Here is a 57,671-nt window from a genome sequence, read left to right as displayed (position 1 = left end):
CCGCTCGCCTCCTACGGCGGGCGCAGCGACCCGCTCCAGGAGGCCCCGGACGCCATGTCCCACTGGGCCGGCCGCACCCCCCGGTACCTCGGGCACAACGAGTACGAGGGCGGCCACTTCTACATCGACACCCACGCCCAGGCCGTCACCGCGCACTTCGCGCACCGGCTCCAGCGGCTGACCGCCGGACCGGTGGGCTGACCGCCGCGGCCACCGGGTGCCGAGGTCCGCGTCAGCGCCGTGTCAGCGGGGCGCGGGACAGTGCTCGGAAGGACTGTCGCACCGAGTGCCGTCCCGTGCCCCGGCACGCCGTGCGGACACCCGCCGGCACGCCCCCCACCAGCACAGAAACGACCTAGGAGGGTCGTCCATGACCACCGAAGCGGAACTGACCGGCAGCGCGGCCTCGGCCGCCCCGCCACCGGACATCGAGGAGGGCGGAGGCAAGCCCGCCTGGGGTGCACTCCTGGTGGTGCTGGCCGGCCTCTTCATCGCCAACGTCGACTTCTTCATCGTCAACGTCGCCATCCCCTCGCTCCAACGCGACATGCACGCGACCAGCGCCGAGATCCAGCTGGTCGCCGCGACCTTCAACATCGGCCTGTCCGCCATGCTCATCACCGGCGGCCGGCTCGGCGACCTCTTCGGCCGCCGCAAGGTGTTCTCGATCGGCCTGGCCCTGTTCACGCTCTCCTCGCTGGCCTGCGGCATCGCCCCGAACATGGCCGAGCTGATCGTGGCGCGCGCGGTGCAGGGCGCCGCGGCGGCCCTCGTCATCCCGCAGGTGCTCGGCATCCTGACCACGGCCTACACGGGCAAGGCCCGGGTCGCCGCGTTCAACGCCTACGGCATCACGATGGGCGCCTCGGCCGTGTTCGGTCAGCTGATCGGCGGTCTGCTGATCAAGGCCGACATCTTCGGCTGGGACTGGCGGACCATCTTCCTGATCAACGCCCCGATCGGCGCCGTCGTCCTGCTGCTCACCCCGAAGACGGTGCCCGAGTCCCGGGCCGAGGGCCGCACCGGCCTCGACTGGACCGGCGTGATCCTGGTGACCGCCGGCCTCACCGCCATCGTGCTGCCGCTGGTCCAGGGCCGCGAGCAGGGCTGGCCGACCTGGACCTGGGAGTGCCTGATCGCGGCGGTGCCGCTGCTGGCCGCGTTCTGGTGGACCCAGCGTCGCAAGGCCGCCCGCGACAAGTCGCCGCTGGTCCACCCGAGCCTGTTCGAGGACCGGGCGTTCGGCGTGGGCGTGGTCTCCCTGCTGGTGTTCTTCGCCGCGATGGCCTCCTTCTTCCTGGTCCTCGCGCTCTACCTCCAGGAGGGCCGCGGGCTGTCCGCGCTCCGCTCCGGGCTGCTGTTCATCCCGCTCGGCCTCGGCTTCTTCATCGGCTCCGCGCAGTCGCCGAAGGTCGCGGCCAGGCTCGGCAGGCAGGTCCTGACCATCGGCGCGCTGATCCAGGCGGTCGGCAACGTGGCCCTCGCCGTGACCGCGTGGGAGCTGGACGGCAGCGGTTCCGTGGTCTGGTGCATTCCGGCCATGGTGGTCGCCGGCTTCGGCATGGGCTTCGTCATCGCCCCGCTCGCCTCCCTGGTCCTGGAAGGCGTGGCCCCGCACCACGCGGCCGCCGCCTCCGGGGTGTTCTCCACCGCACAGGAGATGGGCAACGCCATCGGCATCGCGGTGATCGGCGTCGTCTTCTTCGGCGTCGTCGGCCACGGTACCGGCGCCCACCCCTACGCCCACGCCTTCGGCACGAGCCTGCTGGTGCAGGCCGGGATCTGCGCGGTGGTGGCCGCCCTGGTCCAGCTGCTGCCCGGCCGGGCGAAGGCCTCCTGAGCCGGGCGAACAGCGCCGGCCACACCCGACGGGCACGCGGACACCACTCCGCGTGCCCGTCAGCCGTACATCAGAATCCGGTCAGCCCCCTTCGTCAACATGGCCGAAACATCGCCGTTCCTGCCACACCGCCGGAGGACTCCATGTCAGAACTCCCCGCCTGGCCCATGCCCCGCTCCTGCCCCTACACACCGCCCGACGCCTACGCGGAGCTGAGAGAACGGCCCCCGCTGCGCGTGCGGATCCGCGGCGGTGAGGCCTGGCTGGTGACCCGGCACGCGGACGTCCGCCAGGTGCTGGGCGACCACCGGTTCAGCGCCGACGACCAGCAGCCCGGCTTCCCCATCCGGATCCAGCTGCCGCCCGAACCCGGCGTGATGTCCTTCAGCCGCATGGACGACCCCGAGCACGGCCGGCTGCGCCGGATGGCGCTGACCGAGTTCACCGCCCGCCGTACCCGCGCCCTGCGCCCCGAGGTCGAACTGCTCGTCGCGCGGCTGCTGGACGAGGTCGAACAGGGCCCCAACCCGGTGGACCTGGTGCGGAGCTTCGCGCTCCGGCTGCCCTCGCTGGTGATCGCCCGGATGCTCGGCGTCCCTGAGCAGGACGAGGCGGACTTCACCGAGCAGAGCCAGGTCATCCTCTCCCAGGAGGCCGGTCCCGAGGAGACGTACGCCGCCTTCGTCGAGATGACGCGGTTCCTGGACCGCCTGGCCGCGCAGCGCACCGCCGAGCCGCGCGACGACCTGATCAGCCGCCTGGCCACGCGGTACGTGGCGGCCGGCGAGCTGACGCACGCGGACCTCGTCGCGATGGCCCGCTTCTTCCTCGTCGCCGGGCACGAGACCACCGCCCACCAGATCAGCCTCAGCGTCCTGAGCCTGCTGCGCGACCCGGCCCAACTGGCCGAACTCCGCGCCGATCCCGCCCTGTACCGGCCGGCGGTCGAGGAGCTGCTGCGCTACTGGTCCATCTCGCAGGACAACCAGGTCCGCGCGGCCGTGGACGACGTCGAGCTGAGCGGGGCGACGATCCGCAAGGGGGACGGTGTGATCGTCGCGATCCCCGCCGCCAACCACGACGAGTCGGTCTACCCCGGCGCCGGCCGCGTCGACATCCGCCGTAACGCCTCGGGCCACCTCGCCTTCGGCTTCGGCGCGCACCTGTGCCCCGGTGCCTCGCTGGCCCGGATGGAGCTGGAGGTGTGCCTGAGCGCCCTCTTCGCCCGCTTCCCCACGCTGCGCCTGGCCGTGCCGCCCGAGGAGGTCCGCTTCCGCGAGAACACGATCGTCTACGGCCTGGAGGAACTGCCCGTCACCTGGTGACGCCCGCCGACGCCGAAGGACCCGGGTCCGCCGAGGGAGAGCTCGGCGGACCCGGGTCCTTCGCCGTACCGGTGACCGGGGCTCAGGAGACGGCGTGGCTCAGCCAGAAGTCCAGCAGCTCACGATCGCCGCGGACCGTCACCCGCGGGCTCCCCGGCCGCAGCCGCCCCTTGACCACCAGCAGCAGATCCGCGGGCGCGGCGACCACGGTGGCGTCCGCCCGCGTGCCGGCCGGGATCTCCCGGGTCACCTCGACGCCCCCCGCGGCGCAGGTGACCAGCCAGCTCGACGGGCCGTACGCCGACTCCCGCGTCGAGCGGAAGCACAGCGTCTGTCCGCCGCGGGGCACCTCGGCGAACAGCGGCGACAGGAACGGCCTCGCCTCGGGCACCCCGAAGGCGGCCAGACAGAAGTCCACGCAGTCCAGCGCGACCTCCGCGGCCGGTGTGAACGGCAGACCGGCCATGCCGTACACGTCGGCCCGGTGCACGGCCGTCTCGAACACCGCCCAGCGGGGCCAGAACTCCTTGTTCTGCCTGCCGTGCGGGGCCCACACCGGCACCTCGGGGCCCACCCCGTCGATCGCCTCGACGAGCCGGTCCGCGCCCTCGACGACGAACCGTGCGCGCAGCTCCGGGTCGGCGAGCCGGCCCTCCAGGGCCCCGCCCCGGGCACCGAGCTCGGCCACCCGCTCGGTCCAGCTCCTGTCCTCGTCCGGGGCGCCGGACGGGTCGCCGCCGGGCAGGATGAACTCGGTGCTGCGCGTGGCCAGGATCGTGGTCGCCCAGTCGTGGCCCTGGCGCACATGCCGGACCAGGTCGCCCAGCGTCCACCCCGGGCAGGCCGGGACGGGCTCGGACAGCGGTATCGCCCGGGCGGCCCCGGCGAACCGGGCCGCCTCACGGCGCAGTTCGGCGGTGTACCTGCCGGGGGGCAGGGCCGCCGGACGGGTCGGCGCGGTCATGGGCATCACTCCTTTCGCGGTGTATGCGGAAATCGGTGCGTCGCGGCGAGAGTTGCCGCCAACGCACCGATTCGTCCATTCGAGACCCCGGACCTGACCGGACACTGACGCGACCGGTGCCGCCCGGAGCGGTGTCAGCCGCGCGTCAGCGCCGGATCAGCCGTGCTTGGCAGAGTCGTGGATGGCCGGTCCACCGCCGGTGCGTCCGACGGGAAGGAGCACGCCCGACATGGCAGAGACCGCAGCCCCGGCCCCCACCCGGGCACTCGTCCTGGGCAACCCCGCCTCCGGCAGCCACTCGCCCGAACTGGTCGAGGAGGTACGCCAGTTGTGCGCCTCCTGCCTGGAGCACACCGAGGTGCACCTCACCACCGGACCGGGCGATGCCACGGCCGCCGTGCGCCGGGCCCTGGGGCGGCCGGCCGACGCCGCCCCGGGCGCGCCCGACCTGATCGTCGTCATCGGCGGGGACGGCACCGTCCGCGAGGCCGTACAGGGACTCGTGCCCACCGCCACGCACGCCGCCCTCGCGGTCGTGCCCGGCGGCACCGGCAACTCCGGCTACAAGATGCTGTGGGGCGAGCGGCCCTGGAGCGAGTCGCTGAAGGCGATCCTGACCGACACCGGCGTCGGCGGCAGCGTCCGGCTGCGCCGCCTCGACCTGGCCCGTCTCGCCGAGACCCGCAACTACGTGTACCTCGGCGCCTGTTCGGGCGTGATCGCCGACGCGCTGCTCACCGCCAGGGAGCTGCCGCTGAGGGGCCGGGAGCGCTACGCCCGCGCCTACGCCGACACGGCCGCCGGCTACCCGCCGTACCCGGGCCGGGTGACGGTCGACGGCCGGGTGGTGCACGAGGGCCCCACGGTCCTCGCCAACGTCGGCGGGGGCCGCTACCGCGGCGGCCGGTTCCTGGTGCTGCCCGACTCGCTGCTGGACGACGGACTGCTGGACGTCTGTGTCATCGGCGGCGGCGTCCCGGCGGACCAGGTGCCCGAACTGACCCTGAACGCCGCCCACATGGACCATCCGGCGACCGTCTACGCCCGCGGGCGCACGATCACCGTCGAGCGCACCGACGGCCGCCGCCTCCCGCTGGAGCACGACGGCGAGTACCAGCCCGGAATCGGCAGCGCGGCCACCTTCGAGGTGCTCCCCGGAGCCCTCCCGGTGTGGGCGCCCGCCACCCCCTGAACCACCTGTCCGAGAACCGAAGTTGCACACCACGAAGGAGATCGCCCGCATGAGCGACCTGACCACCACCGTCACCCGCTACCTCGACATCTGGAACGAGGCGGACGCCGACAAGCGCGCCGCGGCCATCGCCGAGCTGTTCACCGCCGACGCCCCGTACATCGACCCGCTCGCCGCGGTCGAGGGCCACGAGGGCTTCGGGGCCGTGGTGGCCGGTGCCCGCGAGCAGTTCCAGGGCCTCGCCTTCGAACTGCACGGCACCGTCGACGCCCACCACAACCAGGCCCGCTTCCAGTGGGGCCTGGTGACCGAGCCGGGCGCCGAGCCGGTCGCCATCGGCTTCGACGTCCTCGTCACCGACGACGCCGGCCGGATCAAGGGCGTCTACGGCTTCCTCGACAAGGTCCCGGCCGCGTAACACCGCCCACGCACGTCCGACCCTGCGGGAGCACCGGGACCGTCGGTGCTCCCGCAGCCGTGTCCCCCCTCGACGCACGGAAGGTGTATCCGCCATGACCGCCGTCCTCGCGGAGAGCGTCGCCCGGGCGCTGTGCGCCGACTGGGGCGAGCCGTACGGCAGCCCGTCCCGGGCCGGCCGCCGCCGCGCCCCCGCCGACACCCCGCTGCGCGAACTCTCGCACTGGGCCGCGACGCTGCGCCCGAGCGACATCCCGTGCCGGGTCCTGAAACTGGCCGCGAGCCAGGTGCTCTCCCAGGTCGCCTCCATCCGCGCCGGCCTGCAACACCCGCTCGGCAGACGGCTGGTGGCCGCCTTCGGGCACCCCATGCAGCGCGATCCGCGCCAGGCGGCCGGGGTGTTCGCCGCGCTCGGCTCCTGGCTCAACCTGGACGACACCGCGTACGCCGGGCACCTGTCGAACTCCACGGTCGCCGTGCCGCTCGCCTTCGCCTACGCCCGCCGGCTGGACGGGCTGTCGCTGCTGACCGCGGTGGTCGCGGCCAACGAGTGCGCGGCCCGGATCACCGCCTCCGCGACCCTCGGTCCGCTGCGCGGCCAGAGCGCCGTGCACACCCACCTCGCCGGGGCGGTCGCCGGACGGCTGCACTGCGACCGGGCCCCGGCGACGCTCTTCGAGAACGCCTTCGGACTGGCCTTCGCGATGCCCAACTGGCCGCTGATGCGCGCCTTCCTCGCCAGCGACGCCCGGCTGTTCAACACCTTCACCCCGGTGCGCACCGCGATGGACGCCTGCGACGCCGCGTACGCGGGGCTGCGCGGGGCGCCCGACATCATCGAGCACAGCGACGGCTTCCTCGCCCGGTTCGCGACCGTGCCGCTGCCGCAGGCCGTGGCCAAGGGGCTCGGCCGCCGCTGGCACACGGACACCCTCTCGTTCAAGATGCACCCGGGCGGCCCCGGCATCGACGCCGCCGTGGACTGCGCGGCCGAGATCCACAGGGAACTCGGCGCACTGCGGCCGCAGGACGTGGCCGAGGTCGTCGTCGAGGCCTCCCTGTACACCCTGTTCGCGGGGGAGCGGGCCGCCCGCTACGTCACCGGCCCCGGCTCCCCGCTGGGCGCGCTGGTCCTCGACGTGCCGTACCCCGTCGCGACCACGCTGCTCACCGGCGGCTTCGGCGTGGACGACTTCTCCTCGCCGCACCTCGACGACCCCGACCGCTGGGCGCTGGCCAAGCGGATCCAACTGCGCCACGACACCGACATGACCCGCGAACTCTTCCTGTCCGACGCGCCGTTCGGCGAGGCGGTGCGCGAGGCCGGCGAGCTGGCCGTGCCCTGGCTGCGCGGCTTCGGCGGGGACGAACTGGTCGACCTGGTGGGCGCGTTGGAGGCCGACGGCCGGGACTTCTCCCGCTCCACCAAGGCGACCGGCGCCCGGGTCACCGTACGGCTGACGGACGGCCGTACGCTCTCGCGCACCCGGCTGATCCCGGTCGGCGCGGCCGGCCCCGAGACCCGGGCGGCCCACTCCGACCTGGTGCGCGAGAAGTTCCTGTCGGTGGGCGGCGCCCAGGAGGTCGCCGACACCGTGGACCGCCTGCACCGCATGCGCCCGCGCGCGGTACGCCGCTGGATCGAGACGGCGTTCCTGGACTGACGGCCGGTGGTTCCGCGGCCGCCTCAGGAGCGCCGTAGGACCGTCGTCTCCTCCGCCGGACGGCTCAGCGCGGCGACGAACTTGTACCGCGACCCCCGGTACACCGAGCGCACCCACTCCACCGGGGTGCCCTGCGCGTCCCGGGAATGCCGGGACAGCAGCAGCATCGGCAGCCCCACGTCCGTGGCGAGCAACTGCGCCTCGCGCGGGGTGGACAGCGAGGTCTCGATGGTCTCGTCGGCCTCGGCGAGACGGACGCCGTACACCTCGGCGAGCGCCGTGTAGAGCGAGGGCCGGTCCGCGAGCGTGCGGCGCAGTCCGGGGAAGCGCCGGGCGGACAGATGGGTCGTCTCGATCGCCATCGGGGCGCCGCTCGCCAGCCGCAGCCGCTCGATGCGCAGCACCCGCTCGCCGAGCCCGATGCCGAGCAGCCCCGCGAGCTGTTCGTCCGCCGGGATCTCCCCGATGTCCAGCATCCGCGAGGCCGGGGTGAGTCCCTGGGCGCGCATGTCCTCGGTGTGCGAGGTCAGCCGGAGCGTGCGGTACAGCTTGGGCTGGGCGACGAAGGTGCCCTTGCCCTGGATCCGGTCGAGGCGGCCCTCGCCCACGAGTTCCGTGAGCGCCTGCCGGATCGTGGTGCGTGAGGTGTCGAACCGGACGGCCAGCAGCCGTTCCGCGGGCATGGCCGAGCCGGGCTGCAACGCCTCGGTCATGGCGAGGAGTTGCTGCTTGATCCGGTAGTACTTCGGCACGCGCGCGGTGCGGCCGGGCGCCCCTTCGTACGGCTGGGCGCTGCTGACGTCGGTGGTCATGCCTGCCTTCCCGGCTGTGTCGACGGTCTCCCGTTATAGCGGTCGACTGCCCTATGGTCTAGTCCAACGGTCCGGTGTCGCGGAGGGCCGGGACGAAGGGGGCGGATGCGGACGGACGCCCTCCGGTGACGTTCTCGTAACGGCCGGAATCGGCTTCCTGGACCACCCTTGACACCCCGAAAGGTCTAGGCCAAGCTCCACCCTACTGGTCTACACCATTAGTGGCCAGGTCCCGAGCCCTGTGTGCACCAGCGTCGTACGCAGATCACCGCCGAGGGCGTGGGGGGCAAGTGGCATCCCTGAGGAGGGTGGCGTGAAGCGCAAGCTCGCTGCCGCGATCACGATCGCGGGCATGATGGTCTCCGTTGCGGCGTGTGGCGGGAACAGCAAGGACGACTCCAAGGACGCGGGACCGAGCAGCTGGAAGGGCCAGACGCTCACCGTCTGGACCATGGACGGCTCGGCGCCGCCGCAGTGGACCAAGGACGTACAGGCCGCCTTCGAGAAGCAGACCGGCGCCAAGGTGAACTTCCAGATCCAGAAGTGGGACGGGATCCAGCAGAAGATCACCACCGCCCTCTCCGAGAACACCCCGCCGGACGTCCTGGAGGTCGGCAACACCCAGACCCCCGCCTACGCGGCCACCGGCGGCCTCGCCGACCTCGCCGACGTCAAGAAGGAGATAGGCGCCGACTGGACGCCGTCGGTCTCGCAGTCCTCCGTCTACGAAGGCAAGCAGTACGCCGCCCCCTGGTACTTCGCCAACCGCGTCGTCATCTACAACAAGGCGATCTGGGCCAAGGCGGGCATCACCACCACCCCGAAGACCCGCGACGAGTTCTTCAAGGACCTGGAGGCCATCGGCAAGAAGACCGACGCCGAGCCCCTCTACCTGCCCGGCCAGAACTGGTACTTCCTCGACGGCCTCATCATCGGCCAGGGCGGCGAGCTGGTCACCAAGCAGGGCGGCAAGTACGTCTCCAACCTCGCCGACCCCAAGGTCGCCGCGGCCATGGAGCTCTACAAGAAGTACGCCTCCTACTCCAAGGCCCCCAAGGACAAGGACGAGGCGACCCCGCAGCAGGCCCAGGTCTTCGCCAAGGGCAAGACCGGCGCGTTCATCGGCATGGGCTGGGAGGCCGCCACCGCCATTCAGGCCAACAAGGCCATCGAGAAGGACCTCGGCTACTTCACCATCCCGGGCGCCAGTGCCGACAAGCCCGAGGGCGTCTTCCTCGGCGGCTCCAACCTGGCCGTCGCCCAGAACAGCAAGCACCAGTCCCTGGCCAAGGAGTTCCTGAAGGTCGCCCTGTCCGACCAGTACGAGGGCGAACTGGCCAAGCTCAGCGGCATCGTGCCGAACAAGGCGTCCCTGTCGAGCAACGTCAAGGGCAACCCCGCCGCCGAGGCCGCCGCCCCCGCCGCGGCCGGCGGTGGCACCACCCCGCTCATCCCCGAGTGGGCCGCGGTGGAGAACACCCCGAACCCGATCAAGTCGTACATGACCTCGGTCCTGAACGGCAAGGACCCCGCGGCGGCCGCCAAGGACGTCGAGTCCGAGATCAACAAGCGCCTGGCCCAGCAGAACTGAGCAGTCCCGGGGGCGCCCGCACCCGGCGCCCCCGGCGCAGTCGTTCGTACGGCCGGTTCGGCCACGGAAGAGATGACAACTCATGTCAGTGCAGACCGAAGGCACGGACACGGCCGGGGAGCCCGCTGTCCGAAAGGCCCGGACGGCCGGGCCGCCGACGGGTGAGGACCGCGGCTCCCGGTCCCCGTCCCGCCGCGGCGCCGCCGCCCCCTATCTGCTCCTGCTGCCGGCGCTGCTGGCCACCCTGGTCCTGCTCGGCTGGCCCCTGGTGAAGAACGGCATGCTGTCGTTCCAGAACCTCAACCCGCGCCAGCTCATCCAGCACCTCACCGAGTGGAACGGGACCGACAACTACAAAGAGGTCCTGACCGGTTCGGACTTCTGGCACGTCGTCGAGCGCTCGGTGGTCTTCACCGCGATCAACGTCGTCCTGATCATGGTGCTCGGCACCCTGACCGGACTGCTGCTCGCCCGCCTCGGCAAGCGGATGCGGCTGCTGCTCCTGATCGGCCTCGTCCTCGCCTGGGCCATGCCGATCCTCGCGGCCACCACCGTCTACCAGTGGCTGTTCGCCCAGCGCTTCGGCGTCGTCAACTGGGTGCTGGACAAGCTGGGCTGGCACTCCATGGCCGGCTACAACTGGTTCGGCACCCAGACCTCCACCTTCTCCGTGATCATCCTGCTGATCGTCTGGCAGTCGATCCCCTTCGTGGCGATCAACCTCTACGCCGCCACCACCACGATCCCCGGGGAGCTGTACGAGGCCGCGTCCCTGGACGGCGCCGGCGCCTGGAAGAGCTTCACCTCGGTGACCTTCCCGTTCCTGCGGCCCTTCCTCTACTCCACGACCTTCCTCGAAGTCATCTGGGTCTTCAAGGCGTTCGCGCAGGTCTTCGCGATCAACGAGGGCGGCCCCGACCACCTCACCGAGACCCTGCCGATCTACGCCTTCGTCCAGGGCGTCGGCAACCAGCACTTCGGCGTCGGCGCGGCCATCTCCTTCCTGACCGTCCTGGTGCTGCTCGTCCTGACCTCGTACTACCTGCGCATGGTCCTCAAGCAAGAGGAGGACGAGCTGTGAAGCGCTCGCTCTTCGGCCGTATCTGGCCCAACGCGACCGCCGTCGTCCTCTTCGCCGGCCTCGTGTTCCCCGTCTACTGGATGTTCGCCACGGCCTTCAAACCGACCGGCGACATCATCTCCGAGAACCCCGTGTGGTTCCCGACGCACCTCACCTTCAGCCACTTCCAGAAGGCCGTCGACGCGGACAACTTCTGGACGCTGGTCGGCAACTCCGTGACGGTGACCGTCTGTTCGGTGCTGATCTCCCTCGTCATCGCCCTGTTCGCCGCCTTCGCCCTCGCCCGGCTGCGGTTCAAGGGCCGGCGCGCCTTCATCGTGACGTTCATGCTGGCGCAGATGGCCCCCTGGGAGGTCATGATCATCGCCATCTACATGATCGTCCGCGACGCCGACATGCTGGACAGCCTCGTCCCGCTGACGGCCTTCTACACCGTCATGGTGCTGCCCCTGACCGTCCTGACGCTGCGCGGCTACGTCGCCGCCGTGCCGAAGGAGCTGGAGGAGTCCGCGATGGTCGACGGCTGCACCCGCACCCAGGCCTTCGTCAAGGTCATCTTCCCGCTGCTCGCGCCCGGTCTGATGGCGACCTCGCTGTTCGGCTTCATCACCGCCTGGAACGAGTTCCCGCTCGTCCTGATCCTCAACAAGGCCAACGACAAGCAGACCCTGCCGCTGTGGCTGTCGCAGTTCCAGACCGCCTTCGGCGACGACTGGGGCGCCACCATGGCCGCCTCGTCCCTGTTCGCGCTGCCCATCCTGATCCTCTTCATCTTCCTGCAACGCAAGGCTGTCAGCGGTCTGACCGACGGCGCCGTGAAGGGATGACCCCGCCGATGACCACACTCGCCACCGGCCCTGACACCCTCACCCGGGACGCCCTCGCGGTGCTGCAACCGGGGTTCGACGGCACCACCGCGCCCGACTGGGTGCGCCGCCGCCTCGGCGAGGGCCTCGCCTCCGTCGCCCTGTTCGGCCGCAACGTCGTCACCGAGGAGCAGGTCACCGCGCTCACCGGGCAACTGCGCGCCGAACGGGACGACCTGCTCGTCGCCATCGACGAGGAGAGCGGCGACGTCACCCGCCTCGATGTGCGCACCGGCTCCTCCTTCCCCGGCAACCACGCCCTCGGCGCCGTCGACGACCCCGACCTCACCCGGGCCGTCTCCCGCGAGCTCGGCCGGCGCCTCGCCGCCTGCGGCGTCAACTTCGACTGGGCGCCCTCCGCCGACGTCAACGCCAACGCCGACAACCCCGTCATCGGCGTGCGCTCCTTCGGCGCGAGCACCGGCCTGGTCGCCCGGCACACCGCCGCCTGGGTCGAGGGCCTGCAGTCCACCGGCGTCGCCGCCTGCACCAAGCACTTCCCCGGCCACGGCGACACCAACGTCGACTCCCACCACGCCGTACCCCGCATCGACGTCGACGCCGAGACCCTGTACGCCCGCGAACTGCCCCCGTTCCGCGCGGCCATCGCCGCCGGCACCCGCGCGATCATGAGCGCGCACATCCTCGTCCCGGCCCTCGACCCCGACCGGCCGGGCACCCTCTCCTCGCGCATCCTCACCGACCTGCTGCGCGACGAACTCGGCTACCGGGGCCTGATCGTCACCGACGGCATGGAGATGCGCGCGATCTCCGGCACCTACGGCCTGGAGCACGGCGTCGTCCTCGCCATCGCGGCCGGCGCCGACGCCATCTGCGTCGGCGGCGGCCTGTGCGACGAGGGCACCGTCCTCGGCCTGCGGGACGCGCTCGTGGCCGCCGTGCGCTCCGGCGAACTGCCCGAGGAACGGCTCGCCGACGCCGCCGCCCGGGTGCGCGACCTCGCCCGCTGGACCGCCGAGGCCCGCACGGCCGGACCGGCCACCGCACCCGACCCCGCGATCGGCCTGATCGCCGCCCGCCGCGCGCTGCGCGTGACCCGCACCGGCGCCGTCGCACCGCTCGACACCCCGGTGCACGTCGCCCAGTTCGAGCCCGCCCGCAACATCGCCGTCGGCGACCAGACCCCCTGGGGCCCGGCGACCGAACTGCGCCGCCTGCTGCCCGGCACCACCACCGGCACCACCACCGGCTCCCGCACCGGCGACGCCGCCGCCGCGCAGGTCCTCGCCGCCGCCGACGGCCGCCGCATCGTCGCCGTCGTCCGCGACGAACACCGGCACCCCTGGATGGGCGCCGCCCTCGACACCCTGCTCGCCGCCCGCCCCGACACGATCGTCGTGGAGATGGGCCTGCCCCAGGCCGCCCCCCGCGGCGCCCTGCACATCGCCACCTACGGCGCCGCCCGCGTCTGCGGCGTGGCGGCGGCCGAGGCCGTCGTCGCCGGCTGACCGAAGCGGCCACCGCCGGCCGCCCGCACCCCCGCGGGCGGCCCGCTCGATCGTGCTCTTCTCCCGGATCTCAACCGCACGTGCTCGCACTCGTTCGACCTTGTTTTCCAGAGGAATCGCATGCAGACGCCCCACCCCTTCCTCCACCGCGCCGCCTCCCCGCGCCCCTACTTCAGCGCCGACGGCGAGACCTACCTCGCCCCGACCCCCCTGCGCGACCTGAAGAAGTCCCAGCCCCTGCGGGTGCTCTCCGAAGACGACTTCGCCTTCTGGCAGACGTACGGCTACGTCGTCGTCCGCGAGGCCATCACCCCCGGCGAGGCCAAACAACTCCTCGACTTCGCCTGGCAGTTCCAGGGCCTGGACCCCGACGACCCCGAGTCCTGGTACGAGGAGCCGGAGTTCCGCTCCGAACTCGACCAGCACCTGTTCATCTACGGCTTCGTGGAGGCGTACCACCACCAGCTCCTCTGGGACAGCCGCCAGAGCCGTCGGGTCCACGACGCCTTCGCGGACGTCTGGGACTGCGAGGAGCTGTGGGTCACCCTCGACCGGCTCAACCTCAACCCGCCCAACGTCCGCGCCCGTTCCCGCTCCCTGATCGAGCCCACCGACGAGGGCTTCGACATCGAGCTGCACTGGGACGTCGACACCACCCTCGCCGTACTGCCCCAGCGCGTCCAGGGCATCATCGCCCTCAACGACACACGGCCCGAACTCGGCGGCTTCCAGTGCGCCCCGGAGCTCTTCCGCCGCTTCGAGGAGTGGCGCCTCGCCCAGCCACCGGGCCGCGACCCCGTCCGCCCCGGCACCGACCGGGCCGAGTTCCCGGTGATCCGCCCCGACCTCCAGGCCGGTGACCTCCTGATCTTTAACGGGCTGCTGGCGCACGGCGTCGCACCGAACCGCTCTGACAACGCTGTCCGAGCCGTCCAGTACCTGTCGATGATGCCCGCCCTGGAGGAGCACACCACCCTGCGCGACTCCCGCGTCGACTCCTGGCGCACCCTCGCGACCCCGGACTGGAACGCCACCCTCCTCGGCGACGCCCGCACCCCCGAGGCCCACCGCTACGGCCCCGCCACCCTCGCCCCCCTGGGCAGAAGACTCCTCGGCCTGGACTCCTGGACCACCCCGGCGGAAGAGGCACCGTGAACCGCGTCTGCCTCTGCCTGCCCACGAACCGCCCCTGCCCCGCCACCATCGCCGCTCTCCACCAGGAAGCCGGCTACGCGGCCGAGCGTTTCGACGCCGACGTCCAGCTGCTGATCCTCGACTCCTCCGACGCACACACCCGCGCCGCACACACCCGGGTCGTCGCCGGACTGCCCCCGACGGCCGGCGTCACCGTCCACCACCTCGACGAGGACGCCCAGCGGGCCTTCCTGCTCCGGACGATCGAGCGCGCGGGCCTGCCCGATCGCGACCGGCTGCTCGGCCTGCTGCTCCCGCCCGCCGTCTCCTACGGCGCCTGCACCGACCGCGCCTTCCTGCTCGCCGCCGCCCTCGGCTGCACCTCGCTGCACCGCAGGGACTCCGACAGCGCCTACCAACGCCACGCCGGGCAACCGGTGTTCCCCGTCCACCACGAGCTGCCGTTCCTGGGCCGGCCCGCCCAGGAGGCCACCGCCACGGTCACCCGCACCGCCCTCACCCCGGACCGTTTGTCCCGCCCTGTCTCCCTCGCCGGAGCCTCCTTCATCGGCGAACTCTCCGTCGACATCGCGGAGATACGCTGCGCGGACGAGGGCGTCTACCACGACGTGGTGAGCCTGTGGGCACCAGGCGGCTGGCCCGAGGAACGCAAAAAGGCCCTGGTGGAGGAGTCCTTCACGGGTGCGGGCACGACCCCCTTCACCGCCGACCTCTCCACCCTCACCGTGGTCGACCCGATGCGCGTCGACATGTGCAACGTCGCCTTCGACCGGGACATCTACGAACGCGTCCCGCTGCCGCCCGCCACCGACACCATCGGCAGCGACTACTTCCTCCTCCACCTCGTCCACGACGCCGGCCTGCCCGGCATCCTGCACAACCGCCACATCGAGAACTTCCACACCCCCGAACGCCGCACCGACACCGGCTTCCCGGCCTACCAGCGCCGCTTCGTCAAGTTCCTGCTCTCCATGCTGTACTTCCACGACGTCTACGACCGCATGACCGACGCGGGCGACACCCTGCTGGACACCGGCCACCGTGTGCGCCCCGACCGGATCGTGGAGTTCCTGCGCGCGAGCACCGGACTGGACCGCGCGGAGAACGTCTGGCGCCTGGACAGGGTGGACACGGCGTACCGGAAGCTCGGCGGCCGCTACGCCGGATTCGCCGACCAACTCGCTGGCGAGCGCGACCGGTTGCTGGACGAGGCCGAGGCGGACATCGAGTCCTTCGCCCACCTGATCGAGGCCTGGCCGGCGCTGATCAAGGCGGCCACTCCGTGAACGCCCCGCACCCGAGCGACGCTCTCACCACCTCGCTCGCCGGCGCCGACACCGACCGCATCGTCTACGACCTCACCGGCATCGAGCACCAATACGACGTCCTGGCAGGGGAGCTGCCGGACGCCCGCATCAGCTTCGCCCTGAAGGCGTGCCCCGAGGACGAGGTCCTGCGTGCCCTCGCGGAACGCGGCGCCGGCTTCGACGCCGCAAGCCCTGCCGAGATCGCGCAAGCACTCCGCACCGGCGTCACCCCCGCCCGCATCCACTACGGCAACACCGTCAAGTCCGACCACGACATCGTCGAGGCCCACCGCCTGGGTGTCCGCACGTTCGCCACCGACAGCGTCGAGGACGTCCGGGCCATCGCCCGGCACGCCCCCGGTTCCCGGGTGTTCTGCCGCCTCGCCACCAGCGGTGAGGGCGCCCTGTGGGGCCTGAGCCGCAAGTTCGGCTGCGCCCCCGACGACGCCGTCCGCGTGCTGGAGACGGCCCGCGCGGCCGGACTCGTCCCGGCCGGCCTGTCCGTGCACGTCGGCTCCCAGCAGATGACCTGCGAGGCCTGGCAGCAGGCCCTCGACACCCTCGCCGGGACCATGGCCGCCCTGGCCGGGCGCGGGATCGTACCCGACCACGTCAACCTCGGCGGCGGCCTGCCCGCGCTCGGCTACCAGGACCGCCACGGCAACTCCCTCGACCCGCCCCTCGACAAGATCCTCACCGTGCTCCGCGAGGGCATGGACCGCCTGCGGGGCCTCACCCCCGCCCCGCTCGCCTTCGTCCTGGAGCCGGGCCGCCACCTGGTCGCCGACCACGGCGCCGTCCGCGCCCATGTCTCCCGGCTGACCCGCCGCCGGCAGCCGGACGGCACGGACGCCTACTGGCTCTATCTGAGCTGCGGCAAGTTCAACGGCCTCTACGAGATGGACCAGTTGACACACCGGATGGTCTTCCCCGGCCACCCGGACGAGCGGGAGCACGTCCACGCGGTCGTCGCCGGGCCCACCTGCGACAGCGACGACGCCTACGGCGACGGCCGCCACCCGGTGCGCGTCCCCGCCTCCCTCACCTCCGGCGACCCGGTCTGGATCCTGTCCGCCGGCGCCTACGCCACCAGCTACATGACCCAGGGCTTCAACGGCATCCGCCCGCTGCCCTGTGTCTGCGTCCGCGGCCAGGAAGGACACGACTGACATGCGAGACCTCATACGGGAGGTCACCGACGCCGACTGGCCCCAGGTGGCGGCCCTGGAGGCCGAGGCGTACGCGGGCACCTCGCTCACCGAGGGCGAGGCCGCGCTGCGGTCCCGGGCCGCCGCCGGCACCTGCCTCGTCCTGGACCGGGGCGGCCGGGTCACGGGCTACGTCCTGGCCCTGCCGTACCCGAGATTCCACTACCCCGACCTGGGGCGCCCCGAGGACACGGTCGCCTGCGCCGCCAACCTCCATCTGCACGACATCGTCATCGCGGCACCCCAGCGCCGACGAGGGCTTGGCACACGCCTCGTCCGCCACCTGACGGACGTGGCCCGGGCCCGCGGCTTCGCGACGATGTCGCTGATCGCGGTCGACGGCAAGGAGCCCTTCTGGCGGTCCAACGGCTACCGCCCCCACCCCGAGGCGAGCCCGCCCGCCGGCTACGGCAGCGGCGCGGTCTACATGTCGGCCCGGCTGACCGCACTGCGGGAGGCGAGCTGATGACGGCCCCCTCCTTCCCGCGCGCCAAGGGGTCCATCGCCGCGCTCTTCTGCTTCCTCGGCTTCCAGTACGGCACCTGGGTCTCGCGCCTGCCCGCGCTGAAGACCCGCCTGGACCTCGGCGCCGGGGAGGTGGGCCTGCTGCTGATGGCCTGCGGGGCCGGGGCGGCGGCCTCCTTCCCGCTGGTCGCCGCCCTGATGCGACGCCTCGGCTCCCGGCGCCTGTCGCTCGCCTCGGCCGCGTGCCTGATCGCCGTCCTGGCCGCGCTGTCGGCCGTACCGGACTACCCGCTGGCCCTGCTCGCCGTCTGCGCGGACGGGGTCCTGGTCGGCTGCCTCAACGTCGCCATGAACGCCCAGGGCGCGGCGCTGGAGAAGACGTACGGGCGCACCGCGATGTCCCAGCTGCACGCCACCTTCAGCGCGGGCCTGCTCGCCGCCGCCCTGCTGGCCTCGGGCGTGACCACGCTGACGGCGTCCGTCCCGGCCCATTTCGCCGTCGCCGGTGCCCTGTTGCTGCTCCTGCTCGCCGTCGCCCGCCCCGCCCTGCTGCGCCACACGGACCCGGCGGCGCCCAACGAGCCGAAAAAGAAGGGCCGTTGGACCCTGCCCTCGGCGACCACGCTCCTCATGGGATGCGCGATGGCCTTCGGCACGATCACCGAGGGCGCCATGAACGACTGGTCGACCCTCTATCTGAAGGACGTCGTCCGGGCGTCCGCGACGGTCGCGCCCCTGGGCATCGCGGTCGTCTCCGTGATGATGCTGCTGGCCCGGGTGTGCGCGGACCGCTGGCGCACCCGCTGGGGCGACGGCCGGGTGGTCCGGGCCGGCAGCGCCGTCGCCGCAGCCGGCCTGGCCGTCGCCCTGGCGGCCGGGGGAGTGGTCCCCACCCTCCTCGGCTTCGCCTGCGTCGGCCTCGGTGCCGCCGCCGTCACCCCGTGCGTCTACGTCGCCGCCGCCGGCCACGGTTCGGACGCGCTGGCCCTGGTCGCCGCGATGGGCACCACGGGCCTGCTGGCCGGGCCCGCCCTGATCGGCTTCGTCGCGAGCGCGGCGAACCTGACCCTGGGCATGGCGGTGGTCGCCGCCTCCGCGCTCACCGTCACCCTGACGGCGTTCCGCATCCCCTGGCGCACCCGGGAACCCGCCCCGGGGGAGGGAGAGAACCAGCCCCCGGTCGCGGTGCCGTAGCGGCTCCAAGGGGGTGTCCGGAGGGGGCATCGCGCTGGTGTGGCGTTCCCCGCGGGGACCGGCGTGGCCGTTTACGCTCGCACTCGGACCGATCGTGCTGGTCGGAGCAGAGTCGGGGCCGGGCGCCGCACGGACGAACACCGGGAGGGCAGCGCGGGTGACGTCACGTCGACGATTCCTCGGGGTGACGGCCGGGGTCACCACCGGCCTCACCGTACCCGCCGGTTCGGCGGCGTACGCGAAGCGGTCGGGTGAGCGCAGGGGCACCGTCCTGGCCAGCGCGATCCGCCCGCCCCGGCGGTTCGCGGTGCCCCTGCCCGTACCGCCGCGCGCCCGCCCCGCGCGGACGACCGGCGGCATCGACGTCTACGACATCAGGCAGTGCGAGGGGTCCGTGGAGATCGTCCCCGGGCTGAGGACGACCGTCTGGGGCTACGACGGCATCTTCCCCGGCCCCACCTTCACCGCCCGGTCCGGCCGGGGGATGGAGGTACGGGTCCGCAACCAGCTGTCCGTGCCCACCTCCCTGCACCTGCACGGGGGTGTCACCCCGCCGCACTCCGACGGCTACCCGACGGATGTGCTCGTGCCCGCGCGATGCGGCGCCGCGCTCAAGGCAGGGGAGGTGACGCACGGCGGCATGGGCGGGGTGCACGCCCCCGCCGTCGACTGGAGGGTCTCGCAGGGCCACAGGACGTACACGTACCCGATGGACCAGCGGGCGGCCACGCTCTGGTACCACGACCACCGCATGGACTTCAGTGCCCCGCAGGTCTGGCGTGGGCTGGCCGGGATGTTCCTCGTCCACGACCGGGAGGAGGACGGGCTTCCGCTGCCCGGGGGCGAGCGGGACATCCCGCTGATGATCTGCGACCGTTCCTTCGAGGAGGACGGCTCCTTCCGGTATCCCGGCCACTCGCCGACCTGCACCGGCACTCCTGGCGTCCAGGGCGCGTACATGGACGGCGTGCTCGGCGACGTACAGCTGGTCAACGGTGCCCCCTGGCCACAGGCGGAGGTCTCCGCGAGCCGCCACCGCCTGCGCCTGCTGAACGCCTCCAACGCCCGCCGCTACCACCTGGTGCTGCGGCGGGAGGACGGCGGCAGGCTCCCCTTCACACAGATCGGGGCCGATGGCGGCCTGCTGGCCGCGCCCCAGCGCCTTGGCGGCATCCCCATGGCGCCGGCCGAGCGCTTCGACGTGGTCGTGGACTTCACGGACTGCCCGGTGGGCAGTGCGGTCACCCTGGTCAACACCCTGGCGAACGGCCGTATGCGCCAGGTCATGCGGTTCCGGATCGCCCGCAAGGAGAAGGACCCGAGCCACGTCCCGGCCCGCCTCTCGCGCTTCACGGCCCTGCGTCCGGCGTCCGCCGTCGCCACCCGGCACTTCGACTTCCGCCGCTCCGGCGCCGTGTGGACCATCAACGGCCGCCCTTTCAGCACCTCGGAGTTCCTGGCCCGCCCGCGCCTGGGCACCGTCGAACGCTGGCGCTTCACCAGCGACCGCCACCACCCCGTGCATCTGCACATGGCCCACTTCCAGGTCCTGTCGCGCGGCGGGCGGGCGCCCGAGCCCACCGACGCGGGCTGGAAGGACACGGTGGACGTCCGCCCGCACGAGGCCGTGGAGGTGCTGGTCCGCTTCCGCGGCTACCGGGGCCGGTACATGCTGCACTGCCACAACCTGGAGCACGAGGACATGGCGATGATGGCCAACTACCAGGTGGTGTGAGGAGCACGCTCCCCGCCCGTCTACGGAGTCAGCCCTGCCTTCGCGCAAGCGGCCCGCAGCGGCGGTGTGCAGATCTGGGCGACGGTGTACACACCGTCCTTGACGAGGGTCTGCTTGATGTCGGCGGTTGTCACGGCGACCGGGGTGAGGAGCACGGACGGGATGCGGCGGGTGGTGGGGCTGTCGGTCGTCGTCGTGGCGATGGCGTGCAGCTTCTCGCCGCGGCCCAGGGCGACAGCCATGGCAGCGGCTGCTTCGGCTTCCGCGCGGAAGGACTTGTACACCGTCATGGACTGCTCGCCGCTGACGATGCGCTGCACCGCGTCGAGGTCGGCGTCCTGGCCGGTGACCGGTGGAAGGGGACTGACGTGGGCGCTCTTGAGCGCGGAGATGACGCCTGCGGCCATGGCGTCGTTGGCGGCCAGGACGCCGTCGATCCGGCCCGGGCCCAGGGCCGAGATGGCGGCGGACATGTTGGCGTTCGCGTTGTTCGTGCTCCAGCCCAGGGTGTCGTAGGAACGGCCGATCCTCACCCTGCCCCGCAGGACGGACAGTGCACCCCTCTTGTACGACGCGGCGTTGGGGCTGGTCGGGTCGCCGTTCAACATGACGATGGTCCCGCCCTTGGCCGCGGCGTGCATGGCCTTGAGGAGAGCCTGGCCCTGCAGCGTGCCGACCTTTACGCCGTCGAAGCTGACGTAGCCCGAGATCGGGCCGTCGGCGAGCCTGTCGTAGGCGACGACGGGGACGCCCGCGTTGCGCGCCTCCTGGACGGAAGAGCGCTGCGCCCTGTTGTCGGTGGCGCCGAGGATGAGGACCCTGACTCCCTTGGTGATCATGGCGATCATCTGTTGCCGCTGGGCCGTCGAGTCGTCGTCGGCGTTGCCGTAGATGACGTTGCAGTGCGGGCAGAGCTGTTTCACCCGTTGCTCGATCAGCGGCCTGTCGGAGTGCTCCCAGCGTGGCACCACCCGGCTCGGCAGCAGCAGGCCGACGGTGAAGCTCTCCGTGGTGGCTGTCCCCGCTCCTGTGCAGGCGGCCGAGGGCATGGCCAGCAGGCCCGCGACAAGCGCGCCGACGACATACCGCGTACGGGGCGTCGCGAGTCGCCTACGACACATCATGATCGGCCCCCGTCCTCGGCGCCTGGTTCTGCGCCCACCGAAGCCGGTTCACGACGCGGTACCGCTATCTCGCTGCACACCTGCTTGCCGCCGGCCACGGGCACCGTGCCGAAGGACTCCGACATCGCCTCGACCAGGAGCAGACCCCGGCCGCCGGTCGACTCCCAGTCCACGATCACGGGCCTGGCGGGCGCCCGCGGAGAGGAGTCGCTCACGCAGACACGCACCCGGTCCCCGCGCAGCATCAGGTCGAGACGGACCGGGCCCTGGGTGTGCACCAGGGCGTTGGTGACGAGTTCGGACACCACCAGCAGCACCGGGTCGGTGGCTTCTTCGACCTTCCAGCGGCGCAGCGTGCGCGCGGTGAACCGGCGGGCGTGCATGACGGCGTCGGGCAGCCGCCACACCACCCAGCCCGACCGGATCGGCCGGGTCTTCATGCCGTCGTAGCGCAGCAGCAACAGCGCCACGTCGTCCTCGCGGCGGCCGACGTCGCCCAGCAGGTCGTCGGCCACCCGCCCGGGATCCGACGGGTCGGCCGCGGCGAGGGTGGCGCGCGTGCGGCGCATGCCCTCGTCCAGGGACAGGTCGACGGCCTCGATCAGCCCGTCGGTGACCAGCGCGAGCATCGTTCCGGGCGCCAGTGCCACCGCGGTCATCGGGAAGTCCGCGTCCATGGAAATGCCCAGCGGAAGGCCGCCCTCGATCTCGACCTCCTCGGTGCTGCCGTCGGGATGCCGCAGCAGCGGTGCGACGTGCCCGGCCCGGACGAACAGGACGTCGCCCTCGTCCATGTCCAGTTCGGCGTAGCAGCAGGTGGCGAAGAGATCCGTCTCCATACCGACAAGGAGGCGGTTGGCGTGCGAGACGACCACGTCGGGCGGGTGGCCCTCCACCGCGTACGCCCGGACCGCGGTACGCATCTGGCCCATGATCGTCGCGGCTGCGGCGCTGTGGCCCTGCACGTCGCCGATGACCAGCGCCACCCGGTCCTCGGAGAGAGCGATCACGTCGTACCAGTCGCCGCCCACCTGCAGTCCCCGCCGAGCGGGCAGATAGCGGGCGACGGCGATCCCGCCGGGAAGCTCGGGCAGACGTCGCGGCAGCAGGCTGCGCTGCAGCATCGTCGCGAGTTCCTGTTCGGCGTCATAGGCGTGGGCGCGGGTGAGGGCCTGGCCGGCCAGCGAGGCGGTGGCGGTCAGCAGCGAACGCTCCTCGGGGACGAACTCGTGCGGCCGGTCCCAGCCGATCAGGCACACGCCGACGACCCGGCCCCGTGCGGGCAGCGGCAGGACGGCAAGGCCTCCGGGGCCGATGCCGTCGAGTCCCGCTTCGAAGGCTGTGCCTGTCGGCCACAGGTCCATACGTCCGTCTCGCAGAGCCATCTGCAGGGTGGGCAGGGCACCGAGGGGCGCGTCGGGCCACTCCGAACGCCACTGGAGACGCCATGTCTGCGGCCAGGCGCCGGGCTGCGGCGGGTCGAGCAGGGTGACCTGGAGCCGTTCGTGCTGCAGTTCGGCGAACGCCACCCGGTCGGCGCTCAGGGGTTCGCGCAGGGCGGTGACCACCACGTGGCTGACCTCGCGCACGGTGGTGGCCTTGTCGAGTGCGGCGGTCAACCACTGGATCCGGGAGACGTCGTCGGCGCCCCGGTGCAGGACCGAGGTCGCCGTCACCACGCCCAGCACCCGCTCCGGCCGGTCGTCGGCAGCCGCCGCCACGCGGCACCTCAGGCTCAGCCAGCGCATCCCACCGGTGGGGCAGCGGACGCGGAAGTCCAGTTCCCGTCGGCCGGACGTCTGGGTGGACGGCTCCAGCACCGACATCAGCGCGTGCAGGTCTTCCGGCAGTGCGTGCGCGAGCAGGGAGTCCGCCTTGCCGTCGAAGTCGTCCGGCCTGATGCCGACCAGTTCGCGCAGCGTCTCGTCCGCGTCGATCACACCGGTTTCCGGCACCAGGACGAAGGAGCCGACGCGCATGCGGCGCAGTGCGGAACCCAAGGGTGCCGGCGGCGTCCCTCCCCCGGCCCCGGCCTCCAGCACTGCGGCGACCGCGTCGGCATAGCGCTCCAGGAAGCGCTGCTGCCCGGCTTCGAAGCCGTTCTCACCGGCGCCCACGACGACGAGGCAGCCGAGCCGCCTGCCCTCGGCGCCGAGGGGCAGCGCACCGAGCGATGTCAGGGCCCGCGGCGGCGCCGGACATCCCTCGGGGTAGGCGGCGAGTGCCGCGGGGGTCAGCCACACGGGGTGGAGGGCGCGGAAGGCGTGGGCCGCGGGCGAGCCGCCGGACAGGGCCAGACGCTCCGGCAGCCGGTACTCGGCGGGGGCGCATCCGGCCGAGTCCACCGACCGAAGGTCGTCAGAGCCTGCGCCGGGCACATAGAGCACTGCCAGCTCTGCTCCGGCGAACGTCAGGGCGCGGACGCTCACGGGGATCTCCGACCCCGGTGGTGAGCTGGTGTCCGCGACGCCGGCCTCGGCTGTCCCCGGCTGCGAGAGTCCGCCCCCGGCACTGCCGTCGTGAGGCATGTCCGCTTCTACCTCCCGTCCGTGCCGGGGTACCGACCGGCCATCGCCCGGGCACTCCCTTTACCAGAATCGCACAGAGGGATGAACCGGACAGATCGACGTCGTGTCGACTGCGCGGCAGCGGGTTCGCAGTTCACCGTGGCCGGTGTCACACTGACGGCGTGGTCGTTCTGCCGCTTTCGCCCGGTCCGGGCGGGTGTGGGCCGAGACCCCGCCTCGCCCCGGTGGGCCATGCTGCCGCACCGCCGTTGCAGCCGCGTGGCTCCAGGGAGGAAGGAGGCCTCGCGCATGAAAGCCTGCGTCCGGGACACCGCCCTTGCCCTGGCCGCGGTCTCGACGGCCGTGTCCCTCACCGCCTGCGGACCGGGCGCCGGGAACACCTCCGGCGCAGGGAGCGCGCGGAAGATCGGCGTGCTGCTGCCGGAATCCACCACAGCCCGCTGGGAGACGCAGGACAGGCCCCTGCTGGAGCAGAGGATCCGGCAGCTGTGCGGCGACTGCACGATCGAGTACGCCAACGCCAAAGGTGACGTGGCCATTCAGCAGGAACAGATGGACTCGTCGATCGCCAACGGGGTCGATGCCATCGTGCTGACGGCCGTCGATGCCAGGGCCATGGGCGCCTCGGTCGGAAAGGCAGCCGCCGCGCACATCCCGGTCATCGCCTACGACCGCCTCGCCGAGGGCCCGATCTCGGGCTACGTCTCCTTCGACGGTCAGGAGGTCGGCAGGCTCCAGGGCAGGGCACTGCTGACGGCCATGGGCGCCAAGGCGCACGGCGGCCGGATCGTGATGATGAACGGCGACCCCGGCGACCCCAACGCGCTGTCGTTCAAACAGGGCGCACTGTCCGAACTCCGGGGGAAGGTGACGATCGCCAAGGAGTACGACACCCCCCAGTGGAGCACGGAGGCGGCGAACCGGAACATGTCCGGAGCCATCGCCGCCCTGGGCGCCGGCAGCATCAACGGCGTCTACGCCGCCAACGACGGCCTCGCCGCCGGCAGTATCGCCGCCCTCAAGGCCAACAAGGTCAGCCCGCTGCCCCCCGTCACCGGGCAGGACGCCGAGCTCGCAGCCGTACGGCGCATTGTCAGCGGCGATCAGTACATGACGGTCTACAAGCCGTTCGGACCCGAGGCCGCCGCCGGCGGCGCCATGGCCGTGGCCGCCGCGCGTGGTCAGCGCCTCGACGGGGTGGCCACCAGGCGGGTGAAAACCCGCAGCGGCGCGGAGGTTCCGGCCGTGCTGCTCACCCCGGTGCCCGTGACCCTTGCCACCATCAAGAACACCCTGGTGAAAGACGGCGCGTACACGCTCGAACAGATCTGCGCCCCGCCACTCGCGGACGACTGCCACAAGGCCGGGCTGGCCTGACAGGCGGGACCGGCAGGCCCCGGGCCCGGGAAGGAGATGGTTCTCTTGCCGCCCCCCTTGCTCGCCCTGCACGGTGTGTGCAAGCGCTTCGGCGTCGTCGAGGTCCTCCGGGACATCGAGCTGGAGATCCACGCCGGCCAGGTCCTCGCCCTGCTCGGCGACAACGGTGCCGGCAAGTCCACCCTGGTCAAGGTGATCTCCGGGGTCGCCCCCGCGGACAAGGGGAGCATCGAGTGGGAGGGCCGGCCCGTTCACATACGGCGTCCCCAGGAAGCCCGGGACCTCGGCATCGCCACCGTCTACCAGGACCTGGCGCTGTGCGGAGGCCTCGACGTCGTCGGCAACCTCTTCCTCGGACGGGAGATCCGCAGGTTCGGCTTCCTCGACGAGGTGGAGATGGAGCGCCGCACCGGACAGCTGCTGGCGCGCCTGACCCGGAGCGTCCCCGATCTGCGCGCCCCCCTGGTGTCACTGTCCAGCGGCCAGCGGCAGACCGTCGCCGTCGCCCGCTCGCTCCTCGGCGACCCGCGCGTCCTCCTTCTGGACGAACCGACCGCGGCGCTGGGGTTCGAGCAGACCACCGAGGTCCTCGACCTCGTCGACCGTCTCCGCGACCACGGCCTGGGGATCCTGCTCATCAGCCACAACTTGGGCGATGTGAAGGCTCTCGCGGACCGGGCCGCCGTGCTGCGGCTCGGCCGCAACAACGGCTTCTTCGACGTGAGCACCGCCTCCCAGGAGCAGATCATCTCCTCCATCACGGGCGCCACGGACAACGCGCCCCGCCGGCCGGCCCACCGCGAGGCCGAGTGGTGAAAGGGATGCGTGACATGCCGGACGAGACGCGGGCCGATCCCGCAGCAGCCACCGCAGAGGCCCGTCAGCGCCGGGCCAGGAGGGCCGTCACCCGTGCGGCGGCGGGCTGGATCGCCGTCCGGCGGCGCAGGCTGAGCGCCGGTGAGCTGGGCTACCTTCCCGTCACCCTCGTTCTCGCCGCGGTCTGGATCATCTTCCAGTGCATCAACTCCGCCTTCCTCTCGCCCCGTAACCTGTCCAACCTCAGCGTGGACATCGTGGGCACGGGCCTCATCGCGGTCGGCATGGTCTTCGTGCTGCTGCTCGGTGAACTCGACCTGTCGGTCGGCTCGATCAGCGGGCTCGCCGCCGCGGTCTTCGCGGTGCTGAACGTCAACAACGGCGTGCCGGAATGGCTTGCCCTGATCGCCGCCGTGCTGACGGGCACCGCGGCAGGAGCCGTCCAGGGGTACTCCGTCGCCAGGACCGGGGTGCCGGCCTTCGTGGTCACCCTCGCCGGGCTGCTGACGTGGAACGGCCTCATGCTCGCCATCCTCGGCACCAGCGGCACCGTCAACCTCGACGAGAACGGGCTCATCGCCCACCTGACCAGCTACTACTTCACCAACGCCGGCGTCGCCTACGCGGTGGCGGCACTCGCCACAGCTCTGGTCTTCCTCACCTCCTACCGGAACAGGCGCCGTCGCAGGGCCGTCGGCATGTCGCACCGCCCGCTGCACACCATCGGGGTGCGCACAGGAGTAGTGGCGGTGATCGCGTTCGCCTCCGCCTATCTGCTGAACCAGTTCCAGGGCCTGCCGCTGGCTCTGCTGATCTTCCTCGCCGTCGTGGCGGGCCTCGACATCGTGCTCCGGCGCACGCTCTGCGGACGGCAGGTCTACGCGCTGGGGAGCAGCATCGAGGCGGCCCGTCGCGCCAGCCTCAGCGTGACCGGCGTCCAGACGGCCGTGCTCGCGGTCTCCGGCACCCTGGCGGCGACCGGCGGCCTGTTCCTGGCCTCGCGCATCACGTCGGTGAGCCAGAGCTCCGGCTCCGGCGTCCTGCTGCTCAACGCCATCGCCGCCGCCGTCATCGGCGGCACCAGCCTGTTCGGAGGACGCGGTACGACCTGGTCCGCAGTGCTCGGCATCCTGGTCATCCAGTCGATCGCCTCGGGCATGGCCCTCACTGACACGCCCACCGCCGTCCAGCTGGTGATCACGGGCGGGGTGCTCTTCGCCGCGGTGGTCGTTGACTCACTGTCCCGACACACGCAGCAGGCGCACGGGCGCGCCTGACACGTCCACGGGCGGCGTCGGCGCTGTCCACAGCGACCTGGGCGTGGCGTCGGGGCCGGATACGATGAGAGGTTTCCGCATGTATGTTGGATGAAGGGACGATTTGCACAGATAAGAAAGTACCGATGAGGCTCAGATCCGTCCTCTGCTCCACTGCTTCCGCCCTCTCCGCACTGGTGCTGCTCAGCGCCTGCAGCGGCGGCTCCGGCGTCACGGCCCCGTCGAGCGGCGGCCAGCCGCTGGTCGGCGTCGAGTACCCGCGCTCCGACACCGACTTCTGGAACGCGTACATCAAGTACACGCCGGAGTACGCCAAGCAGCTCGGCCTCTCGCTCAAGACCACCAACTCGCAGAACGATGTCGCCAAACTCGCCGCCAACGTGCAGACACTCATCCTCCAGGGCGTCAAGGGCATCGCGATGGCCCCGCAGAGCACATTCGCCATCGCGCCGATCCTGGCGGAGTTGCAGGCGGCGAAGATCCCGGTCGTCACCATCGACACCCGACCCGACACCGGCAAGGTCTACATGGCGGTCCGCGCCGACAACCGCGCCTACGGCGAGAAGGCATGCAAGTACCTGGGCACCAAGCTGGGCGGCAAGGGCAAGGTCGTGATGCTGGAGGGAGACCTCGCATCGATCAACGGCCGTGACCGCACCGGGGGGTTCAACGACTGCATGAAGAAGAACTACCCGGGCATCAAGGTGTTCGGCGAGGCCACCAACTGGGACGGCGCCGTCGCCGCGCAGAAGCTCCAGACCGACCTGACGGCCCACCCGGACGTCAAGGGCATCTACATGCAGTCCAGCTTGGCGCTGTCCGGCACGCTCCACGTGCTCAAGCAGCAGGGGCTGTTCGTCGGCCCGAAGGACAAGAAACACGTGTTCGTCGTCTCCAACGACGGCATCCCCAGGGAGCTCAAGGACATCTCCAACGGCACCATCGACGCCACCGTGTCCCAGCCGGTCGACCTTTATGCCGAGTACGCCCTGTACTACCTGAAGGCCGCGATCGACGGGAAGACGTTCAAGCCCGGCAGGACCGACCACGAGAGCACCATCGTGCGGGTCCGCGACGGACTTCTGGAAGACCAGCTCTCCGCCCCGCTCGTCACCGCCGACGGCGGCACGTACGGCGGCGTCCCCAGCCTCAAGAGCACCGACTCGTCTCTGTGGGGCAACAGCCTCGGGTCTGTCCGGCCAACGGCCCTGTCTCGCATTCGGCGGTGACGGAGCGTGCCGCTGTGCGGCAACGCGCTGCGCAGCGACCGGAAGACTTCGGGCCCGGCCGAAAGTCCCACAGAGTCCCAGAGGCGCCGCCACCTCCCGCCCGCCTCGCGTTCATGCAGGTCAGGATGGGTGTGGCGGCGCTTTTTCTGAAGAGTGTCAGATGTCCCGGAAGATCTCGATCTGCGCCCCGATGGAGTTGAGCCGCTCGGCGAGGTCCTCGTAACCGCGGTTGATGACATACACGTTGCGCAGCACCGAGGTGCCCTCCGCCGCCATCATCGCCAGCAGGACGACCACGGCGGGGCGCAGCGCCGGCGGGCACATCATCTCGGCGGCGCGCCAGCGGGTCGGGCCCTCGACCAGGACTCGGTGCGGGTCGAGAAGCTGGAGGCGGCCGCCGAGGCGGTTGAGGTCGGTGAGGTAGATCGCGCGGTTGTCGTAGACCCAGTCGTGGATGAGGGTCTGGCCCTGCGCGGTCGCCGCGATCGCCGCGAAGAACGGGACGTTGTCGATGTTCAGGCCCGGGAAGGGCATCGGGTGGATCTTGTCGATCGGCGCCTCCAGCTTGGAGGGGCGGACCGTGAGGTCGACCAGGCGCGTACGGCCGTTGTCCGCGCAGTACTCGGGGCTGCGGTCGTGGTCGAGGCCCATCTCCTCCAGGACCGCCAGCTCGATCTCCAGGAACTCGATGGGGACCCGGCGGACCGTCAGCTCCGACTCCGTCACCACGGCGGCGGCCAGCAGGCTCATCGCCTCGACCGGGTCCTCGGAGGGGGAGTAGTCCACGTCGACGTCGATGTTCGGCATGCCGTGCACGGTCAGCGTCGTCGTGCCGATCCCCTCGACCTTGACGCCGAGCGCCTCCAGGAAGAAGCACAGGTCCTGGACCATGTAGTTGGAGGAGGCGTTGCGGATGACCGTCACGCCGTCGTGCCGGGCGGCGGCCAGCAGCGCGTTCTCGGTCACGGTGTCGCCGCGCTCGGTCAGCACGATCGGACGGTCGGGGCGGACCGTGCGGTCGACCCGCGCGTGGTACTGCCCCTCGGTGGCCGCGATGTCCAGACCGAACCGGCGCAGCGCGATCATGTGCGGCTCGATGGTCCGGGTGCCCAGGTCGCAGCCGCCGGCGTACGGCAGCTTGAAGGCGTCCATGCGGTGCAGCAGCGGGCCGAGGAACATGATGATCGAGCGGGTGCGTACGGCCGCCTCGGCGTCGATCGCCGCGATCTCCAGCTCGGCCGGCGGCACCAGCTCCAGGTCGACGCCGTCGTTGATCCAGCGGGTGCGCACGCCGATGGAGTTCAGCACCTCCAGGAGGCGGTACACCTCCTCGATGCGGGCCACCCGGCGCAGCACCGTGCGGCCCTTGTTGAGCAGCGAGGCGCACAGCAGCGCCACGCAGGCGTTCTTGCTCGTCTTCACGTCGATGGCACCGGACAGCCGGCGGCCGCCGACGACCCGCAGATGCATGGGACCGGCGTACCCCAGCGACACGATCTCGCTGTCCAGCGCCTCACCGATGCGCGCGATCATCTCAAGGCTGATGTTCTGGTTGCCCCGCTCGATGCGGTTGACCGCACTCTGACTGGTGCCGAGCGCCTCCGCGAGCTGCGTCTGTGTCCAGCCACGGTGTTGCCGGGCGTCACGGATGAGCTTGCCGATGCGTACGAGGTAGTCGTCTGACATGAGACTGAGGCTATCTCAGATATGAGATGGCGCCCGTCAGGGGGGTCCATTCGAGTGATGTCGCGTCAGTGACCAGTGAATTCACGGGCGATGGGGCCATCTGGGTGATTTGTCCGTTAATCGCGGTTAGTTGCGAAAACGGGGAAGGTGTGGTTCGTGTCGCCGAAAAACGGCAGGGTTCGGCCCGACCCGGCATGACCATCCGGCGGCCATGTACTAGAGTTATCTCGACATCGAGATATCTGCCAGGCGCACCGCACCCCGCCACCCGCTAAGGGTTACCTAACTTAGCTTTACCTTAGCGGATCGGTCAGACCGGCGTGGCGGCACGATTGACGGTGGTACGCGCACATCAATGAAGGAGACTGTCGTGTCGGCGAACAGCTTCGACGCCCGCAGCACGCTGCAGGTGGGCGACGAGTCGTACGAGATCTTCCGGCTGGACAAGGTGGAAGGCTCGGCCCGCCTTCCGTACAGCCTGAAGGTGCTGCTGGAGAACCTGCTCCGCACCGAGGACGGCGCGAACATCACCGCCGACCACATCCGTGCCCTCGGCGGCTGGGACTCCCAGGCCCAGCCCAGCCAGGAGATCCAGTTCACGCCGGCCCGCGTGATCATGCAGGACTTCACCGGCGTCCCCTGCGTCGTGGACCTCGCGACCATGCGTGAGGCCGTGAAGGAACTGGGCGGCGACCCGGCGAAGATCAACCCGCTGGCCCCGGCCGAGCTGGTCATCGACCACTCCGTCATCGCCGACAAGTTCGGCACCAACGACGCCTTCAAGCAGAACGTCGAGCTGGAGTACGGCCGCAACAAGGAGCGCTACCAGTTCCTGCGCTGGGGCCAGACCGCCTTCGACGAGTTCAAGGTCGTCCCGCCGGGCACCGGCATCGTCCACCAGGTGAACATCGAGCACCTGGCGCGGACCGTCATGGTCCGTAACGGCCAGGCCTACCCCGACACGCTCGTCGGCACCGACTCGCACACCACCATGGTCAACGGCCTCGGTGTGCTCGGCTGGGGCGTCGGCGGCATCGAGGCCGAGGCCGCCATGCTCGGCCAGCCGGTCTCCATGCTCATCCCGCGCGTCGTCGGCTTCAAGCTGACCGGTGAGCTCAAGCCGGGCACGACCGCCACGGACCTCGTCCTCACCATCACCGAGATGCTGCGCAAGCACGGTGTGGTCGGCAAGTTCGTCGAGTTCTACGGCGAGGGCGTCGCCGCCACCTCCCTGGCCAACCGCGCCACCATCGGCAACATGTCGCCGGAGTTCGGCTCCACCGCCGCGATCTTCCCGATCGACGGCGAGACCCTGAACTACCTCCGCCTGACCGGCCGCTCCGAGCAGCAGGTCGCGCTCGTCGAGGCCTACGCCAAGCAGCAGGGCCTCTGGCTGGACCCGAAGGCCGAGCCGGACTTCTCCGAGAAGCTCGAGCTGGACCTGTCGACCGTCGTTCCGTCCATCGCCGGCCCGAAGCGCCCGCAGGACCGCATCGTCCTCGCCAACGCCGCCGAGCAGTTCAAGCAGGACGTCCGCAACTACGTGGACGACGCCGACGAGGCGGGCAAGGAGTCCTTCCCGGCCTCCGACTCCCCGGCCGTCCACCCGAACGGCTTCCCGTCCAACCCGGTTCCGGTCACCGCCCCCGACGGCACCACCTACGAGCTGGACCACGGTGCGGTGACGGTCGCGGCCATCACCTCCTGCACCAACACCTCGAACCCGTACGTCATGGTCGCCGCCGCGCTGGTGGCCAAGAAGGCGGTCGAGAAGGGCCTGACCCGCAAGCCCTGGGTCAAGACCACCCTCGCCCCGGGCTCCAAGGTCGTCACCGACTACTTCGAGAAGGCGGGCCTGACCCCGTACCTCGACAAGGTCGGCTTCAACCTGGTCGGTTACGGCTGCACCACCTGCATCGGCAACTCCGGCCCGCTGCCGGAGGAGGTCTCCAAGGCCGTCAACGACCACGACCTCGCGGTCACCTCGGTCCTCTCCGGCAACCGGAACTTCGAGGGCCGGATCAACCCCGACGTCAAGATGAACTACCTGGCCTCCCCGCCGCTGGTCGTCGCGTACGCTCTGGCGGGCTCCATGAAGGTGGACATCACCAAGGACGCCCTCGGCACCGACCAGGACGGCAAGCCGGTCTACCTGTCGGACATCTGGCCGACCGAGGCCGAGGTCAACGACGTCGTCGCCAACGCGATCGGCGAGGACATGTTCAACAAGTCCTACGCCGACGTCTTCGCCGGCGACGCCCAGTGGCAGTCCCTCCCGGTCCCGACCGGCAACACCTTCGAGTGGGACACCGAGTCCACCTACGTCCGCAAGCCCCCGTACTTCGAGGGCATGGGCATGGAGCCGGCCCCGGTCGAGGACATCGCGGGCGCCCGCGTCCTCGCCAAGCTCGGCGACTCGGTCACCACCGACCACATCTCGCCCGCCGGTGCCATCAAGGCCGACACCCCGGCCGGCCAGTACCTCACCGAGCACGGTGTGGAGCGTCGTGACTTCAACTCCTACGGCTCCCGCCGAGGCAACCACGAGGTCATGATCCGCGGCACGTTCGCCAACATCCGCCTGCGCAACCAGATCGCGCCGGGCACCGAGGGCGGCTACACCCGCGACTTCACCCAGGCCGACGCGCCGGTGTCGTTCATCTACGACGCCTCGCGCAACTACATCGAGCAGGGCATCCCGCTGGTCGTCCTGGCCGGCAAGGAGTACGGCTCCGGCTCGTCCCGCGACTGGGCCGCCAAGGGCACCGCGCTCCTCGGCGTCAAGGCCGTCATCGCCGAGTCGTACGAGCGCATCCACCGCTCGAACCTCATCGGCATGGGCGTCCTGCCGCTCCAGTTCCCGGAGGGCCAGTCCGCCGAGTCCCTCGGCCTGACCGGTGAGGAGACCTTCTCCTTCGCCGGCGTCACCGAGCTGAACAACGGCACCACGCCGCGCACGGTCAAGGTCACCACCGACACGGGCGTCGAGTTCGACGCGGTCGTCCGCATCGACACCCCCGGTGAGGCCGACTACTACCGCAACGGCGGCATCATGCAGTACGTGCTGCGCAACCTGATCCGCAAGTAAGCGGTCGCGCAGGGCAGTTGAGGGCCGCCTCCCCGGTGACGGGGAGGCGGCCCTTCGCCGTGCCCGGGCCGGGTCATCACCGGCCCTCAGGCTGAACACAGGGTTCCCCCAGCGAACCGGAACAGAATCCGTACATGTCTGACACCCCCGGGTCCCGGAGATGAGCCCCCGACCGAGGGGCCGCTCGTTGCGTACCCGCCTCCTGCTCCTCGTCACCGCCACCCTCGTCGGCGTCCGCGCCGTCCTCGCGCTCACCGCCGTCCTCGCCCAACACGCCTTGCTCATGGGCGCGTTGGACGACCGGTCGGCGCCGCCGCCGCAGCCGGGGTGACCGGCGCCGCCCGCCATCCGTCCCGCCCCGCCGACCTCGCCTTCCTCGGCACCGGCGGCCACCCGGACGGACTGCTCGCCGCCCGCTTCGACACCGGCGGTGTCGTCCTGGCCGCCGAGGTCGTCCGCGCGGACGACGGCCCGCGCCCGCTCCGCGCCGCCCGGTGCGCCGCCCTCACCGGCGTCCCCGACGACGGCTCGGCCCACACCCGCACCGTCCCCGGACTCGGCGCCTACCGCGTCACCGCCCTCGGCGCCGACGGCATCCGCGTCCTGGCCGGCCTGCCCCAGGACGACGTACGGCACACCTCGGCCAGTTCGTGCGCATCGGGGCCGCGGCCGCCGGCACCGTCCTCCTCCTCGCGGGCGCCGGCTGCGCCCTCGCCGTCCGCCGCCGGCTGCACCCGCTCGGCCACCTCGCCGCCACCGCCGCCGAGGTCGCCCGGACCCCGCTCACCCCCGACCGGCCCGCCCAGCCCGCCCGCATCCCCGCGCCCGACGCCGACCCCGGCACCGAGACCGGCCAGATGGGCGCCGCCCTCAACCGCATGATCGACCAGGTCGAGGCCGCGCACGCCGCACGCCGACGCGGCGAGGAGCGCGTCCGCCGCTTCATCGCCGACGCCGGCCACGAACTGCGCACCCCGCTCGCCTCCATCGCCGGCTACGCCGAGCTCATGAACCGAGCCCCCGGCCCGGGCGGCGCCGACCCCGCCTGGCGCCGGACCGGCACCGAGTCCGCCCGGATGACCGGCCTGGTCGAGAACCTCCTGCTGCTCGCCCGCCTCGCCGAGGACCCGCCCGCGCAGACGCCGACGGTGGACCTCGCCGTGCTGGCCGCCGAGGCGGTACGGGACGCCCGATCCACCGGCCCGGACCATGTGTGGCGCCTCGAACTCCCGCCGGAACCAACGCCGTTGGTCACCGGTGACGCACCGCGCCTGAAGCAGGCGCTGTCCGCCCTGCCGGCCAGCGCCCGGGTGCACACCCCGCCCGGTACGAGGGTCACCGTCACCGTCGGCAGCACGGCCGGCCGGCCCACCGTCCGGGTCCGCGACGACGGCCCCGGCATCCCGCCCGCCCTGCCGCCCACCGTCTTCGACCCCTTCACCCGCGCCGACCCGTCCCGCACCCGCCGGGGCCTCGCCGAGGGCGGCTCCGGACTGGGCCCCGCGGTGGCGCCGGCGATCGAAGCCGCCCACCGGGGCCGCCTTGACGTCCGCAGCGAGCCGGGCCGCACCGGGTTCAGCATCGGGCTCCCCGCCGCGCGGCAGCCCCGCCCGCCCGGCCCCGCGGTGGGCTACGGCAGCGCCTGCTCCGCCCAGATCACCTTGCCCTGAGGGCTGTACCGGACTCCCCAGCGCTCGGTCATCTGCGACACCAGGAACAGCCCTCGGCCGCCCTCGTCGGTCGTCGCGGCGTACCGCAGATGCGGCGAGGTGTTGCTCCCGTCGGCCACCTCGCAGATCAGCGCGCGGTCGCGGATCAGCCGCAGCCGGATCGGATCGGATCCGTAGCGGATGGCGTTGGTGACCAGCTCGCTCAGGACGAGTTCCGTGGCGAAGCCCAGCTCGTCGAGGCCCCACTCCGCCATTTTCGCGGTCACGGCCAGGCGCATGTCCGACACGGCGGCCGGATCGCGGGGCACGTCCCACTCGGCGACCCGGTCGGGCGCCAGCGCCCGGGTGCGCGCGACGAGCACCGCGACGTCGTCCGTGGGCCGCCCGGGCAGCAGCTCGTCCAGCACCGCCTGGCACATCTCGTCCGGCGACCGGTCCGGGTGCCGTGTCAGCGACTGCCGCAGCAGCTCCATGCCCACGTCCAGATCGCGGGTGCGGTCCTCGATCAGACCGTCGGTGTACAGCACCAGCCGGGTGTTCTCGGCCAGCTCCAGCTCGGCCGTCTGGAACGGCATGCCCCCGATGCCGAGCGGGGGACCGGCCGGCAGCTCGGCGAAGGCGACACTGCCGTCGGGGTGGACCAGCGCCGGTGCCAGATGCCCCGCCCGCGCCATGGTGCAGCGGCGTGTGATCGGGTCGTAGATCGCGTACAGACAGGTCGCGCCGGCGATCTCCCCTGTCGCCTCCGCACAGGCCTCGTCCTGGTCGATCCGGCCGACGAGGTCGTCGAGGTGGCTCAGCAGCTCGTCGGGCGGCAGATCGAGGGTGGAGAAGTTGTGCACCGCGGTGCGCAGCCGTCCCATGGTGGCGGCCGCGTGCAGACCGTGGCCGACGACATCGCCGACGACCAGCGCCACCCGGCTGCCCGGCAGGGGGATCACGTCGAACCAGTCCCCGCTCACCCCGGACTGCGCGGGAAGGTAGCGGTACCCGACGTCGAGGGCGCTCTGCTCGGGCAGCGCGCGCGGCAGCAGGCTGCGCTGCAGGGTGACCGCCAGCGCGTGCTCACGGGCGTAGCGGCGGGCGTTGTCGATGTTGACCGCGGCGCGCGCCACCAGCTCCTCGGCCAGCGACACGTCCTCCTCGTCGAAGGGGTCCCGCTTGGCCCGGTAGAAGTTCGCCATGCCCAGGACGACGCCGCGGGCGCGGATCGGGGCGACGATCAGCGACTGGATGCCGTACTCCAGGATCGCGCGGGAGCGCTCGGGGTCCTGGGCCTGCCAGTCCGGCGCGGCGGACAGGTCGGCCACCAGCTCGGAGCGGCCGCTGCCGTACCCCCGGGCCTGGGGAGTGATCGGCAGGAAGTCGATCAGCCGGTCCTTCTCGTAGAGCGGATGGTCGTCCCGGATCCCGCACATGGCGATGCGCCGCAGGTCCGTCGCGGTGGCGGCCGGCTCGTCGCCGTACAGCACGGCGTCGGCCAGGTCCACCGTGACGAAGTCGGCGAACCGCGGTACGGCGACCCGCGCCAGCTCGTCCGCGGTGCTCCCCACGTCGAGGGTGGTGCCGATGCCCACACCGGCGTCGTACAGCAGCTTGAGCCGCTCCCGGGCGACCTCCGCCCGGCCGGACAGTGCCTGCAGTTCGGTGGTGTCGCGCAGGGTCACCACGGTGCCTCCGGGGCCTCCGGCGCTGTCGGTGGGGCGCTGGTTGACCGCCAGCAGCCGCTCCCCGGCGAAGAGCACCTCGTCGGTGGCCTCGCGATGGGAGACGAGCAGTTCCACGACGTCCGGATCGAGGTCCGGCAGCTGCGACGGGTGGCGTCCCTCGACCTCGGCGGGCAGGTCCAGCAGCCGCTTGGCCTCGTCGTTGACCAGCAGCAGCCGCCCGTCGGCACCGACGATGAGCACGCCTTCGCGCACGGAGTGCAGCACCGTGTCGTGGTGCTCGTACATGCGGGTCATCTCGTCGGGCGCCAGGCTGTGGGTCTGCCGTCGCAGGCGCCTGCCCACCAGCGCCGTGCCGCCGGTCGACGCCACGAGCGCCCCGGCCCCCGCCGTCAGGATGATCGGCAGCTGCCGGTTGACCGCGTTGGTGATGTTCTTGACCTTCAGCCCGGCGGAGACGAGGGCGACCACCTTGCCGTGGGCGTCGTCGACCGGAACGGTCGCCTGCTCCTCGTGGCCGAGCGGGCCGTGGACGCTCTCCGTGTAGACCTTGCCGGCCAGCGACGGCGCGATCTGGCCCACGAACCGGTGCCCGATCTTGCTGGGGATCGGGTGCGTGTAGCGGATGCCGTGCGTGTCCATGACGACGATGAAGTCGACGCCCGCGGCCTTGCGCGTCGTCTCGGTGATCGGCTGGAGGATCTTGGACGGATCGGGCGTGCGCAGCGCCGGCAGGAGGCCGGGGGAGTGGGCGAAGGTCTGGGCGACGGCGATGGACCGGCGCCTGGCCTCGGCGCCGGTGTCCCGTTGCGACTGGAGGAACAGGGCGAGGACGCCGCAGATGACGAGGACCACGACCAGCGCCACTTGCAGGACCATGACCTGCCCGGCGACGCTCCGCGGGCTCTTGCCGATCACAGAGCGCCAGGAGAGACGCCTGAATCGCTCAGGCATGTCCGACATGCGGCCTTTGTAGCACTCATGTTCGCCGGGTGGCTATGGCTGGTCCGCGACTCGGACAGCTCTGGGCGGACCCGGTGCTCAGGACGCACCGGGTCCGCGAGCCGGGCGGGCGAGGGGGGTGGGTGTGTCCGCCCGGATGGTGCCGGCTTGCGGCGACAACGTTGTCTTGCCCCTGACCATGACTCTACCGGCCCGACCGCGAAGGACGTCAACCCGCTTGAGGTAGCTCGACCGGGTGATCCCGCGCGCGCCGACCCCGGCGCGCGGTCCTCCGTGGTACGGGTGGCGCACGGTGCCGTTTCTGAGGCGTGTGCGCCGTCCCCGTGTCAGGCCAGCAGCTCCACCTCCGCCAGCGTCGATGCACGGTCCAGCACCAGCCGGTACTTCGCGTACGTGCCCGGCGTCGCGATGGTGAACGCCCGCGTCTGGCGGTCCCAGGGGAACGCCTCGGCGGAGCGGTGGTCCAGCGTCTTCCACGTGGAACCGTCCGCCGAGCCCTGGAGGGTCCAGCCGGCCGGTGCCCCGGTGTGGTCGGCCGGGGACGTCAGGGTGTACTGGACGGCCCTGACCGCGTGGTCGACCGGGAGGTCCACCGAGGTGACCGTGGCCTCGGTCGCCGACGTGTTGTCGAACAGCGGCCCGTCGCCCTTCAGCACGTCCGCCCGGGGCACCGGCACCTTGTCGTCCTGGGTCAGGGAGACCGGCCCCGCGTTCCTGCCCGTGCCCCACGCCGAGGGCCGGGCGCCCATGGCGAACGTCAGCTCGCCGCCCTTCGAGAGCAGCGAGTGGGGGAGCGAAGTGGAGTTCCAGGGGCGGCCGTCGAAGGTCACGCCCTGGACGTAGACGTTCTTCGTGCTGTTCGCCGGGGCCTTGATCACCAGGTCCCGGCCGTTCTCCAGGTGCACGGTGACCTGCTTGAACAGCGGGGAGCCGATGGAGTAGTCACCGCTGCCGGGCACCAGGGGGTAGAAGCCGAGCGCCGAGAAGAGGTACCAGCCCGACTGCTCGCCGTTGTCCTCGTCGCCGTGGTAGCCCTGCCCGATCTCGCTGCCGAGGTAGAGCCGGGAGAGGATCTCGCGGACCGCCGCCTGGGTCTTCCAGGGCTGCCCGGCCGCGTCGTACAGGTACGGGATGTGGTGCGCGGGCTGGTTGGACTGCCCGAGCATGCCCATGCGGACGTCGCGTGCCTCGGTCATCTCGTGGATGACACCGCCGTAGGAGCCGACGAAGTCCGGGGAGGCCGTCTCCGGGGTGGCGAAGAACGTGTCCAGCTTGTGGGCGAGCGCCTGCCGGCCGCCGTACAGGTCGGCCAGCCCCCGGGTGTCCTGCGGGACGGTGAAGGCGTCGCCCCAGCCGTTGGTCTCCGTGTAGTCGTAGCCCCACACGCGCGGGTCGTACGCCGACGGGTCCAGCCGCCGGTTCCCCTGGTCGTCCCGGCCCTGGAAGAAGCCGACCTCCGGGTCGAACAGGTTCACGTAGTCGCGGGCGCGGTTGAGGAAGTACTCCGACTCGTCCTTGTAGTGCTTCTCGCCCGTCTTCCTGTACAGCGCCTCGCCCATCCGCGCGATGCCGTAGTCGTTGATGTACCCCTCCATCGCCCACGACAGGCCCTCGGTGGTGGAGGTGCTGGTGTAGCCGAGGAACGGCGAGGTGGCCATGCCCTTGCGGCCCACGCCCGACATCGGCGGGACGACGGTCGCGTTCTTCAGGGCCGCCTGGTACGCCGCCTTCGCGTCGAAGCGCACCCCCTTGACGTAGGCGTCGGCGAACGCCACGTCCGAGGAGGTGCCGGTCATCAGGTCGGCGTAGCCGGGCGAGGACCAGCGGGAGGTCCAGCCGCCGTCCTTGTACTGCTGCACGAACCCGTCGATCATCGCGCCCGCCTGAGTGGGCGTCAGGAACGAGTACGCCGGCCACGTGGTCCGATAGGTGTCCCAGAAGCCGTTGTTGACGTACACCTGGCCGTCGACGATCTTCGCGCCGGTGTGCGTCGGGGTGTCCTGGCTCGGCATGGGGGAGAAGGGGGACGCGTACTGGTCCTTCCCGTTCACCTTCTCGAAGCCCGAGTTCGGGTACAGGTACAGCCGGTACATGCTGGAGTACAGCGTGGTCAGCTGGTCCGGGGTCGCCCCGCGCACCTCGACCTTGCCGAGCAGCCTGTCCCAGGCGCGCTGGGCCCGGTCCTTCACGGCGTCGAAGGAGGTGCCGTCGGGGATCTCCTGGCGCAGGTTGTCCTTGGCCTGGTCGACGCCGATCAGCGAGGTCGCCAGGCGCAGGGTGACCGTGTGGTCCGCGCCCGCGGCGAACCGCAGATAGCCCTTCACCCCGCTCGAACCGCCGTCCGTCACCGGCTTGTCGAACGTGCCGTACACGAACAGCCGGGTCGCCCCCGTCGACAGGCCGGACTTCACGTCCGAGTAGCCGGTGACGGTCCCGTGCTCCTTGTCGAGGGTCAGCCCCGCCTGCTCGGTGACGTTGTCGAAGAGCACGCTCGCGTCGTCGCCGGGGTAGGTGAAGCGCAGCACCGCCGCGTGGTCGGTCGGGGTCATCTCGGCCTTGAGGCCGTTCTCGAAGCGGACCCCGTAGTAGTACGGCCGCGCGGTCTCGTTCTCGTGCCGGAACGGCAGTTGGCGTGCCTCGCGCCCGGTGTCCGGGGTGCCGGACGCGGCCGACGGCATCAGCTGGAAGGTCTGCCGGTCGCCCATCCACGGGCTCGGCTCATGGCTCGCGCTGAACGCCTGGATCGTCGGCAGGTTGTCGTCGTTGTTCGCGCGCGCGTACTCGTACAGCCAGCTCAGCGAGGACGCGTTCGTCACCGGCGTCCAGAAGTTGAAGCCGTGCGGCAGCGCGGTCGCGGGGAAGTCGTTGCCGCGCGAGAAGCTGCCGCTGGAGTTGGTGCCGCGGGTGGTCAGCGCGTAGTCCGACAGATGCGCCCGCGGCTTCTCGGGTGCCACCGGTCTCAGCGCCACGTCGTCGATCCAGCCCCGGAACTTCGCGGGCCCGGCGGGGGAGTCGTACCCGACGAGGATCCGGTCGACCGTCTTGCCGGCCGCGACCGAGCCGATCCGCGAGAGCACGTCGTTCCACTGGTTGACGTACAGCGCCTTCGAGGTGCCCTGCCCGCGCGGCGACAGCGGGAACCCGTGCTGGTCGAGGGCGCCCAGGTCGCTCAGGTACGTCCCGTCGGTGAAGGCCAGGTCCAGGGAGACGTTCGTGGCGTCGTAGTCCCGGTCGCCGTCCGCCATCGACGGGAAGATCCGGTACGACAGCTGGGTGTCGGCGCCGACCTTCACATGCACGCCGAAGACCTTGTTGTACGAGTACGCGCGGCCCGGCGTCGTGTGCCGCCCGGCGTAGCGCAGTGCCCTCTTTCCGGTGAACCCGGCGCGTGCCTTGGCCGTCGGCGAGGCGGTCGGGCCGTGGTCGACCACGGTCTGCATGTCCTCGGGGACGGGGCCCCCGGTGCCGCCGGTGGAGAACTGGACGTCGGCGAGCTGGAGGATGTCGGGGGCGCCGCCGTTCTTCGTGATCTCCAGCCGGAAGTGCTGGTACTCGGCCGGCTGGGCCAGGTCGTACGACCTGGTCTGGAACCGCTCGGAGAAGGTCTCGCCGGAGCGGGTGTCGACGCTCTTCCAGTCCTTGCCGTCCGTGGAGCCGAGGAGCGTCCAGTCCCTCGGGTCGCGCTCGGCGTGGTCGTTGGCCGAGGTGAGCGCGTACGTCACCAGCCTGACGGGCCTGTCGAGGTCGAACTCCGCCCAGCCGGTGGGCTGGAACGTCAGCCACTTGGTCCCGGGGTCGCCGTCGACCAGGTTCTCCTTCACCTCGCCGGCGCCCGTGTTCTCGCCGCTCGCCCGGACGCCGGTGACATGGTCCGTCACATTGCCCGGGATGCCGGTGCTGTAGCCGCCGTCGACGCCCGAGGCGCGCTTGCCGCCGTCGGGCGCGGTGTCCACGGTGTCGATCCAGTCGGGTGCCGGGTCTCCCGCCTCGAACGAGGACGCGAACTCGCCGCCGGCGGCCGGGGCCCTGGCGGGCAGGGCGACCGCCGCGCCCTGTGCGCCGACGGCCATGACAAAGGCGGCCGTGAGGACGGCCGCCGGACCCCATCTGTGCCGAGTTCTCCGCTGCATCTACGGATTCCCCTCCTGCGCCCTGTGTCGGACAACGTTGTCAAGCTCCGGGCGTAGGAACCAGTAGGGCGTCAAGTGGCCGGTGGTGTCAAGGGTGTTGGGTGTGGCATTCAGGGACTTATGCCGCGAGTTTTTCCGCCACCGGTGCGACGGAGGCCGGTATTTCCGCGAGGTCTCAACTCGGAAAAGACCCTTGGTGAACCGTGCATTCGATCTTGCTACCGTGGCGGGAAGTGGACTATACCTGTCGGCACTTCCAGCGTGACCCTGCACCACCCAGCTTGACCCGACAGCGGTGCCGGGGAGGATCCGGTTCACCGCCTGAGTCCTGGAGAAGGCGAGGACTTGAGCATGGGATCCACCTCGAACAACAGTGCCGAAGGCGTCGGCCGGCGCGATCTGATCAAGCGGTCCGCCGCGCTCGGCCTGGTCGCGGCCCCGGGTATGGGACTGCTGTCCGCCTGTGCGAGCAGCGGCGGAGGCGGCCAGAAGAAGGACAAGGCCGGGAAGAAGACCGCCAAGAACCCGCTGGGCGTCAACGACAGCGCCCAGATGGAATTCGTCCTCTTCGACGGCGGCTTCGGCAAGGAGTACGCCCAGGACGCGGTGAAGATCTATCAGCAGGACTTCCCCAAGGCGCAGGTGAAGTTCTCCGCCACCCAGAAGATCCAGTCCACGCTCCAGCCCCGCTTCAACCAGGGCAACCCGCCGGACCTCATCGACAACTCCGGCGCCGAGCAGATGGACATGGGCGTCCTCGTCGGCAAGAACCAGCTCGCCGACCTCACCCCGCTGCTGGACGCGCCGTCGTACGACGACCCGGGCAAGAAGGTCCGCGACACGCTGCGCCCCGGCATCGTGGAGATGGGCCAGTTCGACGGCAACCCGGTGTGGATCTTCTACTACGCCTACACGGTGTACGGCGTCTGGTACTCGCAGAAGGCGCTGGATTCGCTCGGGGCGGAGTACCCGAAGACCTGGGACGAGATGCTCGCGGTCTGCGAGAAGGCCAAGAAGAAGGGCATGGCGGGCTGGACGTACGCGGGCAAGTACCCGTACTACCTCCCCTTCTCGCTCTACCCGATGATCGGCAAGGTCGGCGGGCGCGAGGTGCTCGACGCCATCGACAACCTGGAGCCGAACGCCTGGAAGCACCCGGCCGTCAAGGCCTGTTTCGAGGCGTACTACGAGCTGTACAAGAAGGGGTACATCCTCAAGGGCACCCCGGGCCTGGACCACATCCAGTCGCAGACCGCCTGGGCCAAGGGCGAGGCGCTCTTCATCCCGAACGGCTCCTGGGTGGAGAACGAGTCGGCGAACGTCATCCCGAAGGACTTCAACCTGGCCGTCTCCGCGCCCTCCGGCATCGACAGCAGCGACAAGCTGCCGTTCGGCACCATCTGGGCCTCCGGCGGTGAGCCGTTCATCGTGCCGGCCAAGGCGGCGAACCCCGAGGGCGGCATGGAGCAGCTGCGCATCATGCTCTCCGAGGCGTCGTCGAAGAACTTCACCAGCAAGGTGAAGTCGCTGACGGCCTACAACGGCGGCACCACCGGCATCACGCTCACCCCGGGCCTCAAGTCGGGTGTCGCGGCGCTTCAGCTGGCCGGATCCAACGTGGTGAATCCGCGCCTTCAGGACTGGTACGTGCAGCTCCAGAAGGAGAAGATCGGGGTGTCCGGCCTCGGCGAGATGATGGCCGGCCGGCTCACCCCGGCCGAGGCCATCAAGAAGATCCAGGGATTCGCCGACGAAGCGGCCAAGGACACCACCATCAAGCACTACAAGCACCAGTAAACAGCACCCTGACCGCACCGGAGTGGCGATGCAGCACGGCAAGTACCGGTTCATCGTGGGGTTTCTGGCATTGCCCCTGGGACTGTACGCGCTCTTCGTGGTCTGGCCGTTCATCCAGTCCATCTACTATTCGTTCACGGACTGGACCGGCCTGAGCCCCGAATTCAAGATGGTCGGCTTCGACAACTACACGAGGATGGTCCACGACGACATCTTCTGGAAGTCGCTGGAGCACAGTCTGCTGTTCGCCCTGGTGCTGCCACTGGTGACGATCAGTCTGGCGCTGTTCTTCGCCTTCATGATCAATGTGGGCGGACGGCGGAGGAAGGGCGGCCCCGCGATCTCCGGGGTGCGGGGCTCGTCCTTCTACAAAATCGTCTATTTCTTCCCGCAGGTGCTGTCCATCGCGATCGTCGCGTTGCTGTTCGCCTTCGCGTACAACCCGGACAGCGGCGCGATCAACTCGATACTGCGGGGCATCGGCCTCGGCAGCGTCCAGCCGCTGTGGCTGGGCGATCCGAGCCTCGCGCTGTGGTGCGTGATGGCCGTGCTCGTCTGGTCCACGGTCGGCTTCTTCGTGGTCCTGTTCTCGGCGGGCATGGCCTCGATCCCCACCGAGCTGTACGAGTCGGCGCTGCTCGACGGCGCCGGCCGGGCCGCCACCTTCTTCCGGATCACCCTGCCGCTGCTGTGGGACACCGTGCAGTCCGGCTGGGTCTACATGGGCATCCTCGCGCTCGGCGCCGAGTCGTTCGCGGTCGTACAGATCATGACGACCGGACCGGGCGGGCCCGACTACTCGACCACGGTGCTGGTCCTGTACGTGTACCAGAAGGCGTTCCGGGACGGTCAGGCCGCCTACGCCACCACGATCGGCGTCGCCCTGCTCGTCGTCACCCTCGCCTTCGCGGCGATCGTGATGCGGCTGGGCCGTCGCGAGCGGCTGGAGTTCTGAGAAGCGATGAAGACGACCGAGACCCCCGCACCGCTGCCGGCCGAGTCCGGCGCGACCGTCTCCAAGATCGACGTACCGGTCCCGGGGCCCGCCGGGAAGAAGAAGGAGGGCGGTGTCCTCAACGTCTTCTCCCACGGCGTCCTGATCATCTGGGCGATCATGGTGGTCACGCCGCTGCTGTGGGCGGTGATGACGTCCTTCAAGTCCGACAGCTCCGTCTTCTCCTCGCCCTGGTCGCTGCCGGACCACCTGCACTTCGACAACTGGGCGCGGGCCTGGACCGACGCCAACATGGGCGACTACTTCCTCAACACCGTCCTGGTGGTCGGCGGTTCGCTCATCGGCACCCTGGTCCTCGGCTCCATGGCGGCCTACGTCCTCGCCCGCTTCGACTTCCCGGGCAACCGCTTCATCTACTACCTGTTCGTCGGCGGCATGAGCTTCCCGATCATGCTCGCGCTGGTCCCGCTGTTCTACGTCGTGAACAACATGGGCCTGCTGAACACGATCCACGGCCTGATCCTGGTCTACATCGCGTACTCGCTGCCGTTCACCGTCTTCTTCCTGACGGCGTTCTTCCGCACCCTGCCGACCTCGGTGGCGGAGGCGGCGTTCGTGGACGGTGCTTCGCACACGCGTACGTTCTTCCAGATCATGCTGCCCATGGCCAAGCCCGGCCTGATCAGCGTCGGCATCTTCAACTTCCTGGGCCAGTGGAACCAGTACATGCTGCCCACGGTCCTCAACACCGACCCCGACAAGAAGGTCCTCACCCAGGGCCTGGTCCAGCTGGCGGTCAGCCAGGGCTACAAGGGCGACTGGTCCGGCCTCTTCGCGGGCCTGGTCATGGCCATGCTGCCGGTGCTCGGGGCGTACATCGTCTTCCAGCGCCAGGTCGTCCAGGGCCTGACCGCGGGGGCGCTCAAGTAGCCCCCGGAGTCCGACGGAGGTCACCCGTCGCGACCGTCCGTGCGCACGCCGTCCCGCTCTCGGGGCGGCGTGCGCCGCTGTGTGCGCTGTGTCTCCGAGACTCCCGGATACGGTTCAACCTCTTGACGTGAGTCGCCCCGAACGGCTCAGCTTAGAGTTCACTAGTTGGACATACGCGGGGCCTCGCCGAAGCGGTCCCGCGCTCAGGAGGTCGTCGTGGAGACTCCAGGGTCGCAGTCGTCGCTGCACCGAGCCAACCTGGAGCGGGTCGTCCGGGCCGTACGCCTGGCAGGGTCCCTCACGCAGGCGGAGATCGCGCGGACGACCGGTCTGTCCGCCGCGACCGTCTCCAACATCGTGCGGGAGTTGAAGGACGGCGGAACCGTCGAGGTCACGCCCACGTCAGCGGGCGGCCGCCGGGCCCGCAGCGTCAGCCTGAGCGGGGACGCCGGCATCGTGATCGGTGTCGACTTCGGGCACACCCACCTGCGGGTCGCGATCGGCAACCTCGCCCATCAGGTGCTGGCCGAGGAGTCCGAGCCGCTGGATGTGGACGCGTCCGCCGCACAGGGCTTCGACCGGGCGGAACAGCTGGTCAGCAGGCTGATCGAGGCCACCGGGGTGAACCGGTCCAAGGTGGCCGGGGTGGGCCTCGGCGTGCCGGGCCCGATCGACGTCGAGTCGGGGACGCTGGGCTCCACCTCGATCCTGCCGGGCTGGGGCGGCACCAAGCCCGCCGAGGAGCTGCGCGAGCGGCTCGGCGTGCCCGTGCACGTGGACAACGACGCCAACCTCGGCGCCCTCGGCGAGCTGGTCTGGGGCAGCGGGAAGGGCGTGCGCGACCTCGCGTACATCAAGGTCGCGAGCGGTGTCGGCGCCGGTCTGGTGATCGACGGGAAGATCTATCGCGGCCCGGGCGGCACCGCCGGAGAAATCGGGCATATTACACTCGATGAATCCGGCCCGGTCTGCCGCTGCGGCAACCGTGGCTGCCTGGAGACCTTCGCGGCCGCGCGCTACGTGCTCCCGCTGCTCCAGCCCAGCCACGGCCCCGACCTCACGCTTGAGGGCGTCGTACGGCTGGCCAGGGAAGGTGACCCGGGCTGCCGTCGGGTGATCGCCGACGTCGGCCGCCACATCGGCAGTGGAGTGGCCAATCTCTGCAATCTGCTGAACCCGAGCAGGGTGGTCCTCGGCGGTGATCTCGCCGAGGCCGGTGAGCTGGTGCTCGGGCCGATCAGGGAGTCCGTCGGCCGTTACGCCATCCCCAGTGCCGCACGCCAACTGTCCGTCCTCCCCGGGGCACTTGGCGGTCGTGCGGAGGTGCTCGGGGCGCTCGCCCTGGCCCTCAGCGAGATGGGTGATTCATCCCTTTTGTCGGGCAATGTCGCCGGGGTCCTGTCCGTGGCGGCCCCTGCCTTCACTTAGATAACGGATGGCACCGTTGCCATCTCGTTAAGGATTTACTTCTTGACGTCGAACCTGCGGCCGAGTTGACTTCCAGCCACCTCGGCCGCAACGACGCGGCCTCGTCAGGGAGGTTTTCAAGTGAACGCACGTATGCGTCGTGCCGCCGTTGTCGTTGCCGCCGGTACGATGGCCGTCACGCTGGCCGCCTGTGGCAGTGCCAAGGAGTCGAAGGGCGGCAGCTCTTCCTCCTCGTCGTCCTCCGCCAAGAAGGGCGACAACATCAAGGTCGGCCTCCTCCTTCCGGAGAACAAGACCGCGCGTTACGAGAAGTTCGACAAGCCGCTGATCGAGAAGAAGATCAAGGAGCTGACGAACGGCAAGGCCACGATCGACTACAACAACGCCCGCCAGGACGCGAACCTGCAGGCGCAGCAGGTCGACACCATGATCACCAACAAGGTGGACGTCCTGATCGTGGACGCGGTCGACGCCAAGGCCATCCAGAACTCCGTGCAGAAGGCCGTGGACGCCGGCATCAAGGTCGTCGCCTACGACCGCCTCGCCGAGGGCCCGATCAGCGCCTACACCTCCTTCGACAACGAGGAGGTCGGCAAGACCCAGGGCCAGGCCCTGCTGAAGGCGCTGGGCAGCAAGGCCACCAAGTCCTCCAAGATCGTGATGGTCAACGGCTCGGTCACCGACCCGAACGCCGCCCAGTTCAAGAAGGGCGCCCACGAGGTGCTCGACGGCAAGGTCACGGTCGCCAAGGAGTTCGACACCAAGGAGTGGTCGCCGGACAACGCCAACTCCGAGATGGAGGCGGCGATCTCCGCGGTCGGCAAGGGCAACATCGCGGGTGTCTACTCCGCCAACGACGGCATGGCCGGCGGTATCATCACCGCCCTCAGCGGCGCCGGCATCAAGGTCCCGGTCACGGGCCAGGACGCCGAGCTCGCCGGTGTGCAGCGCATCGTCGCCGGTACGCAGTACATGAGCGTCTTCAAGTCCTACCCGCAGGAGGCGAACGTCGCCGCGGAGATGGCCGTCGCGCTCGCCCAGGGCAAGCCGCTGGACTCCATCGCCAAGGACAAGGTCTCCAGCACCTCCCAGAAGGACGTCCCGTCCGTGCTCGTCCCGGTCGTCTCGCTGACCCAGGACAACATCAAGGACACGGTCATCAAGCAGGGCTACTACACCGTCTCCGACATCTGCACCGCCGACTACAAGGCGGCCTGCGACAAGCTCGGCCTCAAGTAACCGGCGCCAAGTCCCTTCCCGTACACGGGTGTTCGTCCTTGAATGCCCCGTAGGGAAGCCGACTGGACGCCCCCAGGACTCCTCCGGCGCCCCGCGATCACACAGCCCCGCAAGCTCGGCGCGGGGCGCCGGACGGAACTCCCCCAGGGTTTCCCCCAACCCACCCACCCAGATTTCTGCACAACCTCCCGCCGGGTCAGGCGGCGAAGGAGATGGTTCACGTGTCCGCTACGCCCGTGCTGGCGTTGCGCGGGATCTCCAAGCGGTTCGGTGCCGTTCAGGCGCTCACCGACGTAGAGCTTGAGGTCCACGCCGGTGAGGTGGTCGCCCTGGTGGGCGACAACGGTGCCGGAAAGTCCACGCTGGTCAAGACGATCGCCGGCGTGCACCCGATCGACGAGGGTGCCATCGAGTGGGACGGCAAGCCCGTCACCATCACCCGGCCGCACGACGCCCAGGCACTGGGCATCGCGACGGTCTACCAGGACCTCGCGCTGTGCGACAACATCGACGTCGTCGGCAACCTCTTCCTCGGCCGTGAGCTGAGGAAGTGGGGCGTCCTGGACGAGGTCGAGATGGAGCGCCGCTCCCGCGAGCTGCTCACCACGCTGTCGATCCGCATCCCCAGCGTCCGTATCCCGATCGCCTCGCTCTCCGGCGGCCAGCGCCAGACCGTGGCCATCGCCCGCTCGATGCTCGGCGAGCCCAAGCTGGTCATCCTCGACGAGCCGACCGCCGCCCTCGGCGTCGAGCAGACCGCCCAGGTCCTCGACCTGGTCGAGCGCCTGCGCGAGCGCGGCCACGCCGTCATCCTCATCAGCCACAACATGGCGGACGTGAAGGCGGTGGCCGACAAGGTCGCCGTCCTGCGCCTCGGCCGCAACAACGGCGTCTTCGAGGTCAAGACGACCTCGCAGGAGGAGATCATCTCCGCCATCACCGGCGCCACCGACAACGCCGTGACCCGCCGTGCGGCGCGCACGAACGGGGAGGTTTCCAAGTGAGCATCGACAAGACCTCCGCGAGCGCCGACGAGGCCCCGGCGCAGGACGCGCCCGCCGTGGAGAACCCCGAGGCCGCGGCCGCCGCGGTCACCGCGGTCGACCCGCGCCTGCTGGTCCAGCAGGAGGGCCTGGTCGGCTACTGGCACGAGTTCAAGCGCAAGATGAAGGCCGGTGAGCTGGGCTCCGTCCCGGTCATCCTCGGCCTCGCGATCATCTGCGTCATCTTCCAGGTCCTGAACTCGAACTTCCTGTCCGCGCAGAACATCAACGACATCACGATCACGATGGTCGGCACGGGCATGATCTCGGTCGGCATCGTCTTCGTGCTGCTGCTCGGCGAGATCGACCTGTCCGTCGGCTCCGTCAGCGGCGCGGCCAGCGCCCTCGCCGGTGTCCTCGCGGTCAACCAGGGCTGGCCCGAGTGGACGGCCGTGCTCATCGCCATCGGCGCGGGCATCGCCATCGGCGCGCTGCACGGCTTCTTCTTCGCCGTGCTCGGTGCCCCCGCCTTCGCCGTCACGCTGGCCGGCCTGCTGTTCTGGCTGGGCTTCATGCTGAAGGTGCTGGGCGCCGACGGCACGATCAACCTCGACCCGAACGGCCTGGTCGGCAAGCTCACCACGTACTACTTCTCGGACGTGGCCGCCGCCTACGGGCTCGCCGTCGTCGTGGTCGCGGTGTTCTTCCTCACCTCGTTCCTGGGCAACCGGCGCCGGGAGGCCGCGGGCGTGCCGTCCCGGCCGCTCAGCGACACGGTCCTGCGCACGGTGCTGCTGGCCGTGATCTCCTTCGCCGCGGCGTACATGTACAACCAGTACAAGGGCCTGCCGCTGGCCACGGTGATCTTCCTCGCCTTCCTGATCGGCACCGACTTCGTGCTGCGCCGCACGCCGTACGGCCGCAAGATCTTCGCGCTCGGCGGCAGCGTAGAGGCGTCCCGGCGTGCGGGCATCAACGTCACCGCGGTGCGGATCTCCGTCTTCGCCATCTCCGGCGGCTTCGCCGCGATCGGCGGCCTCTTCCTGGCCTCGAAGATCGCGTCGGCCAACCAGAGCGCCGGCACCGGTGACCTGCTGATGAACGCGATCGCCGCGGCCGTCATCGGCGGTACGTCGCTCTTCGGCGGCCGGGGCCGCACCTGGAACGCGCTGCTCGGTGTGCTGGTGATCGTCTCGATCCAGTACGGGCTCCAGCTGGAGTCCATCGCGGAGCCGGTGAAGTACATGATCACCGCCGCGGTCCTGCTCACCACCGTCGTGATCGACTCGATCACCCGGAAGACGCAGAAGACCGCCGGTCGCGCGTAACGTCGCGCGCAACGAGGGGTAGGAACAGTTGCCCGGTGCCCGAAAGGTGCCGGGCGCTGTCATGTCCTGCAAAGCCCAAACATTAGACTCGGGCGAGCCCGGCAAGCTCGATCAGCTCAACGCAAGGAGGCACGGGTGCCGCTGCTGACCCGCATCAGGGGACCGCGCGATCTGGACCGGCTCAGCCTGGAGGAGCTGGACCAGCTGGCCGGGGAGATCCGGACCTTCCTCGTCGACGCGGTCTCCAAGACCGGCGGCCACCTCGGCCCCAACCTGGGCGTCGTCGAGCTCACCATCGCCCTCCACCGCGTCTTCGACTCGCCTAAGGACAAGGTGCTCTGGGACACCGGCCACCAGTCCTACGTGCACAAGCTGCTCACCGGCCGGCAGGACTTCTCCCAGCTGAAGAAGAAGGGCGGCCTGTCCGGCTACCCCTCGCAGGCCGAGTCCGAGCACGACGTCATCGAGAACAGCCACGCCTCCACGGTCCTCGGCTGGGCGGACGGCATCGCCAAGGCCAACCAGCTCACGAAGCGGGACAGCCACGTCGTGGCCGTCATCGGTGACGGCGCCCTCACCGGCGGCATGGCCTGGGAGGCGCTGAACAACATCGCCGACGCCAAGGACCGCCCGCTCGTCATCGTCGTCAACGACAACGAGCGGTCCTACGCCCCCACGATCGGCGGTCTCGCCAACCACCTGGCCACGCTGCGCACGACCGACGGGTACGAGCGCTTCCTGGCCCGTGGGAAGGACCTCCTGGAGCGCACGCCCGTCGTCGGCAGGCCGCTCTACGAGACCCTCCACGGCGCCAAGAAGGGCCTGAAGGACTTCATCGCCCCGCAGGGCATGTTCGAGGACCTCGGCCTGAAGTACGTCGGCCCGATCGACGGCCACGACATCGAGGCGCTGGAGTCGGCCCTCGCGCGGGCCAAGCGGTTCGGCGGCCCGGTGATCGTGCACTGCCTGACCGAGAAGGGCCGCGGCTACCAGCCCGCCCTGGCGGACGAGGCCGACCGCTTCCACGGCATCGGCCCGATCCACCCCGACACCGGCCTGCCGGTCAAGGCCTCGGGCGCCGACTGGACCTCCGTGTTCGGCGACGAGATGGTCGAGCTCGGCAAGGAGCGCGACGACATCGTGGCCATCACGGCGGCCATGCTCCAGCCGGTCGGCCTGAAGAAGTTCGCCGACGCCTTCCCGGACCGCATCTACGACGTCGGCATCGCCGAGCAGCACGGCGCCGTCTCGGCCGCCGGTCTCGCCTACGCCGGTCTGCACCCGGTCTTCGCCGTCTACGCCACCTTCCTCAACCGCGCCTTCGACCAGGTCCTCATGGACGTGGCCCTGCACAAGTGCGGCGTGACCTTCGTACTGGACCGGGCCGGCGTCACGGGCACGGACGGCGCCTCCCACAACGGCATGTGGGACATGTCGATCCTCCAGGTCGTGCCGGGGCTGCGCCTGGCCGCGCCGCGCGACGCCGAGCAGGTGCGCGCCCAGCTCCGCGAGGCCGTCGCCGTCGAGGACGCGCCGACCGTGGTGCGCTTCTCCAAGGGCGCCGTCGGCCCCGCCGTACCGGCCGTCGGCCGCGTCGGCGGCATGGACGTGCTGCGCGAGCCCGGCACCGGCCGGCCGGACGTGCTGCTGGTCTCGGTCGGCGCCCTCGCCCCGATGTGCCTGGAGATCGCCGGCCTGCTCGACAAGCAGGGCATCTCCACCACCGTCGTCGACCCGCGCTGGGTCAAGCCCGTCGACGAGGCGATGGCCCCGCTGGCCGAGCGCCACCGGGTCGTCGTCACCGTCGAGGACAACAGCCGCGTCGGCGGTGTCGGCTCCGCGGTCGCCCAGGCCCTGCGCGACGCGGGCGTGGACGTGCCGCTGCGCGACTTCGGCATCCCGCCGCGCTTCCTGGACCACGCCTCCCGGGGCGAGGTGCTCACCGAGATCGGCCTGACCGCCCCGGACATCGCCCGCCAGGTCACCGGGCTGGTCGCCAGGCTGGACGGCCGGTTCGACCGTACGGCCGCCGAGGTGGACTCGGTGGAGCCCGCGCGCGACTGATCCGCAACGCGCCCCCACGGGCCGGTTCCGCCCCCCTGCGGTGGCGGAACCGGCCCGTTTGCGTGAACCTGCCCCTACCGGGGCATACGCTCCCCGACCCTCCCGATCATGCCGGGCCGTGTCCGGTCGGGTCGGGACACCCACAAGCGTGGGAGGTAGGCACGTGAGCAGCGCGCTGTTCAGGACGAAGAACGTCGAGCAGTCCATCCAGGACACCGAGGAACCGGAGCACTCGCTCAGGAAGTCCCTCTCCGCGCTCGACCTGACCGTCTTCGGCGTCGGTGTCATCATCGGCACCGGCATTTTCGTTCTCACCGGTCAGGTCGCCAAGAACAACGCCGGCCCGGCGGTGTCCCTGGCCTTCGTGGCGGCCGGCGTGGTGTGCGGACTCGCGGCACTCTGTTACGCCGAGTTCGCGTCCACGGTCCCCGTGGCCGGTTCGGCGTACACCTTCAGCTACGCCTCGCTCGGCGAGCTGCCCGCCTGGATCATCGGCTGGGACCTGGTCCTGGAGTTCGCGCTCGGCACGGCGGTGGTGGCCGTCGGCTGGTCCGGCTACATCCGCTCGCTGCTCGACAACGCGGGCTGGCATCTGCCGGACTACCTGGCCGGCCGGGACAACGCCGCCGGCTTCGGCTTCGACATCCTCGCCGCCGCCCTGGTGCTCGTGCTCACCGGCATCCTCGTCCTCGGCATGAAACTGTCCGCCCGGATCACCTCGCTCGTCGTCGCGATCAAGGTGATCGTCGTGCTCATCGTGATCGTCGCCGGTGCCTTCTTCATCAAGGGCGGGAACTACAAGCCGTTCATCCCGCCGTCCCAGCCGGTGCCCGCGGGCGGCAATCTCAAGGCCCCGCTGATCCAGCTGATGTTCGGCTGGGCGCCGGCCAACTTCGGTGTGATGGGCATCTTCACCGCCGCCTCCGTCGTCTTCTTCGCCTTCATCGGCTTCGACATCGTGGCCACCGCCGCAGAGGAGACCCGCAACCCGCAGCGCGACATGCCCCGCGGCATCCTCGGCTCGCTGTTCATCTGCACCGTGCTGTACGTGGCCGTGTCCATCGTCGTCACCGGCATGGAGAAGTACTCCAGACTGTCCGTGGAGGCCCCGCTCGCCGACGCCTTCAAGGCCATCGGGCATCCCTGGTACGCGGGCGTGATCAGCTTCGGCGCGGCCGTCGGACTGACCACGGTCTGCATGATCCTGCTCCTCGGCCAGACGCGCGTCTTCTTCGCGATGAGCCGCGACGGACTGCTGCCGCGCTTCTTCTCGCACGTCCACCCGCGCTTTCGGACCCCGCACCGGCCGACCATCCTGCTCGGCGTGATCATCGCGATCGTCGCCGGCTTCACCAGCCTGGCCGAGCTGGCCGAGCTGGTGAACATCGGCACGCTCTTCGCGTTCGTCGTCGTCGCGATCAGCGTGGTGATCCTGCGCCGCACCCGCCCCGACCTGCCCCGTGCCTTCCGCACCCCGTGGGTCCCGGTCGTCCCGGTCCTGTCGGTGTGCGCCTCGCTGTGGCTGATGCTCAACCTGCCCGCCGAGACCTGGCTGCGGTTCGCCATCTGGATGGTGATCGGCTTCGTCGTCTACTTCTTCTACGGCCGCACCCACAGCCGGCTGGCCCTGCGCGAGCAGAGCCCGGCCGGGGACGTCCCGGGGCCACCCGCCGGGAACACCCCCTAGGCCTGCGGTACCTCAGTCCAGCACCGCGCGCGGGCCGGTGACCGCCGCGCCCCGTTCGGTCACCCTGCGGCGCAGCTCGCGGTCGGCCGTCACGACCAGACAGGGGCGGTCGCCCGCGGTCGCCGTGAGTTCCACGATCCGGTCGTCGCCGCTGCCGGGCGCCTCGTCGACCCGTACCCCGGGCACGGAGGCCACGCCCCGGGCCGCGCCCTCGACCACGAGGACCAGCTCCACGGGCCCGGACAGACCGGCCACGCCGGAGCGCGCGTACGGCACCAGCCGGTCGCGCAGGCGGACGGCGGCGGCGCGGCGGTCGCGCCACCAGCCGTCGGGCACGGAGCCGACGACGTTGGCGCCGTCGATGATGAGGAGCGGCACGGGAGGGGGTGCGCTCGCCGCGTCGGGCGCGCCGGTGGTGTCCGTCATACCGATAAGGGTCTCAGCCGGTGACCAGGGCGGCGGGGGCGCCCCGAAGGTCACCGCATAGGGTGAAGCGGTGAACGGCGACTGGTTCCTGCGCGGCCGAGACGGCCGGCTCAGTGTCTACCTGATCTCCGGTGACGCCGTGGTGTGGCGGGCCGAGCGCGTCCCCGGCGGCTCCTGGACCGCGCCCCAGCGGCTGGGCGGCGATCAGCCGCTGCACCCCTCGGCCGGGATCGGCCAGGGCGGCGACGGCTATGCCCACCTGGTGGCCTGGCGGCCGACGGCGGAGGGCGAGTCGGGCCTGGTGCACTCCACGCACTTCCGCCCGCTGCTCGCGGCCCTGGACTGGAACCCGGTCGGCCACCCGAAGAAGAAGGGCGACCGGACGGGCACCCCGGCCGTCACCGTGGACGCCCAGGGCCGCGCCCATGTGTTCGTCCGCAACAACGGCGCCGGAGTGCACCACCTCGCCCAGAAGGAGAAGGGCGGCTGGGAGCCCTGGCTCGACCTGCGGGGCAGCAAGGTCCAGGACGGCCTGGCGGCGGTGACCGGGACGTCCGGCCTGGTCGAGGTGTACGCGGCCGTCCCCGACGGCATGCTGCGCTGGCGCCAGGAGGAGCCGGGCGCCCGGCCGGTCATGCAGGAGCGCCTGAAGGCCCCGGTCCGCCCCGGCACCCTGCGCGCCCTCGCGACCTCACCCGAGAGCACGACGGTGTTCTTCACGGACACCTCGGGGGACCTGTGCGCCTGGCGCCCCGGCGGCGAACCGGCGGTCCTGATGCCCGCGGCGGGCCCCGGCCCGGTCGCGGCGATCCGCTGCGAACTCGACGGCCACGACTGCACCCTGCTCGCGCAGCGCTCGGCGAGCGGCCGGGTGGCCTTCGCCGCCTATCCCACGGAGCTGGAATCGGCGGGCGCCTGGTGGACGGAGTCGGGCCCGCGCCTGCCCGTCGACGCCCTGGTGGCCCTGGCCGAGGACGCGGACGGCCGCGTGGTGGCGGCGACGCTGTCCCCGTCGACCGGGCAGCTCCTGCTGGCCCGGCGCAAGGACGAGCCGGGACTGGCGCTCACGGCGTGGCAACAGGTCTGAACACGCGGAAGGGCCCCCGCCGCCGCGGGGGCCCTTCACACTGCGTCCGGTGTTACGCCGGGACCGACGCCACGCCCGGGGCGAGGAACTTCTTGCCGTTCACGCGCTCCGAGACACCCTCACGGTCCAGGTACGGCGTGACGCCGCCCAGGTGGAAGGGCCAGCCGGCGCCCGTGATCAGGCACAGGTCGATGTCCTGCGCCTCGGCGACGACGCCCTCGTCGAGCATGAGCCCGATCTCCTGGGCGACGGCGTCCAGGACGCGCTCGCGGACCTGCTCCTGCGCCAGGACGACATCGCCCTGCTTCAGCAGCGCGGCGACCTCGGGGTCCAGCTCCGGCTTCCCGCTGTCGTACACGTAGAAGCCGCGCTTGCCCGCCTTGACGACGGCCGCGAGGTTGGGGGAGACCGTGAAGCGGTCCGGGAAGGCCCGGTTCAGCGTCTCGGAGACGTGCAGGCCGATCGCCGGGCCGACCAGCTCCAGCAGCACCAGCGGGGACATCGGCAGACCGAGCGGCTCGACGGCCTTCTCGGCGACCTCGACCGGGGTGCCCTCGTCGATGACGTTCTGGATCTCGCCCATGAAGCGGGTCAGGATGCGGTTCACGACGAACGCCGGGGCGTCCTTGACCAGGACCGCGGTCTTCTTCAGCTTCTTGGCGACGGCGAACGCGGTCGCGAGCGAGGCGTCGTCCGTCTTCTCGCCGCGGACGATCTCCAGCAGCGGCAGCACGGCGACCGGGTTGAAGAAGTGGAAGCCGACGACCCGCTCGGGGTGCTTCAGCTTCGACGCCATCTCCGACACCGACAGCGAGGAGGTGTTGGTCGCGAGGATCGCGTGCGCCGGGGCGACGGCCTCGACCTCCGCGAACACCTGCTGCTTGACACCGATCTCCTCGAACACGGCCTCGATGACGAAGTCCGCGTCCGCGAAGCCCTCGGCCTTGTCCAGGACGCCGGTCACCAGCGCCTTGAGGCGGTTGGCCTTGTCCTGGTTGATGCGGCCCTTGCCGAGCAGCTTGTCGATCTCGGCGTGGACGTAGCCCACACCCTTGTCGACGCGCTCCTGGTCGATGTCGGTCAGCACGACCGGCACCTCCAGGCGGCGCAGGAACAGCAGCGCGAGCTGGCTGGCCATCAGACCGGCGCCGACGACGCCGACCTTGGTGACCGGGCGGGCCAGGTTCTTGTCCGGGGCGCCGGCGGGACGCTTGCCGCGCTTCTGCACCAGGTTGAACGCGTAGATGCCCGCGCGCAGTTCGCCGCCCATGATCAGGTCGGCGAGCGCCTGGTCCTCGGCGTCGAAGCCCTGCTGGAGGTCGCCGTTCTTGGCGGCCTCGATGATGTCGAGGGCGCGGTAGGCGGCCGGGGCGGCGCCGTGCACCTTGGAGTCCGCGACGAAGCGGCCCCGCGCGACGGCCTGGTCCCAGGCCTCGCCGCGGTCGATCACCGGGCGCTCGACGGTGACGTCGCCCTTGAGGACCTGGGCGGTCCACAGCAGCGACTGCTCCAGGAAGTCGGCGCCCTCGAAGAGCGCGTCGGCGATGCCGAGGTCGAAGACCTGCTGGCCCTTGAGCTGCTTGTTCTGGTTCAGGCTGTTCTCGATGATGACCGAGACGGCCTTGTCGGCGCCGATCAGGTTCGGCAGCAGCGCGCAGCCGCCCCAGCCCGGGACCAGACCGAGGAAGACCTCGGGCAGCGAGAACGCCGGGATCGCCTTGGAGACGGTCCGGTAGGAGCAGTGCAGACCGACCTCGACGCCGCCGCCCATCGCGGCGCCGTTGTAGTAGGCGAAGGTCGGCACGGCCAGCTTGGCCAGGCGCTTGAAGACCTCGTGGCCGCCCTTGCCGATGGCGAGGGCGTGCTCGTGCTCCTTGAGGATCTCCACGCCCTTGAGGTCGGCGCCG

General features: G+C 70.8%; 41 protein-coding genes and 1 pseudogene (2 of these 42 cut by a window edge). 33 read left to right on the top strand and 9 right to left on the bottom strand.

The window, feature by feature from the left end; all coding sequences use genetic code 11:
• The 3 genes from ACFC8N_RS05815 to ACFC8N_RS05805 all read left to right on the top strand — a co-directional run.
• Nucleotides 1-201: the 3' end of a thioesterase domain-containing protein gene (locus tag ACFC8N_RS05815; protein WP_356021956.1), read on the top strand. The gene continues 567 nt to the left of window position 1, outside the view; only the last 201 of its 768 coding nucleotides appear in the window; its start codon lies off the left edge, out of view; the stop codon is at nucleotides 199-201.
• A gap of 169 nt (nucleotides 202-370) precedes the next feature.
• On the top strand, nucleotides 371-1,840 hold the full coding sequence (locus ACFC8N_RS05810) for an MFS transporter (protein WP_376286776.1): 1,470 nt from the start codon (nucleotides 371-373) through the stop codon (nucleotides 1,838-1,840).
• A gap of 143 nt (nucleotides 1,841-1,983) precedes the next feature.
• Nucleotides 1,984-3,165: a cytochrome P450 gene (locus ACFC8N_RS05805; RefSeq protein ID WP_362821614.1), complete on the top strand. Its 1,182-nt coding sequence runs from the start codon at nucleotides 1,984-1,986 to the stop codon at nucleotides 3,163-3,165.
• A gap of 82 nt (nucleotides 3,166-3,247) precedes the next feature.
• On the opposite strand, the gene ACFC8N_RS05800 is transcribed toward ACFC8N_RS05805, so the two are convergent.
• A complete protein-coding gene (locus ACFC8N_RS05800; protein ID WP_376286772.1) occupies nucleotides 3,248-4,129 on the bottom strand; it encodes a maleylpyruvate isomerase N-terminal domain-containing protein in 882 nt (293 codons plus the stop codon).
• Nucleotides 4,130-4,358: 229 nt separating this feature from the next.
• Between ACFC8N_RS05800 and ACFC8N_RS05795 the strand changes: the two genes are divergently transcribed.
• The 3 genes from ACFC8N_RS05795 (at nucleotide 4,359) to ACFC8N_RS05785 (ending at nucleotide 7,402) form a co-directional block, all read left to right on the top strand.
• Nucleotides 4,359-5,321 (top strand): diacylglycerol kinase family protein, encoded by a 963-nt coding sequence (locus ACFC8N_RS05795; protein WP_356021659.1) that lies wholly within the window; start codon nucleotides 4,359-4,361, stop codon nucleotides 5,319-5,321.
• Nucleotides 5,322-5,370: 49 nt separating this feature from the next.
• Nucleotides 5,371-5,739: a nuclear transport factor 2 family protein gene (locus tag ACFC8N_RS05790; RefSeq protein ID WP_356021661.1), complete on the top strand. Its 369-nt coding sequence runs from the start codon at nucleotides 5,371-5,373 to the stop codon at nucleotides 5,737-5,739.
• Between the two features lie 94 nt (nucleotides 5,740-5,833).
• Nucleotides 5,834-7,402 carry an MmgE/PrpD family protein gene (locus tag ACFC8N_RS05785; RefSeq protein ID WP_356021663.1) on the top strand — a complete coding sequence of 523 codons (1,569 nt, stop codon included), beginning with the start codon at nucleotides 5,834-5,836 and terminating at the stop codon, nucleotides 7,400-7,402.
• Between the two features lie 23 nt (nucleotides 7,403-7,425).
• Here ACFC8N_RS05785 and ACFC8N_RS05780 read toward each other — a convergent pair whose 3' ends face one another.
• Nucleotides 7,426-8,214, bottom strand: a complete 789-nt coding sequence (locus tag ACFC8N_RS05780; RefSeq protein ID WP_356021665.1) for a GntR family transcriptional regulator — start codon at nucleotides 8,212-8,214, stop codon at nucleotides 7,426-7,428.
• 313 nt (nucleotides 8,215-8,527) lie between these two features.
• Here ACFC8N_RS05780 and ACFC8N_RS05775 point away from each other — a divergent pair, with 313 nt between their 5' ends.
• The 10 genes and pseudogenes from ACFC8N_RS05775 (at nucleotide 8,528) to ACFC8N_RS05730 (ending at nucleotide 20,285) form a co-directional block, all read left to right on the top strand.
• Complete coding sequence (locus ACFC8N_RS05775; RefSeq protein WP_376286767.1) at nucleotides 8,528-9,805, top strand: extracellular solute-binding protein; 1,278 nt, start codon at nucleotides 8,528-8,530, stop codon at nucleotides 9,803-9,805.
• Between the two features lie 82 nt (nucleotides 9,806-9,887).
• On the top strand, nucleotides 9,888-10,886 hold the full coding sequence (locus ACFC8N_RS05770) for a sugar ABC transporter permease (RefSeq protein WP_362821612.1): 999 nt from the start codon (nucleotides 9,888-9,890) through the stop codon (nucleotides 10,884-10,886).
• Nucleotides 10,883-11,713: a carbohydrate ABC transporter permease gene (locus ACFC8N_RS05765; RefSeq protein ID WP_362821611.1), complete on the top strand. Its 831-nt coding sequence runs from the start codon at nucleotides 10,883-10,885 to the stop codon at nucleotides 11,711-11,713. Before ACFC8N_RS05770 ends, ACFC8N_RS05765 begins: the two co-directional genes overlap by 4 nt.
• An 8-nt stretch (nucleotides 11,714-11,721) precedes the next feature.
• Entirely contained in the window at nucleotides 11,722-13,221 is a 1,500-nt protein-coding gene (locus tag ACFC8N_RS05760) for a glycoside hydrolase family 3 protein (RefSeq protein ID WP_376286763.1), read from the top strand.
• A gap of 120 nt (nucleotides 13,222-13,341) precedes the next feature.
• Complete coding sequence (locus ACFC8N_RS05755; RefSeq protein ID WP_376286760.1) at nucleotides 13,342-14,376, top strand: phytanoyl-CoA dioxygenase family protein; 1,035 nt, start codon at nucleotides 13,342-13,344, stop codon at nucleotides 14,374-14,376.
• Nucleotides 14,373-15,662: a DUF6271 family protein gene (locus ACFC8N_RS05750; protein ID WP_376286757.1), complete on the top strand. Its 1,290-nt coding sequence runs from the start codon at nucleotides 14,373-14,375 to the stop codon at nucleotides 15,660-15,662. Before ACFC8N_RS05755 ends, ACFC8N_RS05750 begins: the two co-directional genes overlap by 4 nt.
• On the top strand, nucleotides 15,659-16,852 hold the full coding sequence (locus tag ACFC8N_RS05745) for a type III PLP-dependent enzyme (protein WP_376286754.1): 1,194 nt from the start codon (nucleotides 15,659-15,661) through the stop codon (nucleotides 16,850-16,852). Before ACFC8N_RS05750 ends, ACFC8N_RS05745 begins: the two co-directional genes overlap by 4 nt.
• A gap of 1 nt (nucleotide 16,853) precedes the next feature.
• Nucleotides 16,854-17,357, top strand: coding sequence for a GNAT family N-acetyltransferase (locus ACFC8N_RS05740; protein WP_356021680.1), 504 nt, complete (start codon nucleotides 16,854-16,856; stop codon nucleotides 17,355-17,357).
• Nucleotides 17,315-18,550: pseudogene (locus tag ACFC8N_RS05735) on the top strand (MFS transporter); the annotation flags it as partial. The gene ACFC8N_RS05740 and the pseudogene ACFC8N_RS05735, both read left to right, overlap by 43 nt.
• 157 nt (nucleotides 18,551-18,707) lie before the next feature.
• Nucleotides 18,708-20,285, top strand: coding sequence for a multicopper oxidase family protein (locus ACFC8N_RS05730; RefSeq protein ID WP_376286749.1), 1,578 nt, complete (start codon nucleotides 18,708-18,710; stop codon nucleotides 20,283-20,285).
• 20 nt (nucleotides 20,286-20,305) lie between these two features.
• Here ACFC8N_RS05730 and ACFC8N_RS05725 read toward each other — a convergent pair whose 3' ends face one another.
• Together ACFC8N_RS05725 and ACFC8N_RS05720 are read right to left on the bottom strand one after the other, a co-directional pair.
• Complete coding sequence (locus ACFC8N_RS05725) at nucleotides 20,306-21,409, bottom strand: sugar ABC transporter substrate-binding protein (protein ID WP_376286747.1); 1,104 nt, start codon at nucleotides 21,407-21,409, stop codon at nucleotides 20,306-20,308.
• Nucleotides 21,406-23,937: a SpoIIE family protein phosphatase gene (locus ACFC8N_RS05720; protein ID WP_376286744.1), complete on the bottom strand. Its 2,532-nt coding sequence runs from the start codon at nucleotides 23,935-23,937 to the stop codon at nucleotides 21,406-21,408. The genes ACFC8N_RS05725 and ACFC8N_RS05720 overlap by 4 nt, the downstream gene beginning before the upstream one ends.
• 288 nt (nucleotides 23,938-24,225) lie before the next feature.
• On the opposite strand from ACFC8N_RS05720, the gene ACFC8N_RS05715 reads away from it, so the two are divergent.
• The 4 genes from ACFC8N_RS05715 (at nucleotide 24,226) to ACFC8N_RS05700 (ending at nucleotide 28,636) form a co-directional block, all read left to right on the top strand.
• Complete coding sequence (locus tag ACFC8N_RS05715; protein WP_376286741.1) at nucleotides 24,226-25,314, top strand: substrate-binding domain-containing protein; 1,089 nt, start codon at nucleotides 24,226-24,228, stop codon at nucleotides 25,312-25,314.
• 36 nt (nucleotides 25,315-25,350) lie between these two features.
• The gene (locus tag ACFC8N_RS05710) at nucleotides 25,351-26,130 is read left to right on the top strand and encodes an ATP-binding cassette domain-containing protein (RefSeq protein WP_376286739.1); all 780 of its coding nucleotides are present in this window, start codon (nucleotides 25,351-25,353) and stop codon (nucleotides 26,128-26,130) included.
• Between the two features lie 5 nt (nucleotides 26,131-26,135).
• A complete protein-coding gene (locus ACFC8N_RS05705) occupies nucleotides 26,136-27,407 on the top strand; it encodes a sugar ABC transporter permease (RefSeq protein WP_376286736.1) in 1,272 nt (423 codons plus the stop codon).
• 125 nt (nucleotides 27,408-27,532) lie between these two features.
• Entirely contained in the window at nucleotides 27,533-28,636 is a 1,104-nt protein-coding gene (locus ACFC8N_RS05700; RefSeq protein WP_376286733.1) for a sugar ABC transporter substrate-binding protein, read from the top strand.
• 156 nt (nucleotides 28,637-28,792) lie between these two features.
• Here ACFC8N_RS05700 and ACFC8N_RS05695 read toward each other — a convergent pair whose 3' ends face one another.
• Entirely contained in the window at nucleotides 28,793-30,322 is a 1,530-nt protein-coding gene (locus ACFC8N_RS05695) for a UDP-N-acetylglucosamine 1-carboxyvinyltransferase (RefSeq protein WP_356021694.1), read from the bottom strand.
• A 370-nt stretch (nucleotides 30,323-30,692) separates the two neighbouring features.
• Between ACFC8N_RS05695 and acnA the strand changes: the two genes are divergently transcribed.
• The 3 genes from acnA to ACFC8N_RS05680 all read left to right on the top strand — a co-directional run bounded on the left by acnA (nucleotide 30,693) and on the right by ACFC8N_RS05680 (nucleotide 35,080).
• Nucleotides 30,693-33,410 (top strand): aconitate hydratase AcnA, encoded by a 2,718-nt coding sequence (gene acnA, locus ACFC8N_RS05690; RefSeq protein WP_376286730.1) that lies wholly within the window; start codon nucleotides 30,693-30,695, stop codon nucleotides 33,408-33,410.
• A 187-nt stretch (nucleotides 33,411-33,597) separates the two neighbouring features.
• On the top strand, nucleotides 33,598-33,741 hold the full coding sequence (locus ACFC8N_RS05685; RefSeq protein WP_376286727.1) for a hypothetical protein: 144 nt from the start codon (nucleotides 33,598-33,600) through the stop codon (nucleotides 33,739-33,741).
• A 319-nt stretch (nucleotides 33,742-34,060) separates the two neighbouring features.
• Nucleotides 34,061-35,080 (top strand): ATP-binding protein, encoded by a 1,020-nt coding sequence (locus ACFC8N_RS05680; protein WP_376286724.1) that lies wholly within the window; start codon nucleotides 34,061-34,063, stop codon nucleotides 35,078-35,080.
• On the opposite strand, the gene ACFC8N_RS05675 is transcribed toward ACFC8N_RS05680, so the two are convergent.
• Nucleotides 35,041-37,710, bottom strand: a complete 2,670-nt coding sequence (locus ACFC8N_RS05675) for a SpoIIE family protein phosphatase (RefSeq protein ID WP_376286721.1) — start codon at nucleotides 37,708-37,710, stop codon at nucleotides 35,041-35,043. The genes ACFC8N_RS05680 and ACFC8N_RS05675 overlap by 40 nt on opposite strands.
• Before the next feature lie 326 nt (nucleotides 37,711-38,036).
• Complete coding sequence (locus tag ACFC8N_RS05670) at nucleotides 38,037-41,840, bottom strand: GH92 family glycosyl hydrolase (RefSeq protein WP_376286718.1); 3,804 nt, start codon at nucleotides 41,838-41,840, stop codon at nucleotides 38,037-38,039.
• Between the two features lie 351 nt (nucleotides 41,841-42,191).
• Here ACFC8N_RS05670 and ngcE point away from each other — a divergent pair, with 351 nt between their 5' ends.
• The 9 genes from ngcE to ACFC8N_RS05625 all read left to right on the top strand — a co-directional run bounded on the left by ngcE (nucleotide 42,192) and on the right by ACFC8N_RS05625 (nucleotide 54,251).
• Entirely contained in the window at nucleotides 42,192-43,637 is a 1,446-nt protein-coding gene (gene ngcE / locus ACFC8N_RS05665; protein WP_376286715.1) for an N-acetylglucosamine/diacetylchitobiose ABC transporter substrate-binding protein, read from the top strand.
• A gap of 28 nt (nucleotides 43,638-43,665) precedes the next feature.
• On the top strand, nucleotides 43,666-44,592 hold the full coding sequence (locus ACFC8N_RS05660) for a sugar ABC transporter permease (protein WP_356021707.1): 927 nt from the start codon (nucleotides 43,666-43,668) through the stop codon (nucleotides 44,590-44,592).
• Nucleotides 44,593-44,598: 6 nt separating this feature from the next.
• On the top strand, nucleotides 44,599-45,522 hold the full coding sequence (locus ACFC8N_RS05655; protein WP_376286712.1) for a carbohydrate ABC transporter permease: 924 nt from the start codon (nucleotides 44,599-44,601) through the stop codon (nucleotides 45,520-45,522).
• 216 nt (nucleotides 45,523-45,738) lie between these two features.
• The gene (locus ACFC8N_RS05650) at nucleotides 45,739-46,950 is read left to right on the top strand and encodes an ROK family transcriptional regulator (RefSeq protein WP_356021711.1); all 1,212 of its coding nucleotides are present in this window, start codon (nucleotides 45,739-45,741) and stop codon (nucleotides 46,948-46,950) included.
• 132 nt (nucleotides 46,951-47,082) lie between these two features.
• A complete protein-coding gene (locus ACFC8N_RS05645; RefSeq protein WP_356021960.1) occupies nucleotides 47,083-48,189 on the top strand; it encodes a substrate-binding domain-containing protein in 1,107 nt (368 codons plus the stop codon).
• A 212-nt stretch (nucleotides 48,190-48,401) separates the two neighbouring features.
• Nucleotides 48,402-49,193 (top strand): ATP-binding cassette domain-containing protein, encoded by a 792-nt coding sequence (locus ACFC8N_RS05640; RefSeq protein WP_356021713.1) that lies wholly within the window; start codon nucleotides 48,402-48,404, stop codon nucleotides 49,191-49,193.
• Nucleotides 49,190-50,500 carry a sugar ABC transporter permease gene (locus ACFC8N_RS05635; protein WP_362821576.1) on the top strand — a complete coding sequence of 437 codons (1,311 nt, stop codon included), beginning with the start codon at nucleotides 49,190-49,192 and terminating at the stop codon, nucleotides 50,498-50,500. Before ACFC8N_RS05640 ends, ACFC8N_RS05635 begins: the two co-directional genes overlap by 4 nt.
• A 135-nt stretch (nucleotides 50,501-50,635) precedes the next feature.
• The gene (gene dxs / locus ACFC8N_RS05630; RefSeq protein WP_376286707.1) at nucleotides 50,636-52,564 is read left to right on the top strand and encodes a 1-deoxy-D-xylulose-5-phosphate synthase; all 1,929 of its coding nucleotides are present in this window, start codon (nucleotides 50,636-50,638) and stop codon (nucleotides 52,562-52,564) included.
• A gap of 163 nt (nucleotides 52,565-52,727) precedes the next feature.
• Nucleotides 52,728-54,251 (top strand): amino acid permease, encoded by a 1,524-nt coding sequence (locus ACFC8N_RS05625; RefSeq protein WP_356021719.1) that lies wholly within the window; start codon nucleotides 52,728-52,730, stop codon nucleotides 54,249-54,251.
• 12 nt (nucleotides 54,252-54,263) lie between these two features.
• Here ACFC8N_RS05625 and ACFC8N_RS05620 read toward each other — a convergent pair whose 3' ends face one another.
• Nucleotides 54,264-54,677 (bottom strand): NTP pyrophosphohydrolase, encoded by a 414-nt coding sequence (locus ACFC8N_RS05620; RefSeq protein ID WP_356021721.1) that lies wholly within the window; start codon nucleotides 54,675-54,677, stop codon nucleotides 54,264-54,266.
• Between the two features lie 70 nt (nucleotides 54,678-54,747).
• Between ACFC8N_RS05620 and ACFC8N_RS05615 the strand changes: the two genes are divergently transcribed.
• Nucleotides 54,748-55,764: a hypothetical protein gene (locus tag ACFC8N_RS05615; RefSeq protein WP_376286703.1), complete on the top strand. Its 1,017-nt coding sequence runs from the start codon at nucleotides 54,748-54,750 to the stop codon at nucleotides 55,762-55,764.
• Nucleotides 55,765-55,816: 52 nt separating this feature from the next.
• On the opposite strand, the gene ACFC8N_RS05610 is transcribed toward ACFC8N_RS05615, so the two are convergent.
• Nucleotides 55,817-57,671: the 3' portion of a 3-hydroxyacyl-CoA dehydrogenase NAD-binding domain-containing protein gene (locus ACFC8N_RS05610; RefSeq protein ID WP_376286700.1), read on the bottom strand. 275 nt of this gene lie beyond the right edge of the window; the window shows 1,855 of its 2,130 coding nt (coding positions 276-2,130); the start codon falls outside the window, past its right edge; the stop codon is at nucleotides 55,817-55,819.

Source organism: Streptomyces sp. NPDC055966 (assembly GCF_042269865.1).
Taxonomy (GTDB): Bacteria; Actinomycetota; Actinomycetes; order Streptomycetales; family Streptomycetaceae; genus Streptomyces.
This window is presented reverse-complemented; position numbering and strand designations above follow the sequence as displayed.

Excerpts from the sequence above, each read along its gene's own strand:
- ACFC8N_RS05810 (WP_376286776.1), top strand. The coding sequence starts at position 371 with ATGACCACCGAAGCGGAACTGACCGGCAGCGCGGCCTCGGCCGCCCCG.
- ACFC8N_RS05805 (WP_362821614.1), top strand. The coding sequence starts at position 1,984 with ATGTCAGAACTCCCCGCCTGGCCCATGCCCCGCTCCTGCCCCTACACA.
- ACFC8N_RS05800 (WP_376286772.1), bottom strand. The coding sequence starts at position 4,129 with ATGACCGCGCCGACCCGTCCGGCGGCCCTGCCCCCCGGCAGGTACACC.
- ACFC8N_RS05795 (WP_356021659.1), top strand. The coding sequence starts at position 4,359 with ATGGCAGAGACCGCAGCCCCGGCCCCCACCCGGGCACTCGTCCTGGGC.
- ACFC8N_RS05790 (WP_356021661.1), top strand. The coding sequence starts at position 5,371 with ATGAGCGACCTGACCACCACCGTCACCCGCTACCTCGACATCTGGAAC.
- ACFC8N_RS05785 (WP_356021663.1), top strand. The coding sequence starts at position 5,834 with ATGACCGCCGTCCTCGCGGAGAGCGTCGCCCGGGCGCTGTGCGCCGAC.
- ACFC8N_RS05780 (WP_356021665.1), bottom strand. The coding sequence starts at position 8,214 with ATGACCACCGACGTCAGCAGCGCCCAGCCGTACGAAGGGGCGCCCGGC.
- ACFC8N_RS05770 (WP_362821612.1), top strand. The coding sequence starts at position 9,888 with ATGTCAGTGCAGACCGAAGGCACGGACACGGCCGGGGAGCCCGCTGTC.
- ACFC8N_RS05760 (WP_376286763.1), top strand. The coding sequence starts at position 11,722 with ATGACCACACTCGCCACCGGCCCTGACACCCTCACCCGGGACGCCCTC.
- ACFC8N_RS05755 (WP_376286760.1), top strand. The coding sequence starts at position 13,342 with ATGCAGACGCCCCACCCCTTCCTCCACCGCGCCGCCTCCCCGCGCCCC.
- ACFC8N_RS05740 (WP_356021680.1), top strand. The coding sequence starts at position 16,854 with ATGCGAGACCTCATACGGGAGGTCACCGACGCCGACTGGCCCCAGGTG.
- ACFC8N_RS05725 (WP_376286747.1), bottom strand. The coding sequence starts at position 21,409 with ATGATGTGTCGTAGGCGACTCGCGACGCCCCGTACGCGGTATGTCGTC.
- ACFC8N_RS05720 (WP_376286744.1), bottom strand. The coding sequence starts at position 23,937 with ATGCCTCACGACGGCAGTGCCGGGGGCGGACTCTCGCAGCCGGGGACA.
- ACFC8N_RS05715 (WP_376286741.1), top strand. The coding sequence starts at position 24,226 with ATGAAAGCCTGCGTCCGGGACACCGCCCTTGCCCTGGCCGCGGTCTCG.
- ACFC8N_RS05710 (WP_376286739.1), top strand. The coding sequence starts at position 25,351 with ATGGTTCTCTTGCCGCCCCCCTTGCTCGCCCTGCACGGTGTGTGCAAG.
- ACFC8N_RS05705 (WP_376286736.1), top strand. The coding sequence starts at position 26,136 with ATGCGTGACATGCCGGACGAGACGCGGGCCGATCCCGCAGCAGCCACC.
- ACFC8N_RS05700 (WP_376286733.1), top strand. The coding sequence starts at position 27,533 with ATGAGGCTCAGATCCGTCCTCTGCTCCACTGCTTCCGCCCTCTCCGCA.
- ACFC8N_RS05695 (WP_356021694.1), bottom strand. The coding sequence starts at position 30,322 with ATGTCAGACGACTACCTCGTACGCATCGGCAAGCTCATCCGTGACGCC.
- ACFC8N_RS05675 (WP_376286721.1), bottom strand. The coding sequence starts at position 37,710 with ATGTCGGACATGCCTGAGCGATTCAGGCGTCTCTCCTGGCGCTCTGTG.
- ACFC8N_RS05670 (WP_376286718.1), bottom strand. The coding sequence starts at position 41,840 with ATGCAGCGGAGAACTCGGCACAGATGGGGTCCGGCGGCCGTCCTCACG.
- ngcE (WP_376286715.1), top strand. The coding sequence starts at position 42,192 with ATGGGATCCACCTCGAACAACAGTGCCGAAGGCGTCGGCCGGCGCGAT.
- ACFC8N_RS05660 (WP_356021707.1), top strand. The coding sequence starts at position 43,666 with ATGCAGCACGGCAAGTACCGGTTCATCGTGGGGTTTCTGGCATTGCCC.
- ACFC8N_RS05655 (WP_376286712.1), top strand. The coding sequence starts at position 44,599 with ATGAAGACGACCGAGACCCCCGCACCGCTGCCGGCCGAGTCCGGCGCG.
- ACFC8N_RS05645 (WP_356021960.1), top strand. The coding sequence starts at position 47,083 with ATGCGTCGTGCCGCCGTTGTCGTTGCCGCCGGTACGATGGCCGTCACG.
- ACFC8N_RS05640 (WP_356021713.1), top strand. The coding sequence starts at position 48,402 with ATGGTTCACGTGTCCGCTACGCCCGTGCTGGCGTTGCGCGGGATCTCC.
- ACFC8N_RS05620 (WP_356021721.1), bottom strand. The coding sequence starts at position 54,677 with ATGACGGACACCACCGGCGCGCCCGACGCGGCGAGCGCACCCCCTCCC.